General features: G+C 59.2%; 48 protein-coding genes and 1 pseudogene (1 of these 49 only partly in view). 34 read left to right on the plus strand and 15 right to left on the minus strand.

The genetic code is table 11. From position 1 onward, the window contains the following. Positions 1-42 precede the first annotated feature (42 nt). The 3 genes from QKE19_RS03375 to QKE19_RS03385 all read right to left on the minus strand — a co-directional run bounded on the left by QKE19_RS03375 (position 43) and on the right by QKE19_RS03385 (position 5,537). Positions 43-696, minus strand: coding sequence for a response regulator transcription factor (locus QKE19_RS03375; protein WP_048734423.1), 654 nt, complete (start codon positions 694-696; stop codon positions 43-45). Positions 697-829: 133 nt separating this feature from the next. Beyond that, complete coding sequence (locus tag QKE19_RS03380) at positions 830-1,936, minus strand: histidine kinase (protein ID WP_222865240.1); 1,107 nt, start codon at positions 1,934-1,936, stop codon at positions 830-832. Between the two features lie 262 nt (positions 1,937-2,198). Beyond that, positions 2,199-5,537 (minus strand): heterodisulfide reductase-related iron-sulfur binding cluster, encoded by a 3,339-nt coding sequence (locus QKE19_RS03385; protein WP_347890370.1) that lies wholly within the window; start codon positions 5,535-5,537, stop codon positions 2,199-2,201. Positions 5,538-5,910: 373 nt separating this feature from the next. Between QKE19_RS03385 and adhP the strand changes: the two genes are divergently transcribed. Beyond that, entirely contained in the window at positions 5,911-6,972 is a 1,062-nt protein-coding gene (gene adhP, locus QKE19_RS03390) for an alcohol dehydrogenase AdhP (RefSeq protein ID WP_070429398.1), read from the plus strand. Between the two features lie 22 nt (positions 6,973-6,994). Here the strand turns inward: adhP and QKE19_RS03395 are convergent, their stop codons facing one another. Next, positions 6,995-7,393, minus strand: a complete 399-nt coding sequence (locus QKE19_RS03395) for a hypothetical protein (RefSeq protein WP_070549979.1) — start codon at positions 7,391-7,393, stop codon at positions 6,995-6,997. Between QKE19_RS03395 and QKE19_RS03400 the strand changes: the two are divergent. After that, a pseudogene (locus tag QKE19_RS03400) lies at positions 7,359-7,589 on the plus strand (AMP-dependent synthetase); the annotation flags it as partial. The gene QKE19_RS03395 and the pseudogene QKE19_RS03400 overlap by 35 nt on opposite strands. 269 nt (positions 7,590-7,858) lie before the next feature. Here QKE19_RS03400 and QKE19_RS03405 read toward each other — a convergent pair. Next, positions 7,859-8,635: an enoyl-CoA hydratase gene (locus tag QKE19_RS03405; RefSeq protein WP_070549981.1), complete on the minus strand. Its 777-nt coding sequence runs from the start codon at positions 8,633-8,635 to the stop codon at positions 7,859-7,861. A 379-nt stretch (positions 8,636-9,014) separates the two neighbouring features. Here QKE19_RS03405 and QKE19_RS03410 point away from each other — a divergent pair, with 379 nt between their 5' ends. Continuing rightward, positions 9,015-10,073, plus strand: coding sequence for a hypothetical protein (locus QKE19_RS03410; RefSeq protein WP_070560399.1), 1,059 nt, complete (start codon positions 9,015-9,017; stop codon positions 10,071-10,073). Between the two features lie 223 nt (positions 10,074-10,296). On the opposite strand, the gene QKE19_RS03415 is transcribed toward QKE19_RS03410, so the two are convergent. Then, on the minus strand, positions 10,297-11,046 hold the full coding sequence (locus tag QKE19_RS03415; protein ID WP_347890373.1) for a YcnI family protein: 750 nt from the start codon (positions 11,044-11,046) through the stop codon (positions 10,297-10,299). A gap of 518 nt (positions 11,047-11,564) precedes the next feature. Between QKE19_RS03415 and dnaK the strand changes: the two genes are divergently transcribed. The 4 genes from dnaK to QKE19_RS03435 are packed head-to-tail and all read left to right on the plus strand — an operon-like array spanning position 11,565 to position 15,663. Continuing rightward, a complete protein-coding gene (dnaK, locus tag QKE19_RS03420) occupies positions 11,565-13,406 on the plus strand; it encodes a molecular chaperone DnaK (protein ID WP_016421564.1) in 1,842 nt (613 codons plus the stop codon). Between the two features lie 2 nt (positions 13,407-13,408). Then, positions 13,409-13,996: a nucleotide exchange factor GrpE gene (gene grpE / locus QKE19_RS03425; RefSeq protein ID WP_016421563.1), complete on the plus strand. Its 588-nt coding sequence runs from the start codon at positions 13,409-13,411 to the stop codon at positions 13,994-13,996. A gap of 60 nt (positions 13,997-14,056) precedes the next feature. Then, a complete protein-coding gene (dnaJ, locus tag QKE19_RS03430; protein WP_005511752.1) occupies positions 14,057-15,253 on the plus strand; it encodes a molecular chaperone DnaJ in 1,197 nt (398 codons plus the stop codon). Further along, positions 15,253-15,663: a helix-turn-helix transcriptional regulator gene (locus tag QKE19_RS03435; RefSeq protein ID WP_016421562.1), complete on the plus strand. Its 411-nt coding sequence runs from the start codon at positions 15,253-15,255 to the stop codon at positions 15,661-15,663. Before dnaJ ends, QKE19_RS03435 begins: the two co-directional genes overlap by 1 nt. A gap of 108 nt (positions 15,664-15,771) precedes the next feature. Here QKE19_RS03435 and QKE19_RS03440 read toward each other — a convergent pair whose 3' ends face one another. Together QKE19_RS03440 and QKE19_RS03445 are read right to left on the minus strand one after the other, a co-directional pair. Next, positions 15,772-17,334, minus strand: a complete 1,563-nt coding sequence (locus QKE19_RS03440) for an alpha/beta hydrolase (protein ID WP_347890374.1) — start codon at positions 17,332-17,334, stop codon at positions 15,772-15,774. Next, positions 17,322-17,639, minus strand: coding sequence for a hypothetical protein (locus QKE19_RS03445; RefSeq protein ID WP_016421560.1), 318 nt, complete (start codon positions 17,637-17,639; stop codon positions 17,322-17,324). The genes QKE19_RS03440 and QKE19_RS03445 overlap by 13 nt, the downstream gene beginning before the upstream one ends. A 143-nt stretch (positions 17,640-17,782) precedes the next feature. On the opposite strand from QKE19_RS03445, the gene QKE19_RS03450 reads away from it, so the two are divergent. The 3 genes from QKE19_RS03450 (at position 17,783) to QKE19_RS03460 (ending at position 20,070) form a co-directional block, all read left to right on the plus strand. Further along, entirely contained in the window at positions 17,783-18,625 is an 843-nt protein-coding gene (locus tag QKE19_RS03450; RefSeq protein WP_147766183.1) for a carbon-nitrogen hydrolase family protein, read from the plus strand. Positions 18,626-18,730: 105 nt separating this feature from the next. Then, entirely contained in the window at positions 18,731-19,348 is a 618-nt protein-coding gene (locus tag QKE19_RS03455; RefSeq protein ID WP_016421558.1) for a trimeric intracellular cation channel family protein, read from the plus strand. Positions 19,349-19,431: 83 nt separating this feature from the next. Beyond that, a complete protein-coding gene (locus QKE19_RS03460; protein ID WP_347890375.1) occupies positions 19,432-20,070 on the plus strand; it encodes a VTT domain-containing protein in 639 nt (212 codons plus the stop codon). 149 nt (positions 20,071-20,219) lie between these two features. Here the strand turns inward: QKE19_RS03460 and QKE19_RS03465 are convergent, their stop codons facing one another. Then, positions 20,220-21,107, minus strand: coding sequence for a fructose bisphosphate aldolase (locus tag QKE19_RS03465; protein WP_224433385.1), 888 nt, complete (start codon positions 21,105-21,107; stop codon positions 20,220-20,222). A gap of 360 nt (positions 21,108-21,467) precedes the next feature. Between QKE19_RS03465 and clpB the strand changes: the two genes are divergently transcribed. From clpB to QKE19_RS03480, 3 genes are all read left to right on the plus strand, one after another. Next, the gene (gene clpB, locus QKE19_RS03470) at positions 21,468-24,047 is read left to right on the plus strand and encodes an ATP-dependent chaperone ClpB (RefSeq protein ID WP_187400713.1); all 2,580 of its coding nucleotides are present in this window, start codon (positions 21,468-21,470) and stop codon (positions 24,045-24,047) included. 186 nt (positions 24,048-24,233) lie between these two features. Then, a complete protein-coding gene (locus tag QKE19_RS03475) occupies positions 24,234-24,881 on the plus strand; it encodes a GNAT family N-acetyltransferase (protein ID WP_150960671.1) in 648 nt (215 codons plus the stop codon). A 233-nt stretch (positions 24,882-25,114) separates the two neighbouring features. Continuing rightward, positions 25,115-26,653: an HNH endonuclease signature motif containing protein gene (locus tag QKE19_RS03480; protein WP_284847039.1), complete on the plus strand. Its 1,539-nt coding sequence runs from the start codon at positions 25,115-25,117 to the stop codon at positions 26,651-26,653. A 27-nt stretch (positions 26,654-26,680) separates the two neighbouring features. Here the strand turns inward: QKE19_RS03480 and QKE19_RS03485 are convergent, their stop codons facing one another. After that, entirely contained in the window at positions 26,681-26,926 is a 246-nt protein-coding gene (locus QKE19_RS03485) for a hypothetical protein (RefSeq protein WP_239272088.1), read from the minus strand. A gap of 179 nt (positions 26,927-27,105) precedes the next feature. On the opposite strand from QKE19_RS03485, the gene QKE19_RS03490 reads away from it, so the two are divergent. From QKE19_RS03490 to QKE19_RS03525, 8 genes are all read left to right on the plus strand, one after another. Then, a complete protein-coding gene (locus QKE19_RS03490; protein ID WP_049193768.1) occupies positions 27,106-27,936 on the plus strand; it encodes a sulfurtransferase in 831 nt (276 codons plus the stop codon). Between the two features lie 206 nt (positions 27,937-28,142). Next, positions 28,143-30,173 carry a hypothetical protein gene (locus QKE19_RS03495; RefSeq protein ID WP_347890377.1) on the plus strand — a complete coding sequence of 677 codons (2,031 nt, stop codon included), beginning with the start codon at positions 28,143-28,145 and terminating at the stop codon, positions 30,171-30,173. 51 nt (positions 30,174-30,224) lie between these two features. Next, positions 30,225-30,785, plus strand: coding sequence for an orotate phosphoribosyltransferase (gene pyrE, locus QKE19_RS03500; RefSeq protein ID WP_070628459.1), 561 nt, complete (start codon positions 30,225-30,227; stop codon positions 30,783-30,785). 109 nt (positions 30,786-30,894) lie between these two features. Beyond that, complete coding sequence (locus QKE19_RS03505) at positions 30,895-31,740, plus strand: lysoplasmalogenase (protein WP_070628460.1); 846 nt, start codon at positions 30,895-30,897, stop codon at positions 31,738-31,740. Further along, positions 31,727-32,398 (plus strand): RNA methyltransferase, encoded by a 672-nt coding sequence (locus QKE19_RS03510; protein WP_038626765.1) that lies wholly within the window; start codon positions 31,727-31,729, stop codon positions 32,396-32,398. The genes QKE19_RS03505 and QKE19_RS03510 overlap by 14 nt, the downstream gene beginning before the upstream one ends. 70 nt (positions 32,399-32,468) lie before the next feature. Next, positions 32,469-33,686, plus strand: a complete 1,218-nt coding sequence (locus QKE19_RS03515) for a glycoside hydrolase family 76 protein (RefSeq protein WP_005510131.1) — start codon at positions 32,469-32,471, stop codon at positions 33,684-33,686. A gap of 132 nt (positions 33,687-33,818) precedes the next feature. Next, positions 33,819-34,229: a DUF3151 domain-containing protein gene (locus QKE19_RS03520; RefSeq protein WP_016421545.1), complete on the plus strand. Its 411-nt coding sequence runs from the start codon at positions 33,819-33,821 to the stop codon at positions 34,227-34,229. Between the two features lie 97 nt (positions 34,230-34,326). Then, positions 34,327-35,730: an FUSC family protein gene (locus QKE19_RS03525; RefSeq protein WP_005510217.1), complete on the plus strand. Its 1,404-nt coding sequence runs from the start codon at positions 34,327-34,329 to the stop codon at positions 35,728-35,730. 101 nt (positions 35,731-35,831) lie between these two features. Here the strand turns inward: QKE19_RS03525 and QKE19_RS03530 are convergent, their stop codons facing one another. Both QKE19_RS03530 and QKE19_RS03535 read right to left on the minus strand, forming a co-directional pair. Further along, positions 35,832-36,524, minus strand: a complete 693-nt coding sequence (locus QKE19_RS03530) for a DUF1707 domain-containing protein (protein ID WP_049193771.1) — start codon at positions 36,522-36,524, stop codon at positions 35,832-35,834. A gap of 133 nt (positions 36,525-36,657) precedes the next feature. After that, positions 36,658-37,602: a hypothetical protein gene (locus QKE19_RS03535; RefSeq protein WP_224786664.1), complete on the minus strand. Its 945-nt coding sequence runs from the start codon at positions 37,600-37,602 to the stop codon at positions 36,658-36,660. Positions 37,603-37,653: 51 nt separating this feature from the next. Here QKE19_RS03535 and QKE19_RS03540 point away from each other — a divergent pair, with 51 nt between their 5' ends. The 6 genes from QKE19_RS03540 to purT all read left to right on the plus strand — a co-directional run bounded on the left by QKE19_RS03540 (position 37,654) and on the right by purT (position 44,503). After that, on the plus strand, positions 37,654-38,943 hold the full coding sequence (locus tag QKE19_RS03540; protein ID WP_016421542.1) for an adenylosuccinate synthase: 1,290 nt from the start codon (positions 37,654-37,656) through the stop codon (positions 38,941-38,943). A gap of 271 nt (positions 38,944-39,214) precedes the next feature. Continuing rightward, entirely contained in the window at positions 39,215-39,787 is a 573-nt protein-coding gene (locus QKE19_RS03545) for an LppP/LprE family lipoprotein (RefSeq protein WP_347890379.1), read from the plus strand. 162 nt (positions 39,788-39,949) lie between these two features. Continuing rightward, positions 39,950-40,588 (plus strand): LppP/LprE family lipoprotein, encoded by a 639-nt coding sequence (locus tag QKE19_RS03550; RefSeq protein WP_070642262.1) that lies wholly within the window; start codon positions 39,950-39,952, stop codon positions 40,586-40,588. A gap of 193 nt (positions 40,589-40,781) precedes the next feature. Next, positions 40,782-42,038 carry a glycerophosphodiester phosphodiesterase family protein gene (locus tag QKE19_RS03555; RefSeq protein WP_187404482.1) on the plus strand — a complete coding sequence of 419 codons (1,257 nt, stop codon included), beginning with the start codon at positions 40,782-40,784 and terminating at the stop codon, positions 42,036-42,038. Between the two features lie 96 nt (positions 42,039-42,134). Then, positions 42,135-43,166 (plus strand): nucleoside hydrolase, encoded by a 1,032-nt coding sequence (locus QKE19_RS03560; RefSeq protein WP_347890380.1) that lies wholly within the window; start codon positions 42,135-42,137, stop codon positions 43,164-43,166. A 116-nt stretch (positions 43,167-43,282) separates the two neighbouring features. After that, on the plus strand, positions 43,283-44,503 hold the full coding sequence (purT, locus tag QKE19_RS03565) for a formate-dependent phosphoribosylglycinamide formyltransferase (RefSeq protein ID WP_049169873.1): 1,221 nt from the start codon (positions 43,283-43,285) through the stop codon (positions 44,501-44,503). Positions 44,504-44,596: 93 nt separating this feature from the next. On the opposite strand, the gene QKE19_RS03570 is transcribed toward purT, so the two are convergent. After that, positions 44,597-45,100 carry a phosphoribosyltransferase gene (locus tag QKE19_RS03570; RefSeq protein WP_048734520.1) on the minus strand — a complete coding sequence of 168 codons (504 nt, stop codon included), beginning with the start codon at positions 45,098-45,100 and terminating at the stop codon, positions 44,597-44,599. A gap of 64 nt (positions 45,101-45,164) precedes the next feature. Next, entirely contained in the window at positions 45,165-46,670 is a 1,506-nt protein-coding gene (locus QKE19_RS03575) for an FAD-dependent oxidoreductase (protein WP_069358961.1), read from the minus strand. 252 nt (positions 46,671-46,922) lie between these two features. Here QKE19_RS03575 and QKE19_RS03580 point away from each other — a divergent pair, with 252 nt between their 5' ends. The 6 genes from QKE19_RS03580 to QKE19_RS03605 all read left to right on the plus strand — a co-directional run bounded on the left by QKE19_RS03580 (position 46,923) and on the right by QKE19_RS03605 (position 53,983). After that, positions 46,923-47,948, plus strand: a complete 1,026-nt coding sequence (locus QKE19_RS03580) for a sulfite exporter TauE/SafE family protein (protein WP_049169877.1) — start codon at positions 46,923-46,925, stop codon at positions 47,946-47,948. 143 nt (positions 47,949-48,091) lie between these two features. After that, positions 48,092-49,798 (plus strand): nitrite/sulfite reductase, encoded by a 1,707-nt coding sequence (locus tag QKE19_RS03585; RefSeq protein ID WP_016421533.1) that lies wholly within the window; start codon positions 48,092-48,094, stop codon positions 49,796-49,798. Positions 49,799-50,048: 250 nt separating this feature from the next. Next, complete coding sequence (locus tag QKE19_RS03590) at positions 50,049-50,813, plus strand: phosphoadenylyl-sulfate reductase (protein ID WP_048734528.1); 765 nt, start codon at positions 50,049-50,051, stop codon at positions 50,811-50,813. A gap of 116 nt (positions 50,814-50,929) precedes the next feature. After that, positions 50,930-51,856, plus strand: a complete 927-nt coding sequence (cysD, locus tag QKE19_RS03595) for a sulfate adenylyltransferase subunit CysD (protein WP_038626730.1) — start codon at positions 50,930-50,932, stop codon at positions 51,854-51,856. Continuing rightward, positions 51,856-53,157, plus strand: coding sequence for a GTP-binding protein (locus tag QKE19_RS03600; RefSeq protein ID WP_347890382.1), 1,302 nt, complete (start codon positions 51,856-51,858; stop codon positions 53,155-53,157). Before cysD ends, QKE19_RS03600 begins: the two co-directional genes overlap by 1 nt. Before the next feature lie 55 nt (positions 53,158-53,212). Next, positions 53,213-53,983: a CbiX/SirB N-terminal domain-containing protein gene (locus tag QKE19_RS03605; RefSeq protein ID WP_347890383.1), complete on the plus strand. Its 771-nt coding sequence runs from the start codon at positions 53,213-53,215 to the stop codon at positions 53,981-53,983. Between the two features lie 33 nt (positions 53,984-54,016). Here QKE19_RS03605 and QKE19_RS03610 read toward each other — a convergent pair whose 3' ends face one another. After that, positions 54,017-55,405 carry an FAD-dependent oxidoreductase gene (locus QKE19_RS03610; RefSeq protein ID WP_347890384.1) on the minus strand — a complete coding sequence of 463 codons (1,389 nt, stop codon included), beginning with the start codon at positions 55,403-55,405 and terminating at the stop codon, positions 54,017-54,019. A 727-nt stretch (positions 55,406-56,132) separates the two neighbouring features. On the opposite strand from QKE19_RS03610, the gene pta reads away from it, so the two are divergent. Continuing rightward, positions 56,133-57,081 carry the 5' portion of a phosphate acetyltransferase gene (pta, locus tag QKE19_RS03615; protein WP_224783755.1) on the plus strand. It continues 377 nt past the right edge of the window, so only the first 949 of its 1,326 coding nucleotides appear in the window; its start codon is at positions 56,133-56,135; its stop codon lies off the right edge, out of view.

The following is a 57,081-nucleotide window of genomic DNA, read 5'->3' on the forward strand; positions in this document are numbered from 1 at the left end:
TCAATTCAGAGCCGCTAACCGGCCAAATCTCAGAGCCCCTGGTTATTCTGCGGCAGCGGATGCCGGCGGGTGGAAGCCTGCGTCTATTGCTTTCAGCGCCAGGTCCAGGCGAGAGGTAGCTCCAAACTTATTGAACATGCTGGAGAGGTGCTTCTTGATAGTGCCCGGCGACTTGCCGAGTTCCTTGGCGATGTCGTGGTTTGACTTACCGCGGCAGATCAGGCCGAGAACCTCTCGCTCGGCTTGAGTGATCCTGTATGAGGAAATGTTGCGGGACGGCAGGGTTTTAATCAGCCGAGTCGCAGAAATCGGTGAGATGACGGTGCCGCCCTGGAAAACATCTTCAACGGTGCCAATGACGGATTCCGGGCGGGCAGTTTTGAGAATGTAGCCATTTCCGCCGAGACTCAAGATTTTCAGCATTGTTTCATCGGTATCAAATGAGGTGATAGCGATGAATTTCGGTGGATTCTCCACCTTCTTAATGCGCTCAAGTAGCTCAACGCCGTCCATGTTAGGCATATGAATATCGGTCAAAACTACGTCAACGCCACCACGGGCAATAATGTTGAGAGCCTCGTGGCCATCGCTGGCTTCATCGACCACGGTGATATGCGGTGCCTTCTTGAAATAGGTTCGCAGCGTCGAGAGTACAAGTGGGTCGTCATCGACAATGAGAACCTTAATGTCAGACATCCGCGAACCTTTCATAGAAGTTATAAAAACCGAACAATATCTGTCATCGTGTGATATTACTACGCTAACCAGGACTTTTCGAGAGATATCTTCGTCACAGGCAGCTACTGCACCAATCTTACGCTAGCGTAACCTACTGGTTGGTAGGTGGCATGTGGAGTTTGCAATTCCACACATTTCCTTCTCGTTCTGACGTGATGGAACCGTCCCATGGTCGCACTCGCCGATGCAGTGAGGAAAGCCCCAAACCGCTCGAGAGCATCGCCCGCGGCAGAAAATGCGGTAGCGCCTTCGATATCTGATTGCTGATGTCGAGCGTGAAGCCATCTTCCTCGTTGCTCAGCGCCAGAATGTGAACGTTCGTTTGCGGTTCGCCGTACTTCTGAATGTTCGTGCAGAACTCCGACAGCGCCGGCGAGATAACCTCTGAAATCTGCGTCAAAGAGGGCTCGGTTTCAATCTTCGTGGCCAGCGAAACGTTAAACCCAGCTTCCTGCAGTTCATCCTTGGCCTGTTGAAGCACCCTGCTCATGCTGGGGACTCGCTCATCCTGGCCGATAGCGGAGGTCAAAGAACTCTCGTCGTCAGCTGATTTCAGCAATGAAAGCAACTGGCGAAGCTGTAGCAGGCCTTCTCGGGAGGTCTCTGCGATGTCCTCCAGGGATTCTTCAAGTTTTTCATCGGTCCCTTCTCGCTCGATGGCGAGCGCCTGCGCCAGCATGGTTACGCGAGTAAAGGACTTGGCAGTGGAGTCGTGCAGTACGGTCGCCAACTCAAGGCGTTGCTCTTCCAGAGCGCGGTTAGATTCAATCGTTGCCCGCCGGCGTTGTTCTTTGTAGCGACTGCGCATCATGCCGATGGCGTAGGCAATTACAAAAAGCAGTGTTGTCACAAAGGTCGCGACATGGTCACGTGCGAAAGTACTTGTGTTGACGTCGTAGTTTGAGATCACCAACAAGAGCAACGCAGTGATTCTCGCCGGCATCTTGTTGTTGTTAGCACGCATCACTTCCACGATGAGAAGCGCGCAGAAAATCTGCATTGGAGCCTGCTCTGTGGGAAGGAAAGTCAATGCCAAGAAATTCGCTGGGACAACCACCATGGCAAAAAGTGGCAGATAGGTCGCCACTGCAACAAGAATGACCTGAAGGCCACCGATAATGGTCGGCAACAACAGATCAGAGTTGCTCTCGCGGAAAATTAGCGCATCGAGAGCCGTGAGAACCAGCGCAATGACCATCTCCACTGACCCCGGAGTCCTCAGAAAGTCCCTTATCTGTGACAGCGATTTCTTAATCACTACGCCAAGACCTCTTTCCACACCACAATGCGGTCATCTCTAACGGGATGCAGTAATCAATATGCAGTAATCAATATATTGTCAGTGCGGTCGAGAGTGCCATTTGCATGATTAATGCCGTGGCGCAGGGGTCGTCGTAAAGCACAAAAATCCGCCCGGGAAGAATAACCTCTCGGGCGGATTCCTGCTTACTTAGCGAGCGCTACTTACGTCGCGCCGATCCTGGCAGCGGAACTCCGTGCTGGTTGCGCGGAAGGTTCTTAGCGCTTGCCGACGGCGCCTGCGTCTCCTCGGCTGGGGCCTCAGTGGCCTGCTCGGTGGAGGTGGCATCTTCCGCCGACTGCTGTTCGGTAACCTCTGGCTGCGCCGGAGCCTGCTCTGCCTCTGGCTGAGCAGGAGCCTCCTGAGCTTCGGTTTCCTCTGCTGCCGGGGCAGGGGTGCTAGCGACTGGCTTGGCCTTGCGTGCGCCACCCGGGATTGGAGCGCCCTTGCGTGCGCCGCCCGGAACCGGAGCACCGGATGCGGTCTTCGGCTGCTCAGCTGCTGGCTGCTCGGACTCGGTGGCCGCTACTTCAGCAGCGGTGTCCTCTGCGGGAGCGGCTTCCTCGGCCTTCGGCTTCGCGGCCGGAGCTGCCTTCTTAGCACCACCCGGAACCGGAGCACCCTTGCGTGCGCCACCCGGAATCGGAGCGCCCTTCGTTGCCTTCGGAGCCTCAGTCGGAGCTTCGGTTTCTGCAGCTGCTGGCTCTGCCTGCGCGGCCGGCTTAGCGGCCTTGGCGCCGCCCGGAACTGGAGCGCCCTTCTTAGCGCCGCCTGGAACCGGGGCACCGGCCTTTGCTCCGCCTGGCTTCGGAGCGCCGCCCGGAGCTGGAGCACCCTTCTTGGCGCCACCCGGGGTCGGTGCGCCGGCCTTAGCGCCGCCAGGCTTTGGAGCGCCACCTGGGGCTGGAGCGCCCTTCTTGGCGCCACCCGGGGTCGGTGCGCCGGCCTTTGCCCCGCCTGGCTTCGGTGCGCCACCTGGAGCTGGAGCACCCTTCTTGGCACCACCCGGAGTCGGTGCGCCACCTGGAGCTGGAGCACCCTTCTTGGCACCACCCGGAGTCGGAGCGCCACCCTTGGCAGCAGCGCCTGCAGTAGCACCAGCAGCTGCGGCACCAGCGCCGGCAGCGGCAGTCTTTTCTGCCTTCTTCTTCTCGGCAGCCTCGGCCTTCTTGCGCTTAGCTTCCTCTTCCTCGAGGCGCTGACGCTCTTCCTCTTCAGCCTTCTTCGGATCGACCCAGCCACGCTCTGGCTGCTCAATCCACTCCGGCTCACGTGCCTGTGGCAGCTCGCCGTCGACCTTCACAGAGTCGCGGAGCATCTGGGCGATGTCCAGGACTTCCGGCTTCTTCTCGTCGTCCTCGATGACGTTGTTGACACCGTCATTCATCATCGTCTTACAGAACGGGCAGCCGATGGCAATTGCCTCAGCGCCAGTGCCGACAGCCTCTTCGGTGCGGTTGACGTTGATGCGCTGGCCGATGGTCTCTTCCATCCACATGCGCGCGCCACCTGCACCACAGCAGAAGCCGGTGTTCTTGTTACGCGGCATCTCGACGAGGTTAGCGCCGGATGCACCAATCAGCTCACGCGGAGCCTCGAAGACCTTGTTGTGGCGACCCAGGAAGCACGGGTCGTGGTAGGTGACCTGGCGGCCCTGGCCGGAAGCAACCGGCTGGAGGCGGTTAGCGCGAACCAGCTTATTTAGCAGCTGGGTGTGGTGGACAACTTCGTACTGTCCGCCCAGCTCTGGGTACTCGTTCTTGAAGGTGTTGAAGCAGTGCGCACAGGTGACGACAATCTTGCGCTGCTTCGGCGGGACACCGTCGAAGACCTCATCGAGCTGTTCGATGTTCTGCTCAGCCAGCATCTGGAAGAGGAACTCGTTACCGGCGCGGCGAGCGGAATCGCCAGTACAACCCTCAGCCTGGGAGAGCACAGCGTACTTCACACCGGCGGTGTAAAGCATTTCTGCAACAGCCTTGGTGGTCTTCTTCGCATTGTCGTCGTACGCACCGGCACAACCGACCCAGAACAGGTACTCGGTGTCGTCGAAGCTCTCGACATCTTCGCCCCAAATCGGGACGACGATGCCTTCCTTGCGGACCTCGTTAATCCAGTCGGCACGAGTGGAAGCGTTCTGGCCCCACGGGTTGCCCTTGGTCTCGAGGTTCTTGAACAGGCCAGCCAGCTCGGTCGGGAAGTCCGACTCAACCAGAACCTGGTAGCGGCGCATATCGACGATGTGGTCGATGTGCTCAATGTCAACCGGGCACTGCTCAACACAGGCACCACAGTTGGTGCAGGACCACAGGACGTCCTGGTCGATGATGCCCTCATCGCCGTCGCCAACCAGCGGCTTGGTCAGGAGTGCTGCGCCAGCGCCTTCGCCCTCGCGAGCGGTTTCGATGGTCTCGCCAGCCAGCAGGTACGGGGCAGAAGCGTAAGCGTGGTCACGCAGCTGGTTAACCAGCAGCTTCGGGGACAGTGGCTTGGAAGTGTTCCATGCCGGGCACTGCTCCTGGCAGCGACCACACTCAGTACAAGAGGTGAAGTCCAGCAGAGCCTTCCAGGAGTGGTCGGTGACCACACCGGTACCCATGGAGTCAACTTCTGGGTCAGCCTCTTCCAGGTTCAAAATCTCGCCGTTAGAGGTCATCGGCTTAGCACCAGCGAGGGCGTTGTAGCCATCAGCGTTGCGCTTGAGCAGGATGTTGGCGAATGCCAGGAAGCGGTGCCATGCGACACCCCAAGTCAGGTTGCGGCCAACAACGAAGAGCCAGACCATACCGGACAGCAGCTTAATCAGCGCGAAGATGGACACCATGACTTCGGAGGCCGGTAGAACCTGTGCGATACCGCCGGTGACGAAGTTCGCCCAGTTCCAGACCTCGGCGCCAGTGTGACCGTGGTTGCCGTAGGTAGCCAGCTTGGCGGCCTTGACGAACATCATGCCCAGGCCCTCGATGAGGACGACAGCCTCAACGAAGTAGGCAGCCTTGGCGTTGGAGCCGTAGAAGCGGCTCAGGCGTTCCTTGCCCAGGTTGGTCTGGCGGACGAGAATCAGTGCCAGGATACCCAGGGTGGTGCCCAGGCCGAGCAGTTCGTCGATGAAGTGCCAGGCTGTCAGATTCCTGAGGATTGGCCAACCACCGGCTGGCCAAAAGGTCTGAATGTAAGCCTCGAACCACACCAGGGAGCCGAGGAGGAAGCCCACCATGACGAACCAGTGAGCCACAGCAACGCCGGGCTTCTTGGCCATCTTGGTGTGACCGACGATCTCTCGGATCATGGTCCAAATACGGGTTCCCCATTCACCGGTGTGACCGTATGTCTTTTGGCCCACCATGATGGTCTTCACCATATGGGTGAATCCCTTGATAAAGATGAACCAGCAGGGCAGGGACAACAGGACGCCAATAACGCCGACTGCGACGGTGAATCCGGTAGATTCCGGAATCGCCGTGTCAGCCGTCGCTGCGGCGAGGTTGAGCACGCTCATAATGTTCCTTCTAGGCTGGCTCAGCCAGGGTGATGGCTGAGTGAAAATAGTTCTCTTGTGAGTTGTATCACGAGCCAAGGACGTGTACATAACTAACGCCGTAATTAGTGCTGAAATCATGGCTATGCGGTGTAACCTGCGCGTTTTCGGCGATTTTCGCAACGAATGGGTTTCTTAATTCCGTCCGCTGATCATGCTCTAAATATGTTTCATTAGAAAAATAAGGGTTTACAGTGTGGCGTGCGTCACTGTATGCTGACTTTTGCGCCCCACAGTTTTACAAACGAAACGAAATATACTAATGCAAACCGTTTTTAAAAAGCGTGGGGTTGCACGTCAGTTGTTTTCCGACCAGTCAAGGAGTTGATTGATTATGACCTCCGTGCAGCCAGACCGTGTCCGTTCTGGGCAGTCCTCCCAGTTCACTGCCGCAGTTGTTGATGAATTCGGGCCAAACCTCAATGTTCGCGACGTCGATCTGCCAAAGCCGGGGCTGAATCAGGCGCTCGTGAAATTGATTGCCTCCGGCGTCTGCCACACTGACTTGCATGCGACAGAGGGGGACTGGCCGGTGAAGCCGGAGCCGCCCTTCATTCCGGGGCATGAGGGAATCGGTGAGGTGATCGAGCTCGGTCCTGGAAAGCATTCGGTCAGCGTGGGTGACATTGTCGGCAATGCATGGCTGTGGTCCGCGTGTGGCGACTGTGAGTACTGCCGGACCGGTCGTGAGACTCAGTGCAACGACGCCGAGTATGGCGGCTATACCCAGGACGGTTCCTTTGGCGAGTACATGCTGGTCGACACGCGGTATGCCGCTCGCATACCGGAGGGCGTGGACTACCTGGAGGCTGCGCCGATTCTCTGCGCCGGCGTGACTGTATATAAGGGCCTCAAGGTTTCCGAAACGAAGCCGGGTCAGTTTATGGTGGTCTCCGGCGTCGGTGGATTGGGGCATTTGGCGATCCAGTACGCCAAGGCGATGGGTATGCGTGTAATCGCCGTGGATATCGCGGAAGACAAACTCGACCACGCAAAGGAGTGGGGTGCCGAGTTCGTGGTAAACGCCAAGGATGAGGATCCGGTCCAGGCGGTTCAGGCCTATACCGATGGTGGAGCTCACGGCATTCTGGTCACTGCTGTCCATAGGGATGCGTTCGGCCAGGCTCTTGGTATGGCGCGCCGCGATGGAACCATTGTCTTCAATGGCCTTCCGCCGGGGGAGTTCCCGGCGAGTGTGTTCGACATTGTCTTCCGCAATCTCACTATTCGTGGTTCACTTGTCGGCACGCGCCAGGATATGGCCGAGGCTCTCGACTTCTACGCCCGCGGGCTGGTCAAGCCGACCGTTAAGGAGTGCTCGCTGCATGAGATTAATGACGTCTTCGAGCTGATGCGCCAGGGCAAGATCGATGGTCGCATGGCCATTCGCTACTAGCCCCAGGAGTTAGTTGGCGCTTCTATTCCTCGACCGCCTGCCTCATCTGATCTGCAGATAGCCACACTCCGAAAAGGTCGCCGTCGGGCCTAAATCGCTTGCCGACGCTCACGTCAACGGGCACGGGTTCAAATCCGAAGGCTTCGACTGTTGCTCGTGCGGCCTCGAGGGCCGCCGGGTCAGTCGACATGACCGCGATTGCTCGGCGCGGTGCGCCCTCGGCGATCTCTTCCGGGGTTCGGTAGTCGCTAATCAGTTCTTCATAGGAGACGTGGTTTAGCGTCTTGGCGATGTGGGCCCCTGGGGATCGCTTGGCGAGGTCCGCCGTTGTTACGGACTCTGCGGAGTTGGTTCCGGTGGCCTCCCAGGGGTTGGTGGCGTCCGCCGAGCCGTCCGCTGAGGTGGCGGAGTCGATCCTCAAGTACTGCCACGACAATCTGGCGCCGTACAAGAGGATTCGCCGCCTTGAGTTCTACGAACTGCCGAAGACGGTGTCCGGCAAAATTCGCCGTGTTGACCTGCGTAAACGCGAAGGTGAGATCCACGCCAGTGATGGCGGCGAGTCCAAGGCCTCGACCGAGTACGCGGACACTGACTTCCCCGGTCTGAAGGGGTAGGGCGGTAGGCGGGAGGTCGGCGGTCAGCGTCGGCCCCTCCCTGGGCGGTCTTGGCCCCGGTGCGGCCTTGCCTCCCCCCCCCCTTGAAATGTTTTTGCCAGCTTTTTGTAGGAAGTAACCGCGAATTCGGCGCTACTTCCTACAAAAAGCTGGCAAAAACGTGCGTGTGGTGCGCTGGTGGGCGTTCGCGCCGACATTTACCGCGCACACGTCCCGCACCCCGCACTTCCTGCACGCACACGCCTGCGCCCCCGCGCCCCCGCGCACTCTTAGGAATTAGTGAAGTTCGCCTTGCGCTTCTCGGAGAACGCGGCCATGCCTTCCTTCTGGTCGTTGGAGGAGAACAGGGAGTGGAAGGTACGGCGCTCAAAGAGCAGTCCCTGCGACAGCGTCATTTCGTAGGCCTGGTTGATCTGTTCCTTAATCTGGGTAGTGGCAACCAGCGACTTCGACGCAATGGTGTCGGCGACCTTCAGGGCTTCGTCGAGAAGCGCTTCCGGCTCGACGATACGGGCGACGAGACCTGCGGACTCGGCCTCCTCGGCACCCATCATGCGCCCGGTCAGGCACATCTCCATGGCCTTGGCCTTGCCGATCGCGCGAGTGAGGCGCTGCGAGCCGCCCATACCCGGAGAGATGCCGAGGTTAACCTCAGGCTGGCCGAACTTGGCTTTAGCGCCAGCGATGATGAAGTCCGCCATCATGGCGACCTCGCAGCCACCGCCCAGTGCGTAGCCGTTGACGGCGGCGATAACTGGAGTGCGGACGGAAGTCAGGACATCCCAACGTGCGAACCAGTCAGAGACGTACATCTCGGTGCCGGACTTGTCCGCCATCTCCTTAATGTCCGCACCTGCAGCAAACGCCTTCTCCGAGCCGGTGATGATAATCGCGCCAATGCCTGCATCGTTGTCGAAAGCGGTGGCTGCTGCGCCGATCTCTTCCATGGTCTTGTGGTTGAGGGCGTTCAGCGCCTTCGGACGGTTCAGGGTAATAATACCGACGCGACCTCGGGTTTCGGTGAGGATGTTTTCGTAATCGGACATATTCGTGTCTCCAAAGCGGTAATAGAAATCAGGTTGTAAGCGAGGTTACCCGTGAGACCAGATTCGGGTGGAGCTTTACGGCGATTACATCGGTGTTTTCCTGGATGGGACAGCGGCGGCAGGATAGGTCAGCGTGGTCGGGAATCTTTTTGTGGCGTCTTATGGGCGGAGCTGGAGTAACGACGTTATAAGAAAGTGCCGAAAACTCATTCACCTTTTGATGCCAAATGGAAGGTTTCTTCTTATACTTACGACGAAGCTAACAGTCCAATCGCGACAAAAGCTCATCAGATGACCGAAAACCTACGCAAAAGTTTGCATCCGCGGGCATATGTGGGGTCCATCGAGTGAAATGACTAAGCGCCACAGGAGTATTGATATGAATCCGGAAATGGAGACACGCTCGCTTACATCATCGAGTGTCGGTTTGGTCACCGAGGGAAACGGTAAGAGGGGTAAGTCATTCAAGCAACGAGTTTGGGCTTCAACAATTGCGGCTTTGCTGGCAGTGGGGCTGACTGCATGTGATGCAGATTCTTTGAAAAACGCTATGGGGGTCGGAGAAAGCTCTGCAACATCAACTTCGCAGGGAGAAAATGCAGAGCAGTCTCAGGGCGATGACAGCCAATCTTCGACTAGTGCGCCCAGTTCGGGGATGGAAAAACCCGGTGATAGTGCCGATAAATCAGACACCGGTACAGCGGAATCGGGCACCGATGTTGAGGGGATGGGTGATGGTTCGACCAAGCTGGAGCCTAGTAATCCAGAGAATGAGAAAATCTACCGCAATAGTCAAGGATGGGAGTTCCTCGAAAACTCAGCGCTTATTGCGCCGGGAGCTCGCTTTCTTGTGAAGGGTGCTGATGATTCGACTTCATCTTGTTCTTTTGCGTGGTGGGTGTACAACAAGGATGAACCCCGGCGACACTACATTACAAGTGCTGGGCACTGCGGGAACAAGGGAGACAACGTATACGTAGAGGATGAAAAAGGGAAGTTCTATAAAGTCGGACAATTTGTCTGGAGTTCGCTCGATCTGGAGGCTAAGAACAATCCGACAGATCATGCATTGATTGAGTTGACTGTTGACCCTAAGTATGTTCACGGCACTCCCATGCTCAAGGGTGCGGAGTTAGCGGGCTGGGCAAGTCCTCAATGGCTTGAGCAAGAACAACCTCGCGTTTGCCGTCTTGGGTACCGTAGTGGGCTTTCATGTGGCCCCTACAAAGAGACTGTGGGGAGCTACATGTTCGGCTTCGGAAATATTTCGGACCATGGCGATTCTGGCGGGGCAGTTTGGGCTGTGGATCCAGAAGACCCAAACCGGATTTATGCAGTGGGGATGACAAGTTACGGCTTCCCTCATGACGCAATTTCAAATGGTGCCGCAGCTCTATCTCCGTTGATTAAGCAGTTTAATTTGACCATTCTCCAGTGACTCGCCCGCTAGGTTGAGCTGCTCCTCATGGGTTGGACCGGAGGGCCGGTAGCTTTCTAGCAGAGGGTGTTTGGTCGCGGAATGATGAAAGGGCCTGGTTCCAATTAACTATCGGAAACCAGACCCTTGAATCCTTATTCGCTTAGAAAAACCGTTTCAAAAATTCAATGGTTCGTCCGTGTCGGTGAAAGCAGGAAAGCTCTTCAAGGAACGTCAAAGCGATTTAGCCTCGCTTGCGCAGTGAAACTACCAATGCGGCAATACCGGTGAGCGCGCCCACGAGGCCGAGTCCCAGGCCCCAGCCGCCAAGCGTGCTGCTGGAATCCTCGCTGGTGGCAGCTGCGGAATGCTCGATGTCATCCGAGTGGTTATCGCTGTGCTCTGTCTCGTCGGTGCCGTGATTATTGCCGTGGCCATGACTGTGGCTGTGGTCGTGACCGTGGCTATGTTCATCGTCTGCCGACTTCTCAATCAGCTCCACGGTTGGAACCGGGTAATCGCTATCGTGGTCCTTTTCAGCCCAGTTCATCGAACCCTTTTCACAGGTTTGCAGCGTCGGCACCTCAACCGTCGACGGCTTTGCATTATCAGCCACCTTCACGCTGAGCGTCAGAGAATCCTTCAGGTCCGACGGCAGTGGAGTCTTTGCGGTGTAGATGACCTTCTGCACCTTTTCATTCTCGCCAGAGCCGGTCGACTCCTTCGTGACATCCCAGTTCGCGTTCATGTTCGGCGTAACCTTTTCGAACTCCTCCGGGATGGTGAACTCGACCTTCGTCGTCGGCGAACCGTCGCAGCCATGGCCGACCCCGAAAGCCAGATCTGCGTAGCCGCCAATCGGGGCAGACGACGGGGTTGCATGCACATGTGCGGATGCAATGGCAGGGAAGGCGAGGGTTAGTGCGGCGCTTGCCGACGCTACTGCGAGCCCACGGAAAAAGGGGAAATGGTGTCGCTGTGCATTCTGAGGCACGAAAAACTCCTAAAAAGTGGGATGAATTCTTGGCTCAATCGCCCCGTAAGTGGGGAGAAGTTAGACATGTATCAGTGGAGCCGCCAGGGCTGATTCGGTGGCAGGTCATGGGGGGGGGGTAACAAAGGGCATGGCCTGTTGATGAGCCGGTGGCTGCAAAACACGTCAGGGGATTAGTCGGTTCGCTTTGCAGGAAAGTTCCCAGGGCTAGTGCTAAGAAATTCCCCCTGGAGGCCGAAGACAGGATTTTGTATAGAAAATTGCGCTGTCGGCTACCGCGAGTAGCTTTAGAACATAGTTTTACAAAAATCTTTTATCGAGTTGACCTGGGGTGATGGAGGTTTTTCTAGAAAAGTTGAGTTGGGTGGGAATAACTTTGCCCCATAGTCCGTTGCACAGCATGACAAACATTGAGTCGGACACACTCAAGTTTGCTTGACAGATTTTCTACGGCAATGCAGACTTGAGCGCGTAAGACTTAAGGGCAATTCTTTTACTCTTCTAGAAAGGTGTTCATCATGGGACGCGCTGTTGGTATTGACTTGGGTACGACGAACTCCTGTGTCTCCGTCCTCGAGGGCGGCGAGGCTCAGGTGATTGCGAACGCTGAGGGTTCGCGCACCACTCCGTCGGTGGTTGCATTTGCAAAGAATGGTGAGGTCCTGGTTGGCCAGTCCGCTAAGAACCAGGCTGTCACTAACGTTGATCGCACTATTCGTTCGGTCAAGCGCCACATGGGTACTGACTGGAGCATCGAGATCGATGACAAGAAGTACACTCCGCAGGAGATTTCCGCTCGTACGCTGATGAAGCTGAAGCGCGACGCTGAGTCTTACCTGGGTGACGACGTCACTGATGCGGTTATTACCGTTCCGGCTTACTTCAACGACGCTGAGCGTCAGGCAACCAAGGAAGCAGGTCAGATTGCTGGCCTGAACGTCCTGCGCATTGTCAATGAGCCGACTGCTGCTGCACTTGCTTACGGTCTGGAGAAGTCCGACAAGGAGCAGACCATTCTGGTCTTCGACCTCGGTGGCGGTACCTTCGACGTCTCCCTGCTGGAGATTGGCGACGGTGTTGTTGAGGTTCGCGCAACTGCGGGTGACAACAAGCTCGGTGGCGATGACTGGGATCAGCGCATCGTTGACTGGTTGGTTGAGAAGTTCCAGTCCAGCAACGGCATTGACCTGACCAAGGACAAGATGGCTCTGCAGCGTCTGCGTGAGGCTGCTGAGAAGGCCAAGATTGAGCTGTCCTCCTCGCAGCAGGCATCTATCAACCTGCCGTACATCACCGTTGATGCTGACAAGAACCCGCTGTTCCTGGACGAGACCCTGTCCCGTACTGAGTTCCAGCGCATCACCTCTGATTTGCTTGACCGCACTCGTAAGCCGTTCCAGCAGGTCATTGCTGACGCTGATGTTCCGGTTTCCGACATTGACCACGTCGTGCTGGTCGGTGGTTCCACCCGTATGCCGGCAGTCTCTGAGCTGGTCAAGGAACTGACCGGTGGTCGTGAGCCGAACAAGGGCGTTAACCCGGACGAGGTTGTCGCAGTTGGTGCTGCTCTGCAGGCCGGCGTTCTGCGCGGTGAGGTCAAGGACGTGCTGCTGCTCGACGTCACCCCGCTGTCGCTGGGTATTGAGACCAAGGGCGGTGTCATGACCAAGCTGATCGAGCGCAACACCACAATCCCGACCAAGCGTTCGGAGACCTTCACCACTGCTGAAGACAACCAGCCGAGCGTCCAGATTCAGGTCTTCCAGGGTGAGCGCGAGATGGCTGCTGCCAACAAGCTGCTGGGCTCGTTCGAGCTGGGCGGAATCGCTCCGGCACCGCGTGGTGTCCCTCAGATTGAGGTCACCTTCGACATCGACGCCAACGGCATTGTCCACGTCACCGCTAAGGACAAGGGCACTGGTAAGGAAAACACGATCACCATCCAGGACGGCTCCGGCCTCTCCAAGGAGGAGATCGACCAGATGATCAAGGACGCTGAGAAGCACGCTGACGAGGACAAGAAGCGCCGCGAGGAGCAGGAAGTCCGCAACTCGGCTGAGTCCATGGCTTACCAGACCCGCAAGTTCGCATCGGAGAACGAGGACAAGGTTTCCCAGGACATCCGCGACCGCGTTGAAGAGGCCGCCAAGGAAGTCGACGAGGCTCTGAAGGGCTCCGACATCGAGGCCATCAAGTCCGCCGTCGAGAAGCTGTCCACCGAGAGCCAGGAGATGGGTAAGGCTATCTACGAGGCTCAGGCAGCTGAGGGTGCAACCGCAGCCGAGGGCGCTGAGGCCGCTGACGCTGACGACAACGTCGTTGACGCCGAGGTCGTCGACGAGGACGAGAAGGACAAGTAAGAATGACTGACCAGGATCAGGGAAACCAGCCCACCCCGGAGGAGCCGGCCAACCTGGCCGATCAGGTCAACGAGGTCTTCGAGCAGGCCAAGCTTGACGACGACGTGGAGCCGGCGACCGAAGGTGCCGCCGGCGACACCGCCGCGGAGGAAGCTGCAGACCCAGTTGCAGCCATCCAGCGTGAGTTGGATGAGCGCACGGAGGACCTGCAGCGCCTGTCGGCGGAGTTCGCAAACTACCGTCGTCGAGTTGACCGAGACCGTGAAGCCGAGCGCGTACAGGCGAAGGCAAAGCTGGCTGGAGAACTGCTGGTTTTGGCTGATGACCTCGACCGGGCTGAAGAGCACGGCGACTTGGCAGACGGCACCCCGCTGAAGGCTTTCGCGGATAAATTCCGTGGCGTGCTGACCGCACAGGGTGTTGAGGAATTTGGTGCCGCAGGAGAGGAGTTCAACCCGGACATCCACGAGGCTGTCCAGGATCTCTCCGAAGGGGATGACAAGGTTCTAGCCAATGTGCTGCGCAAGGGCTACCGAATTAATGACCGTGTCATTCGTACGGCGATGGTAATCATCGGCGATCCGCAGTAGCGGAGACACAAGTGACGCAGATTTCTTTGAATTAGTTTTTCTGAAAGGAGGAGATGCACCATGACTCAACGGGAATGGGCAGATAAGGACTATTACGCTGACTTGGGCGTCTCTAAGTCTGCGTCACTCGACGAGATTAAAAAGGCCTACCGCAAGTTAGCCCGGGAGAACCACCCGGATAAGAACCCGGGTAACAAGGCCGCTGAAGATAAGTTCAAGCGAATCTCCGAGGCATACTCGGTGGTCGGTGACGAGGACAAGCGCCGCGAATACGATGAGCTGCGTGCAGCTCTCGCAGGTGGTTTCCGATTCCCCGGTGCCGCAGGTGCCGGCGGAGCCGGTGCTGCCGGTGCACGTGGATTCGACTTCGACGTGTCGGATCTCTTCGGCGGAGGTGCCGGATTCGGTGGCAATGCTGGTGGTGCAGGTGGCCTAGGTGATTTCCTGGGCGGCTTCGTAAACCGCAATGGTGGCGCTGGTGCTGCCGGGCGGCAGAAGGCCCGCCGTGGTGCGGATGTGGAGACAGAGATTACGCTCGATTTCCGCGAGGCTGCCCAAGGTGTCACCATCCCGCTGCAGCTCACCAACCCGTCGCCATGCACGAACTGCAATGGTTCGGGTGCAGCGCCGGGAACCTCACCGGTGACGTGTACCACCTGTCATGGTTCGGGATATGTCAAGGAGCAAAAGGGGGCCTTCGGCTTCTCCAGTCCGTGTGCTGACTGTGGTGGCCAGGGCACTCGCATCGAGAACCCTTGCTCGCAGTGTAACGGCACCGGTGTGACCACCCGCCGTCGTACCATCACCGTTCGCGTCCCCGCTGGTGTGGTGGACGGCCAGAAGGTCCGTCTTGCGGGCCAAGGTGAAGCGGGACTGCGGGGGCGTCCGGCCGGTGACCTCTTTGTCACCGTCCATGTTCGCCCGGATGAAGTGTTCACCCGCAGCGGCAACGACCTTGAGGTCACGGTGCCCGTGAGCTTCGGCGAGCTCGCGCTCGGCGGCACTATTACTGTGCCGACGTTGGGTGACAAGATTCGCGTGCGTGTCCCGGCTGGCACAGCCGATGGCCGAACACTGCGTGTGCGCGGTCGAGGAATCCCGAAGCGCAATGGCACTCCGGGTGACCTGTTGGTAACCGTGCGTGTGAAGGTGCCGACCAATTTGGACGACAATGCCACTTCGGCATTGCGTTCCTACGTCGAAGCGGAACGTGCCAGTGGGTTCAATCCTCGTGAGGGTTGGGCAGGTGCGAAATAATGTCCGACAACACTGAGGTCTATGTCATATCCGTAGCCGCGAATCTCGCGGGCATGCATGCGCAGACGCTGCGTAATTATGACCGACTCGGGTTGGTAACTCCGCAGCGAACCTCCGGCGGAGGTCGGCGCTACACCAAACGCGATGTGGCGCTGCTGCGTGAGATTCAGCGTCTGAGTCAGGAAGACGGCGTCAACCTGGCCGGTATTAAGGCCATCATCGACCTGACTGAGCGGGTGGATTCGCTTGAGCAGGAAAATGCAGAACTGCGAGAGCAGCTCTATCAAGCAAAGGCACAGGCTCGTCGTTCGCGAGGCGAACTGGTTCACGTCCCACGCTCTACGGCAGTGGTGATGTGGGAGCCGCGCACACGACGCCGGCACAAAGACAACCGCGGTGGGGAAAGGTAATCCCACACGGCTGAGTGAACGGACTAACCAGCGTCGCCTGGTTAGTCCGTTTTCTTTTGGCTTGTTAATTTGGGCCGTGGATTCGCAACCGCCGATCTGAGACGCCGGTCAGCTGTCAGTTAGCCACCGGTTGGTCTCGCGGGTGAAAACTTCGTCGTCAAAGTAGTGTTCGATGTGCGGGTTGCCCTGAACGTGCCGATACTTTTGAGGAATATCCTGCACGGGAGTGACCATGAAATCGGTCAAATCTCGCATGGACAGGCCATGCTCACTCAGGTTGAGTGTGTACGCGCCGAAATCCTTATCCGCTGGGTTTTTCCCATGAATCCCCAGTTCGGCAGGAATACGAATGGGGTCCATCGGGGACGTCGCCACTGCCACACGGTGGCTATTCTCATTTTCGGGTCGGACTGTGCCGTCCGGCTTGAGTAGTTTCATGTCGTTTGCGCGCTCCAGTCCGGGGCCAACGCCTGGCGGAGCTATGAGCAGCACCCTATCCGCGTAGAGGCCACTACCAAGGGAAGCCTGCGAGACCACCGTCGCCCCATAGCTATAGCCGGCGACAACGTGCCGCTGAGTAGAAGACGTGCCGTGGCTAGTAAGGCCACCGGCGATCGCAGTGTCACCACTATCGACGCCACCGGAACGCTCAATCAAACCAGCTTGCAAGTGCTGCAGGCGCTCAGCGGCAAAATTGTGATACTCGGTGCGTATGGCCTCACGGAGGTCGGGCGGCGCGTCATAGGAAAACAACACCACCGCCACATCCTCCGGATCTTCACCGGCGGCGTGGAAGGTCGCGGCTACGCGCTCGAACTGCCTGCTAGCGTCCTCCGCGCTAGAGCTGGTGCCGGGGACGAGAGTAATCACAGTCGATGCTCGCTCAACGTCACCGAACGCAATCGCAGAATGTCCAGGCGAGGACTCCAATAGTTGTCCAGGAGGCAGCCCCAAAGCCCGGGCGCGAGCGGACATGGCAGCGTCTATCTCCGATAGCGGTCTACTCGAATACGCCCCAGTCAATCCGCTCCCAACTTCCAAGTCCCAACCACCGTCAAGCCCTCTGTCAGCAGGGTTGCCAGTACCACTGCCAGCCTGTGATGGCTGCAATCTACCCGAGCCGCTAACTTCGCTTGCCACCAGTGGTGAAAGAGCTGATATTGCGCCCGCCGCCTTCTCATCGAGTCGGTTGAGTTCAGCCAAAGCCGACTGAATCCGAAGCTGCGAGGTTGCACGCCATTCGGCCATGGTGAAAGGCCCGGAAGGAATTTTGGGATGAACGAGGCTGCGCGCAATCGCAGACAGCATGCCCTCCGGCGGAGTCACCGCACCAGAAACCAGGTTCACCTGAAACCCCAGGTTGGTTGCCTGGTTTACCGCGGCGGTAAGTTCGCGGATGACGTCGTTAAGCATGGCGGCGGTGTCGCTGCAGCAGGCGGCGAGACGTTCGAGCGCGACGCTGCTCCGGCGCAGACGCGTGGAGCTGTGGGTGACAGAAACCTCGGCGGCGCTGCGGTTGTCGCCGGCGAAGTCGTCCTCTGAGAGCGCGTTGAGTGCGGCCTGGGAACTGTCGGCGGAATCGGCGAGGGCGCGCGCCCCGGAACGCAGTGCCCGGGCAAGCGTCTCCAGCGAATCCACACGCCACAGCAGCGCTTCGCCTACCGTGACCATGACAGCTTTTCCAAGGCGGCGGACTGGTCATGCTCGTGCGCGAGAGCGCTGACAGCGAGGGCATCGGCAGCCTGCGCAATAACGTCGATGTTTGTGCACGCAGCAAGCAATGATTCCGACCACTTCCCACAGGTAGTGGAGGCAGCGGGGACGATCCGTGAGCCGGGCAGGGCAGAGGTGAGCTCGGCGCTTCCCGGGGCAGCTGCGACGATGGTGGAAAGACCATCAATACGAGTGGAAATCTGCTGGTAGGAACGGCTTAAGGCGGATAGTTGAGCTGGGTTGACTGTGATGTGTTCGGCCATGTTTTTGATTCTGCTGGGTGGCGAAAGGCAGCGGAAGACCATCTTCAGCGAACTGTGGATAACTCTGAGCGGAAGCAACGCAGGAAGCCGCGCTGTGGATAACTTCAGGGCGGTCAATCCGGGGTAGTCGGTAGCATTTAGGCATGCGTATTGCATTGGCTCAGTTGGAATTGTCAGCGTCGGTTGAAGAGAATCTGGACGCGGTGAAGGTGACTATCGCGCGGGCAGCACAGGACAACGCCGATTTGGTGGTTTTCCCCGAGGCCACGATGAAGGCGTTCAATTCCGGTCGCCTGGATGTCGTGGCGGAGTCCAGCAGCGATAGGTTCGTAGCGGAGGTCTCGCAGGCCGCTCACGATGCCGGAATCAGCGTGGTGGTCGGCATGTTCCGGCCGGCAGATGAAGTGGAGCGCGACGGTAAGACGATGCACCGCGTCTTCAATTCGCTGCTTCTGGCTTGGCGTGATGAGGACGGCCCCGGTGTCGAGTTCTACGACAAACTCCACCTCTTCGACGCTTTTGGGTTTCGCGAATCGGATACTGTCGCGCCGGGCAACGCGCACGTGGTCTGTGATGTCCCGCTTGCCGACGGATCGTCGGTCGCCCTCGGTCTTGCGACATGCTTTGACATCAGGTTCCCGGAGCAATTCATTCAACTGGCCAACCTGGGCGCAGAGGTCATCGCGCTGCCTGCATCGTGGAATGATGGCCCGGGCAAGGTAAGGCAGTGGCAGACGCTGGTGTCGGCACGCGCACTGGATAGCACTTGTGTGATTGCGGCAGTCGATGCAGCCCGGCCTGGTGGGGCGAAGGCCGCGGGGAAAGATGAGGGGCCGACCGGCGCGGGGCACTCCATGTTGGTCAATGCGGACGGCGGAGTCATTGCCTCGGCGGGCTACGACCCGCAGTTGCTTGTGGCCGATGTGGATATAGCGGAGGTGGAGCGGATTCGCCGCTCGATTCCGGTGCTGGAGATTCGCGATTAGGGCTAGCCGGGAAGCAATGAAGCGGGCCGAGCCGAGGGGGCGAAGATTGCGGGATATTAGCCTATAGTTCTACCGATTCGGGCGAAGTCCTTTATATTTCTTATCATGCTGCTCCACATCCTCTGGGTCATCGGAATTACGGCCGAAGGCGTCACCGGCGCACTAGCGGCCGGTCGAATGCGCATGGATCTCTTTGGAGTTTCAACAATTGCGTGCATGACTGCTATCGGCGGCGGTACCCTGCGCGATGTCATTCTCGGTCACTATCCGTTGGTGTGGGTTGCAAGCCCACAATATTTGCTGGTTATTGTCGGTGCAGCACTGATCACGGTGCTGTTGGCCGACTTCCTGATGAAGCACTTCCGGGTCGTGTTCTTGGTCGCTGACGCAATCGGTTTGTCGGCGTTTTCCATCATTGGTGCCCGCGTGGCCATGGAAATGGGGCACGGCGTCATCATCGCTATTGTCGGCGCCGTTCTTACCGGTGCGTTTGGAGGTGTGCTCCGCGACCTGATGTGTGACCGCGTCCCGCTGGTGTTTCAAAAGGAGCTCTATGCCTCCATCGCAGTCGTCGCGGCGACGCTTTACTACGTGCTCGACATGGTTGGCCTGCACGAGAACATCAACATCATCTGTGCGGTGCTGTCCGCACTGTTCATTCGACTAGCGGCGCTTTGGCGTGGCTGGTCGCTGCCGGTATTTGACTATCAGGGGCGCGATTAAAACACAGTACCCAGAAAAACTCTCAGCAAAATACTCTAATTAGCTCAGCAGAATCGATAGTTGTTGCTGAAAAGATTGCCGTTATGGATTTTTCTGGATTCCTCTCCGGTATCGGAGACCCCGAAGCTCTACTCCAGGGGTTTGGCCCTTGGGTGCTTGCGGGGCTTGGACTCATCATCTTTATTGAGTCCGGTGTGCTCTTTCCTTTTCTGCCCGGTGACTCGCTGTTGGTCACTGCTGCCGTCTTAAGGTCAGAGCTAGATGTCCACACCTGGCAGGTGCTGGTTATCGGTATTATTGCCGCGGTGCTGGGTGATCAAGTCGGTTACTTCTTAGGCCACTCCTTCGGCCGCAAACTGTTCAGCGACAATGCCAAGGTGCTCCGAACTAATCGGCTGGAAGCGGCCGAGAAGTTCTTTGCCAAGTACGGACCACTGTCGTTGGTGCTGGGGCGATTTGTTCCCATTGTGCGCACCTACGTTCCGCTGGCGGCGGGCACTGCGAATATGCCCTACGGAAAGTTCATCGGCTGGAATGTCACCGGCGCGATTGGCTGGGTCGCCAGTATGGTCGCTGTTGGTGTGCTGCTGGGCAACATTCCGGGAATCACCAGTTCCATCGACAAGATCATGTTGCTGGTCATTGCAATTTCCGTGCTACCGGTTGTCATTGGTGGTGTGAATGCGCGTCGTAAAGCAGCTGTTGCGAAGCGCCCGGTGTAGGACGGTGCTGTCGTAAGGGCAGAGGCGCCGACAGAAAAACTCCCGCACCAGGTTTTCTTGGTGCGGGAGTTTTTAATTGCGCTAGCGACTACCTAGAGGCGCGCACAAGCGTAGATGCACAGCGAAGCGCAAATGCACAGCGCGGACGATTAGGAAATCGAAGCCTCGTAGATGCCCTTGACGGACTCAGCCATAGTTGCGTTGAAATCTTCGTCGGACTGCTGAGCGGACAGGCCCTCAGACAGTGCACGGGAGAAGGAAGCAATCATGCCGTGGTTGCGGGACAGGCGCTCGTTGGCGTCCTCGCGCTCGTAGCCACCGGACAGGGCGACAACGCGCATGACCTTCGGGTGCTCAATCAGCGGCTTGTACAGGTCATCCTTGGTCGGGATGGAAACCTTGATCATGACCTTCTGGTCATCAGCCAGGTCATCCAGGCCGGCGAGCAGCTCGCGCAGGACGATGTCCTCAGCCTCTGCCTTGTCAGCAGCGTTGATGTCGACTTCCGGCTCCAGGATCGGAACCAGACCGTGGGACAGAACCTGCTTGCCGAACTCGAACTGCTGAGCAATGTTGGCCTTGATGCCCTCTTCGTTTGCCTCGGCAATGAAGGAACGCATCTTGGTGCCGAAGATGCCCTTAGCGACAGCGCGCTCCAGCAGCTCATCCAGGCCCGGGCACGGCTTCATAAGCTGAACGCCGTTTTCCTTGTCTGCCAGGCCCTTGTCAGTCTTCAGGAACGGGACGATGCCCTTCTTTTCCCACAGGTACTGAGCGGTCGGGATTCCCTCAATGTCGCGATCCATGGTCTGCTCGAAAAGAATCGCGCCAATAATCTGCTCAGAGTTGAAGGACGGGGAAGTGATGATGCGGGTACGCATCTCGTGAACCAGGTCGAACATTTCATCTTCGTTCGAGTACTGATCCTCGTTGATGCCGTACAGGCGCAGAGCCTTCGGGGTAGATCCACCGGACTGGTCGAGAGCTGCGATGAAGCCCTTGCCCTCAGTCATCTGACGTGCCTGCTCGATGTTCATTCGAGTCCTTTCGTGAGAATGAAGGAATGTCACCTACCAGGGTAACCAAAACAGTATGAGTGCGCTGTCCACCCATCACTCACATGGGGGAAGTTGAATCCGGCGGGAGTGTGCTGGTGAGGACGTCGGGCGGTGTGTCGGAGTGTGTTCGCACGTGGTTTCTGGAGCTTTCCAACGTTTTCTAGTGCTTTCCGGCGCGCTACTACGCTTAACGACGCTGCTGAGCTCAATCCTTTTTGCTATAGGTGTGGTGTGAATCACGGTCGGGAAATTGAAAAATTTGAAGTTGAGTGGAACAGACTCAAGGCTGAGTACGTTATGGGTAGTGAATGACAAAGTTGAGTCAAAGGGGCGCAAGTTATGAGTTTTACACCAACAACTAAGACTGGAGAAGTTCTCCAGGAAGCTATGAAGGCCGCGACCAGCGCGGGTAACCCGGATATCCGGCCTGGGCACATTCTGGTAGCACTGCTGGAGCAAAAGGAGGGTATTGCGGCTCCGCTGCTAGAGGCAGCGGGCGTTAATCCTTCCGGGGTTTTGACCCGCGCTAAGGAGTTGGTCGCGGGGTACCCGTCGGCAAGCGGGGCGAATATGGCGAACCCGCAGTTTAATAGGGACGCTGTTAATGCACTGAACGCCGCCGAGGAGCTGGCGGGGGAGCTTGGAGATGAGTATGTCTCCACGGAAATTCTGCTTATCGGTGTAGCAACTGGCCAGTCGGAGGCGGCAAATGTACTGCAATCGGCGGGTGCTACTGCCGAGGCGTTAAAGGGTGCGCTGACTAGCGTGCGTGGATCGAGGAAGGTAACAACGGAGAATCCGGAAGAGCAGTACCAGGCTCTGGAAAAGTATGCGACGGACTTAACCGCGCGGGCACGTGAGGGCAAGATTGACCCAGTTATTGGCCGCGATGCGGAGATTCGTCGCGTGGTACAGGTCTTAAGTCGTCGTACCAAGAACAATCCTGTGCTCATTGGTGAGCCGGGCGTTGGTAAGACGGCCATTGTAGAGGGGCTGGCACGACGCATTGTTGCAGGTGATGTGCCGGAATCTCTGAAGGGCAAGACGCTGATGAGTCTGGATCTGGGCTCTATGGTCGCCGGTGCGAAGTACCGCGGTGAGTTCGAGGAGCGTCTAAAGGCGGTTCTGGACGAAATTAAGGAATCCGACGGTCAGATTATTACCTTCATCGATGAGATTCACACCATCGTTGGCGCTGGCGCCACGGGTGATGGCTCGATGGATGCGGGCAATATGATTAAGCCGATGCTGGCTCGTGGTGAGCTGCGTCTGGTCGGTGCGACGACCCTGGATGAGTACCGCAAGTACATCGAGAAGGATGCTGCGCTGGAGCGTCGGTTCCAGCAGGTCTTCGTCGGTGAGCCGAGCGTTGAGGACGCCATCGGTATTCTGCGTGGTCTGAAGGAGCGCTACGAGGTCCACCACGGTGTTCGTATCCAGGACTCCGCGCTAGTGGCTGCAGCAACGCTGTCGGACCGCTACATCACATCCCGCTTCCTGCCGGATAAGGCCATTGACCTGGTTGATGAGGCCGCATCGCGTCTACGTATGGAGATTGACTCCTCACCGGAGGAAATCGACTCCGCGGAACGCATCGTGCGCCGCCTCGAAATCGAGGAAATGGCACTGGAGAAGGAAACTGACATCGCGTCGAAGGAACGCCTGGACAAGCTCCGTGAGGAACTTGCAGATGAGCGCGAGAAGCTCAACGCTCTGAAGACTCGCTGGCAGAACGAGAAGTCCTCGATTGATGATGTCCGCTCCGTCCGCGAAGAGCTCGATGCCCTGCGCACTGAGTCCGAAAAGGCTGAGCGCGAAGGTGACTATGGCCGTGTCGCAGAGCTGCGCTACGGGCGCATCCCTGAGTTGGAGAAGAAGCTGGAGGCCGCCGAGGAATCGGTCGCTGACGCAGAGGAAAACTCCATGCTCAAGGAGGAGGTCACGCCTCAGGAAGTCGCTGAGGTTGTCTCCGCCTGGACGGGTATCCCGGCTGGCAAGATGATGCAGGGTGAGACCGAGAAGCTGCTCGAAATGGAGCTCAACCTCGGCCGTCGCGTTGTTGGTCAGAATGCCGCTGTGGAGGCTGTCTCCGATGCCGTCCGCCGTTCGCGTGCGGGTGTTGCCGATCCGAACCGTCCGACTGGTTCCTTCCTGTTCCTCGGTCCAACTGGCGTTGGTAAGACAGAGCTGGCCAAGGCGCTGGCGGAGTTCCTCTTCGACGATGAGCGTGCGATGGTGCGCATCGATATGTCCGAGTACGGCGAGAAGCACTCTGTCGCTCGTCTGATTGGTGCTCCTCCCGGATACGTCGGCTACGACGCTGGCGGTCAGCTCACCGAGGCTGTTCGTCGCCGTCCGTACACCGTCGTGCTTTTCGACGAGGTCGAGAAGGCTCACCCGGACGTGTTCGATGTGCTCCTGCAGGTGCTCGATGAGGGTCGCCTGACCGATGGTCAGGGCCGAACCGTGGACTTCCGAAACACGATTCTGATTCTGACCTCCAACCTCGGTGCTGGTGGTACGCATGAGCAGATCATGGATGCGGTCAAGATGGCCTTCAAGCCGGAGTTCATCAACCGTCTCGACGATGTAGTGATCTTCGATCCGCTGACCTCCGAGCAGCTGCGCGGCATTGTGGACATTCAGGTTCGCAACCTGGCAGAACGCCTGGAGGCACGTCGTCTGGTGCTGGATGTCTCCGATGAGGCACTGGATTGGCTGTCGGAGCGCGGCTACGACCCGGCCTACGGCGCCCGTCCGTTGCGTCGTCTGGTGCAGAAGGCAATCGGCGATGAGCTGGCACGTCGACTGCTCGCCGGTGATGTTCGCGATGGTGACCGCGTAGAGGTCACGGTTGCTGACGATAGCGAGTCGCTGAAGGTTGTCGGCTATGACGAGGATGGCGTAGCCCGAATCTAGGGCGCCTGATACTCAGGGCGATAACTGCTGAGCAGGTTGTCTGTTTGTTGGGGCGGTTTGAGAGAGTTTTCTCCTGAACCGCCCCTTTTTTGTGCCTTTATTGTCCGGGTTTATGTGTCTTGTGACCGACCGTGTGTGCTTGTTGCATTCCGGTCAGTCTGGAGTGCGCCGGTATAGTGCGCAAATATGACTAACTTTCAGTGGCGACCAGCGACAGACTCCGACCTCCCCTTCATTGCCTGGATGGACGAACTAACGGAAACATTCGGAGATGAAAGTCAGCCACTGCCGGAAGACTATGTAGTGACGAGGCGTCAATACGTCGACCAGTGGGACGCGAGTCAGGGCGGGGTTATCCTTTTCGCCACTTCGCTTGACGACGCTGACCTCGAGTCGCTCAGTGGCGACATGACCCGCACTGACCCATTTGAACCGAGGGTTTCTCGCGAGGCTACTTACAGTGCGGCCGCCATTAAGGCGGAATGGTTGGAGCGCGGGGATTCGTCGTCAAGCGAAGAATGCGAGGGCTATGAAGTGCCGGTGGGGGCGGCCTGGCTGCGTACGTTTACGAAGGACGATCCGGGGTACGGTTTTGTGGAAAATGGGATTCCTGAGGTAGCGATTGCGCTGCGTCCGGGTGTAGTCGGACGCAGGCTGTCGCAGCCGATGATTGCGGGGCTTCTTGAGTATGCGCGTGAGCTGGGGTACCCGGGGGTTAGTCTGGCTGTCCATGATGCCAACCCGCGGGCGGCGAAAGCTTATGTGAAGGCGGGGTTTGAGCTAGTGGGGCGCTCGAGCTTCCCGGACCACGATGTGATGGTGGTGCGGTTTTAGGCTTTCGGCGTGCAGTTTTTTTTGGGGGGGGCTGCGCGGGTTGGTCGGGTGTTCAGGGCGGATGGTGGGGTATTCGAGCTCTGGAAGGACGGCAGTATTTCGGAAAAAAGTTCGAAAAAGTTGACTGAGGGGGTTGTGGGGCGTCGAATGGGTGTGCAATATTGTGGGGGAGGGAAATTAGTTAGTCCATTTGGGGATTCGGATTGCTAGCGTTTTAAAAGGGGGTGGGAGAAATGTCTACACCATCGGCGCCAAACGGCAGTGGACCGCTTTCGACATCTCAGGTTTTAGATGTGGTTGCGCAGTTTGAAGCTCTGTCGACAGTCATCGTGGAGAACTTCGAAGTACTTTCGCCGGATCATGCGCACGATGCATATAAGTCGATTGAGAAAGCGCGAAAACGACTCGCAGTAATTGATGCGACTTATGTGGAGACCATGAAGGGGCGGATGCCCAGCGCGGAGCATCGAAAGATTGCGTGGCTAGCGCAGGAGATGCGAATCTCGCGAGTAGAAGCGAGGCAGCGTATCAACGTCGTCGGGCGCCTGAGTAGGAATGTTGATCCGTTTGCTCCGGCGAATGAGGATGTGCGAATGCCGAACCTTCGTCAGAAAGTTGAGGAAGGTGTTGTCGGTGCGGATGCTGTTTCGAAGATTGACAAAGCCGTTCGTGAGCTGCCGGCAACGGAGCATGCACAGCTGTCTAGGCTGCTGGACAAGCACATTGCAGATTTAGTGGACAAGATCCGTGTTGATGATCTCAATAAATTGCCGAACCGCCTGCGGGCGATGTTGGGGGTTGATGACCCGTATACGGATGAGGACCGCGCTCGGAAACGAAGCCTAAAAATCGGTGCTCAGGGGCCGGACGGCATGAGCCGGTTGAGCGGTGTGGTTACGCCTTCGTTTGCAGCGGTGCTCAAAAGGCTGCAGGCGGATCATGCGCGCCCTGGCGGGTTACTCGAAGAAGGTGCCGATGACCAGCGGAATCCGGAGCAGCGTTTTCATGATGCCGTGGAAGCGGCGGTGAATGGGGGCTTTCAGCCAGGCGGTGACCTTCAGCCGGCGCGGGGGACGACATCGGTGGTCACCGTCGCGCATATCGCAGATGTGGCAGCGCTAGCTGGAGTCTCCTTGCCTGATGGGAAAGATTTTGTACTTCCTGGATCGGGCAAAGCGGTCTCTGATGCGGGAGTGCGATTTTCCATTAGTCAGGCCGTGCAACAGATGGTTGATAGAAATTCGTTCCTCCAAGTCTTGGGGAATGAGGGGCAGACCTTGTACTTTGGTCGGTCCCGCAGGCTGGGGACTTTGCCACAGTATCTGGCCCTTCTTGGAGAGGAAGGAGGTTCCTCCGCGCCGGGCATGGGCACTCCGGGAGCTATGTGTGATGTTCACCATGTGCAGTCGTGGTCTTCCGGTGGTGGCACTGATCTGGATAATCTCACGTTGGTTGATCCGGGTACGCATCGAAAGATCGATGATGCTCGATGTGATGAAAATGCTTGGTGGACGCTTCGGCCGGATGAGGTGCCGGGGATTCTAGGAACTGACGAAGGGGACGGGGTTAGTGGGGAGTGCGAGCCGGTCTCTACTGATCGTGTGGTCTGGGTGGCCCCGAAAGGCAAGGAAGGAAACCGAAAAGCGGAATCCAATGAGGACCCCGATACGTTCGATAGCCCGGGGCGCTGGTTGCGTCGTAAAGCGCGAGAGACACGAGCGGGAGACACAGCGGATGGCAATGGCGAGACGGGACAGGATCCCGGTGGATAGCCGGATGGGAGGGTGAGGCGCCCTGGCTTAGAGGCCGATTTTCCGCTTCGTAGTCAGCTTTGCGTTAATGAAGCGGTCGAGGAAAGGGGCGCCGACGCTGGCGGCATAGTGCAGCAGTTTTGTCGGCAGGCTGACAGGGAAGTCAGCCTTAGTAATCGTGCCCTGTTTCTGGTCGATGCAGCCGACGATTGCGTTGGCGACATCAGCTGGTGTGATGCGAATACCCATGCGCTTGGTGCCGTCAGTGCTGGCATTTTCGAGCAGAGACGTCAACAACTCCGACGGTTTAACCGCGGGAAAGCAGTTTTTCTGCGGTGGCACGGCCGATTCCATGGCCTGCGTTTGAGATGAAAACGGCCAGGTGGGCAGCATCTTCAGACATCTTCCCGAGCTCCTAGTTTTAATAACGTACATATCGCGCTACCAAGTCAATCGATTTAGAATCCGGGATTATGACAACATCCATCTCGGTACAAGAGCTTCGTGACAAGATTGCCGGCGGCGGTCGCATCGTCGTCGTTGACGCACGCTGGTCGCGCGCTAAAAAACCATATGACTCCTACGCTACGGCTCACATCCCTCTGGCCGTGTTTTGTGATCCCGAGTTGGATCTAGCGGGTGTTCCCAGCCGAGAAGCTGGTCGCAACCCGCTGCCGGATATCGAGCGTGTGCGCGATGCCGTCCGTCGTTGGGGAGTCCGCTCGGAGCATCTGGTGATCGTCTACGACGCGGGCGATGGGCTGTTCGCGTCACGTGCTTGGTGGATTCTGCGCTGGGCGGGTCTGGAGAATGTGCGTGTCCTCACCGGCGGGTTAGCTGCTTGGGAAGCAGATGGAAACGAGACTGCCTTCGGTCCCGGCAATCTGCCGCAGCCTGGAACGATTGCGGTGAGCGAGGGCAATATGCCTGTTGCCAGCCTCGACGACGTACGCACCTGGTCTGAACGTGGAATTTTGGTGGATGCGCGTGAGTCCAGCCGCTTTGAAGGCCGCAGTGAGCGCGTCGATCTGCAGGCAGGTCACATCCCGGGTGCCGTGAACCTGGCGGCTCGCAGTCTGCAAAATGCCGACGGTTCCTTCCTGCCTGTTGAGAAGCTCCGTGAGCGCTTTGCCTCCGTCGGTATCGAAGCCGGTCGTAACGTAGCGGTCTACTCCGGTTCCGGTCTTCATTCCTCACTGTTCATTCAGGCCATGGAAGAAGCGGGCATTACTGACGCCTCGCTGTATGTCGGAGGCTGGTCCCAGTGGGCTGGCAATCCGAGCCTGCCTATCGTCCGTTTCTAAGCGGCGCCGGACTCGCATGTGTCCGGGGCAGGGCGACCGCCCCCAGGGAACCCCTGATGTGTCGTCCATGTGGATATTTCCCCTCGCCCTTACGGTTCTAGAGAGTCCTGTACGCTCTCGCCTCGGGCATTGGCATTGCGCCAGACGGGGGACGGCATATTGTCGCTGACCAAATAGAACGGCTTCTGGCTTAAGCTAGGAGATTAATGATTCCCCTAGTATTCACCCTCGCAGCGATCCTCATCATCGCCGCAGTCGCGCTGTTCGTTGTCGACCGCCGCCGTCGCAGCACAAGTGAGACTGCTGTGGCGTCTCCTTCGTCGCCATCGCTTTACGACGAGCCTTCGGACTCCACCGGCGAAGTAACCGGTGTGGCGGCAGAAGATGTTGTGCCTGAACAGCCGGATTCTTCAGAGCAGGGCAGCTCTGAGACAGCTTCTGTGGTGAGACCGAATGTCGCAGCTGGCGCTGACTCTGAGGTTGTCGCTGAGACTGATGGTGCCGCTGAAGTTGACCCTGAAACTGAGTTTTCGACGACAGAACTGGGTACTTCAGCTGGGCAAATGATGCCGGCGGAGCCTGAATCTGTCGCGGGAATCGAACCGGCGGCCCCTGCTGAAATGTCCGAAGCAACAGAAAACACGGGAGCTTCCGAAACATCGGGACCAGCAGCTGACCTGAATGCGGGAACGGACGGGACTCTCCGAAGTAACGCGGAGTCTGGCGCGGAGTTTGGCACAGGGGCTGGCGCGGAGCCAGCCGAGTCAGTGACTGCTGAAGATACTGATACCGTGGATGAGCCCGAGACAGGTTTAGTGGGCGACACCAGTGCCACAGAGGCCAACAGTACCACCGCCGCTGACACTCGCACTGGAACTGTTGACGGTGCAGAATTCGAGGCTGTGCCCGGCGAAAATGCCGAGACTGACGAAGTGCCGCAATCATCCGATCGTGCGGCGCGCACCCAGGCCACCCAGGCCACCCCGCCCACTGTGTCCACCCAGCCCGCGCAACCGCAGCGCGCTCAGCAGCAATCAGTGGCCCCTATCCGTCGACGTATCAGCGGTCGCCGTGTGCGTCACTTGCGGAAAGCCTGGGCGCAGGAACGTAATTCTGTCTATAACCGTGTGGACCATGAGCTGCCGTCGTACTGGCAGCGCACGCCGGACGGCGATGCCAAGGCCGTGGTCTCCGGTTTCGCCTTTGGCCGGGAAATGCACCTCGCCGATGTCGGCGGCATCACCACCATCGCCATCCGCCGCTCTGTATCCAGCGATGAGGTTTTCGAGTTGCGCCGCAGCGGCGGCACGACGCTGCCTCACGTAGCTACCGAAGCCGGCCTGGTAGTCGCAGCTACCGACCCAGAGCTCATTCATCGCATCTTCGACGACCGTGCAACCCGCATGCTTGCCGACGTACACCCGGCCATTACCCGCATGTGGTCCGAAAACTCCTGGTCCTTGGCTCAGCTGATTGATAATTCAGTGCCAGAGGACTGGGACGGTGCACTGGCATCGCTGTCGGACTTCTCCGACATTGCGCGCAGGTTGCCACCGGCGGAAGGCGAAACCGTCGCTCCGGACACTAATCAGTGGGATCCCACTCGTTTGCAGCTCACCGAGCAGTCCGTTGACTCTGGTTCCTTGATTTCGGATGGAACCGGGCGTGGGCACTTGCACGCGGTACCAGATCAGCGTCGCAACGGTTCTGCTAACCACGAATCGCAGGATCACAGCTCACAGAACGGGCATGCCCAGAGTCACAGCGCGCAGAATAGCAAGGGCGAAGAGCCGCTGGACGTTGAGGAAATTGTTTACGCAGATTCTCCTTCGTCCTCGTCCGCTGCCACCGTGGATGCAACCACGGATGATTCGCAGTGGTCGTCGCAAAGCAATGCACAACCCACGGTGGTGCAGGCGATTGACGGCTCGTCGTGGCGCCCTACGCGGGATATACCGCTTGATCCGACGGCGCTGCCTTCGCGGTCAACGGCACGAAAGATGGGTGCAAATGTTGGTGAGTCGGAGGACATTGGGGATTCTGGCCAGCAGATTCCTGCGCTTGGCGAGGATCCCGAACATAGCCGGATGCGCTCGAGCCGGGGACGTGTAGTGCGATCAAATGTGAAGCCCGCCAGTATTTTTACCGACGCCGCCCCAGACCTCGACAGCAGCGACGACCCCACCGAATCTGTATCCGAGGACAAAGGCGCAACCCCTGATTCCGCGGACGAGTAGAACCAGACATATCCTTGAGCACACAGTCGTTTATTTAGGAGACAACCTCAGATGAGCACCCACACGAGCAATGTCAATCAGGAGAAGCTGCAGCGTTTGGCCGAGCTGGTCAAGGAGCTGGCGGTTGTCCATGGCAAGGTCACGCTGTCGTCTGGACGTGAGGCTGACTACTACGTTGACCTGCGCCGCGCCACCCTACATCATGAGGCCTCGCGCCTGATTGGTTCCCTGCTACGAGAGCTCACTTCCGACTGGGACTACGCGCACGTCGGTGGTCTGACGCTTGGCGCGGACCCGGTGGCCACCTCTGTCATGCACGCCGAAGGACGTCCGATTGATGCCTTCGTAGTACGCAAGGAAGCCAAGAAGCACGGCATGCAGCGCCGCATTGAAGGGCCGGACATTGTGGGCAAGAAGGTCCTGGTTGTTGAGGACACCACCACGACGGGCAACTCACCGCTGACCGCCGTAGCTGCCCTACGCGAGGCCGGTGCCGAGGTTGTCGGTGTAGCCACTGTGGTTGACCGCGCGACGGGCGCCGACGAGGTCATCAAGGGTGAAGGCCTGGAGTACCGTTATCTGCTCGGTTTGGATGACTTGGGCCTGGCCTAAGAATCTGAGCGCTAGAGCTTTTACCGAGCCTCACTCAACTCACTGAGCCTCGCCGAGCCTCACCCAGCTCACCCGCCCCAACGCAGTCCCACGAAAGAGGAACATCCCCATGACTACCAAGCGTGCAGGACTCTTGTCCAAGCTCACTACGACCAAACTTCCCGGCACCAAGGAAACCGTCGCTGACATGTTTGTGCGTCGCACGGGCGAGGGCCTCGGCGCACTCGTCGGTATCGCCAGCGCGAGCTCCGACACCCGCCGTGCCCCGGAACGCGCCGGCTACATTGCCGCCAGTGCGGTCAACGTTGTCTCCAGCGCCTTCGGCTGGGAGACTCCACGTCGAGTTTCCAAGACTGTCCTCATGCCACTGTTGGCGGCCAATGTTTGGCGCCGTCGCCACGAGACGTCTCGCTTTACGACGACCACCCTGCTCATCGGCCTCGCCGGCGGTTGGTTGGGCGACTTGATTCTCATGCCGAACAAGCCGAACCTGAACCGCGGTTCTGTGCCGTTCGCAGTTAACCAGGTTGCCTACCACGTGCTGCTGTGGCGTGCCGGAGCTCGCATTAGCGCGCTGCGTGCTGCCATTCGCTTCCCACTGTGGGCTGGTTCGGTACCGCTGGTCGGTGCTGTAAAGCCAGAGGCGCTGCCCGCTGCAGTTGGCTACGGTCCGCTGCTGGCCGTGACTTCTGCACTGGCCGATGACCCGGTACTGCTGGAGGGGGCCGGTGCTGTCGGAACTGATGAGCAGACCGGCCTGCCGATTGCCGATGCCACCTACGGCCTAGGTCACGGTGGCAACCTGTTCCTTATCTCCGACACGCTACTGATGGCTCGAAAGATGTTTGCGGAGGAGGGCGTCGTCGGCAAGCTTCTGAATGCGGCAGTGATGGACACCTACACCGTGGCGCAGTTGTTCCTGGTCGAGGGGCTGTTGGCTCTTGACCGCGCCTGAGCCCGGGAAGGGGCCGACGGAGTGGTTTGAGGCTCGTGTCGGGGTGGGACCGTGGGAGCAGGAGCACCCGAACGAACCTCGGCCGACCGGCCCAGAATACGATGAGCAGCTTTTGGATGAGGGCGACCGACGCAACGTCGTCGATGCTTACCGCTACTGGACGATGGAGGCTATCGTCGCGGAGCTGGATAAGCGTCGTCATCCGTTGCACATCGCCATCGAGAATTTTGAGAATGACTCCAACATCGGCACCGTGGTACGCACCGCAAATGCCTTCCTGGTAGAGGCCGTGCACATCGTGGGGCGCAAGCGTTGGAATCGTCGCGGCGCGATGGTGACTGACCGCTACCAGCACTTGCTGCACCATGAGACGGTGTCGGAGGTCATTAGCTGGGCGCGCGAGCATGACCTGGCTGTGGTGGCCGTGGACAACGTGCCGGGCTCCGTACCCATCGAAACCGTTGAGTTGCCCGAGCGTTGTCTTTTGCTCTTCGGCCAGGAGGGGCCGGGAGTGACTGAAGAGGCACAGCAGGCGGCGGATCTGACGGTGTCGATCGCCCAATTTGGATCGACGCGTTCGATAAATGCGGGGGTAGCGGCGGGTATTGCCATGCACTCTTGGATTCGTACTCATGCAGATATCACCGCGGCCTGGTAATTGTCTGCTTAGGTGTTTTATTTCGAAAGGCTGTTTTAGAGCTGTTTCACAGCCGTTTTAAGGAGAGCCAGTGGTTCTAAAAATGTCGCGTCCGGAGGCCGAAACGTGGGCCTATCGCGCGGACGTGGCTGAGCAGGCGATTCGCAACCGTCATGCGGCGAAGCTGTGGGGTCTTCCGGGCACGAATTTGGCAATGGCTTCCTGGCCCGCGCCGCTTCGACATAAGGTCTTCATCAACTGGCATTACTGGTGGCAGGCGCAGTATCTCGACTGCCTGGTAGACGCAGCCAAGCGCGTGCCTTCTAAGGAGAAGTACCGCGCTATCCGCCAGACCACTCGGGGTATCCGCATTCGCAACCTCACGCTGCTGACCAAGAACAAGTACTACGACGATCGCGCGTGGATGGCACTGGCGCTCGGGCGTGCCGACGCTGTCCTCGGCGCATCGGTGCCCAAGAAGACGACAGCACGGCTGATTTCATGCTTGGGCGATGGTCGGCAGGAGTCCACGGGTGTGCTGCCGTGGCGTGAGCAGGACCTCTTTTTCAACGTCCCCTCGAACGGTCCTGCAGCCATCGCTCTGGCCCGGGCTGGTCGCATCAAGGAGGCAGAGGAACTTATCGACTGGGTTTACGCCAACCTTTTGGCGGACTCAGGTCTGCTCTACGACGGCATTCGCTTGTCCATGGCAGGTGCCGTGGTGCAGAAGGGCATGTTTACGTACAACCAGGGTGTCATGATTGGCGCTTGCCTCGAAGTGGGACTTGCGCTTCGGGCGCACGGCCAGCGGGAACAGGCGACGAAGTATTTCACGCGCGTGCAAAACCTCATCCACGCGGTGGCAAAGGATTTGGCGACCACCGACAATGTTATCGCCGGTGCCGGTGGCGGCGATGGTGGTCTGTTCAACGGCATCCTGGTGCGATACCTCGCCGATGCGGCGGTGCGTTTGCCTGGAGACAATCGCATGAATCGCGCGGCAGCTCGCATTGCTCGCCGACTGGTTCTGGCTTCGGGGGAGAAGTGCTGGTACCACCGCCTCGAGGTTGATGGCCTGCCGCTTTTCCCCGCAGATTGGAACGATAATGCTCAGTTCCCACAGGGCGGTTCGGTTGCGCAATCAGTCGGTGGCGCGGTTCGCGGTTCGGCGATCAAGGAGCGTGACCTCTCTGTCCAACTGTCGGGTTGGATGCTGATGGAAGCGTGTGCCCGAGTGGCCGATTTTGTTGCGACCAAGCTGGAAAATGGTGAGTCGTTGGATTCGACGAAGCCGAGCTGCCCGGAGTAGTCGGGGAACGCTAGTTGGTCGTCATCTGGCGCTTGCCGACGTTGTACCACCGCGCTGTGCCCGCCGTTGCCAACAGGGAGTCACCTACTGAGCCCCTGCCATCGCCACGTGATGCCTGGCACAATAGGACGCATGAAACTCAATGACATGATGGCTCCTGCTCCCGTGAAGCTCCCCGTTCTTGACGAGGCCGTTGCTGCCCGCAACGGTGGCGCAAGCCCGGAGGCCGTGGTTCGCGCATGCCCGCGCGATTCCCAGGCTTGGGCGGATTTGGCTGAAAGCGCCTTGTCCGAGGGCCAGGAGATTCAGGCCTATGCCTTCGCTCGCACTGGTTACCACCGCGGTCTGGACCTGCTGCGTGGAAACGGCTGGAAGGGGTTCGGAGCCATTCCGTGGGAGCACGAGCCGAATCGTGGTGTGCTCCGCGCCTTCGCAGCGTTGGCTAAGGCTGCTAAGGCTATCGGCGAGGATGATGAATTCGATCGCATGATGGCGTTGTTGCGTGACAGTGATGAATCCGCGTTGCCAGAACTGGGTCTTTAATCGCGCACAGAGATTCAGCGGGCACATAAGAGTGCACAACAGCACAACGGGTACATAAAAAGCGCACAGTTTTTTACATGAGGATGGTGACTTCGGCATGGCTGGCATAGCTGGTGGGGAAGATAAGGATGCCGCAGCTGCCAGGAATCTAGAGGACCTTGCTCCCGCGCATGTCGACGACCTCGTCGAAGCTAAGGAAACGCAATTCGTCGAGGATAATCCGCGCCCGGATTTCCAAGATTTTCGCAATACGTACCTACATCCGGCCTCCCGCGCAGCAAACAAGCTGCGTCAGAAAGTGAGGCCCCGCACGCGTTTCCTCCATGCGATTGACCGTGTGCGCTCCCGTTGGATGCTCATTGTCCAAGCCACGTTAGCCGCTGGGTTGGCCTACTGGTTCGCACTTGAGGTACTGGGGCACCCCAACCCGTTCTTCGCGCCGATGGCCGCTTTCATCAGCCTCAACGTGATGACCGCAGGTCCTCGCTTAAAGCACTCTGTGGAGTTGGTGCTCGGTGCCTCGTTGGGAGTCGGCATTGGTGATGTGATTATCTCCATCCTCGGCTCGGGTATCTGGCAGCTGACCGTCGGTGTGTTTGTCGCCATGGTCATCGGTGTGTTTGTCGGTCGAGGACCGCTTGTGGTCAACCAAGCGGCATCTTCAGCCGTGCTCATCGCCACCATTATTCCGCCGGGCACCGCTGGTTCTTATTACCGAATGATTGATGCTCTCGTCGGTGGTGTGGTGGGCATTATTGTGCTCATGATATTGCCGCGAAGCCCGCTGGCGGGTGCTCGCCGCAAGGTGGCCAAGGTCCTCGACATGGGTGCAGATGTACTTTATGACATCGGCATCGGCATGAAAGAGGGCGACACCGATCGCATCCGCACCGCACTGAGCGTGGTGCGCTCCATGCAGGCGCAAGTCTCGCTGATGGACCGCACTGTCGCCGACGCGGGCGAGCAGGTCCGTATCTCGCCGTTGCTCTGGCGCTCTCGGGATAGAATCCACTCGCTGTCGCGCATGGTACATCCCGTCGACAACGCCATGCGCAACATCCGTGTGCTCGCGCGTCGCGCTATCACCGCACGTGAGGATCACATCGACTTCTCGTCCGAACTGTGCGCACTTGTTCTAGGCGTGTCTGAAGGTACGCGCCTGGTCAGTCATGTGCTTGACGACGAAGCCGCCGTGCGCCGAATCCCAGAGTGGGGCGAGTTGCCTTTCGAATCCGGCGACATCGCTATCGCTCAGCTTTCCGAGGGATCCGGAGAGGTCAAGCTTGAAGACGTGGTTCGGTACTTGCGTCGTTTAGCGGCGAAAATGCACCCACGCGTGATCGAGGACGCAACGCTGTCGGAACAGGTTGTGTTTGCGCAGTCCCGCTCATTGGTGGTGGACCTGTTGCAGGTGTGTGGCCTGTCCAGGCGTTCAGCTGTGGCAACGCTGCCGCCGACGACCCCGTTCCCAGCAATGCCGCCGGAGGTATGGGACGAGTAGCCGGTGAGGAGTGGGTGAGTAGCGGCTCGCTAGGCGCCCGTCGGTTACTGCCCACGTGCTCCGGCGCACATGCTACTGCCCACGTGCTATTGCAGCATGCTCTAGTGCGGTACGCGCTTGACCTCGACGCCGCCGAAAGCGACAAAGCCGCGCACAATAATCTTCGGAGCCTGTCCTGCGCCAGGAGCAGGAAGGTTACGTCCCGGGTTTCCAGTAACATCCGTGCCGCCGAAGATGGGCAGCACGTCGACATCAACCTGGTAGTGGTCGGGGACAATGACGTCGACTCCACCGAAGGCGCAGCCAATGTTGACGACAGTGGTTTCCGCGGTCAGGATGGCCTCGCGGAAATCCAAGCCAGTCCCGCCGAAGGCCGCCACCGTGGTGTGCGTGGGAGCGCACGTCCACGGGCCTCTCTTGTCGGTGCCGCCGAAGATGCCGATGGAGAGCTTCGAACCAGTTGCCGCGGCGGAGCTATCAATCCGAGCTGGTTGATGATTGTTGGCTGCATTCGGTGCCACCGAATGGTGCTCGTCCGGGACGCTGTGTAGGTTCGGGCGCAGGTTAGGGTTTGGGTGCGCATGTGGAGTCGGCTCGGCCAGGTTCGCGGGCAGCGACAAGTCCTGTGTCAATGCGGGCAACTCATCGATGTACGTCGCCTTTTGGGCTTTCTCGGTGCGCTCCTGCAATTCCGCAAAGTCAATCTGGCCATCGCGGAATGCCCATTCCAAGCGTTCCAGCGCAGTGTGGCGGGCTTGGTCGCCAGCGCGTAGCCGTGGGGTGTTGTCAGTCATGATGCTGTCCTATCGAGGCAGTGGCGGGCAGTGGCTTTAACACCCAAATGTTATCTGTACTCGAACTTTCGCGCAGGCCGCTTTCGCGCAAGCCACTTTCTCATGGGCAGACCGTGGCTATTGCCCGCCGCAGTTAGCGCACAATCTGCAAGTCGCGAAGGTGTCGGTACATAGTTGTCTTCTCTCGCGGCTTTCGAGACTCGACTCCATCGCGCACATATCGGAAGCCCAGGCCACCAACTTGAACCGCCCGACCCGTCATCGGACGGTGTAGTTCGCGGGTCGGGGCTTCTTTCGCTTTACGACGGTCACCGCGCCCCAATCCGAGTCGGCTCAGCAGGCCTTTGCCGCTCTCACCCTCGTTACCGTTTTCCGCATCCGGCGCCGGAACTTCGGCCGCAACGATGCCCGGGGCATCGGGGGTAGGTCGAATCTGTAGGCCGGTGGATGTGCCGGAGAACATCTGATGCTCGTCGACATAGACCTCGCCAGTAAACCCGTTTGCTGAGGACACTCCGGTAATTCCCGGCTCTGTCAGTAGGGCGTAACCAACAATTGCGTGGCCGGTGTCATCGCGGATCAGCGGCACTGGCGTCGTCGGGCGTGTGAGCGCGGCCGCCGCATCGAGCCCTTCCCCTCCTTCGATGCCCCAGTTTTTGGCCGCGGTCGAGGGCGCGGTGGGGACATGTGCCACTTCAATCCACAGGAGGTTCTTGCGCATCAGGTAGGTTGCCACGGCAGCCAATGCCGCGTCGGTGCCAACGACCACAATTCGTAACGGCTCGCTCGGCTTTTGCGGAGCGGGTTGAGGAGCGCCTAAGTGGTCGACCTTTTTCTGCTTGGAGATTTCCTCCGGCGTCGGAGCTGTATCGACAGGCAGTACGTCCTTGGCCAGGTCGTCGATGAAAGCCAGCTCCTTGCGGGTGGGGATCATCGCGACGTCGTGAAGCGCATAGGCGGGTGGTGCCGGAGTAGCTGGTGCTGATGGTGTGGACGGTGCTGATGTAGACCATGATTGGCGGAGCAATTGGGAAAACGCGGGTACATCGGGGCCACACTGCAGCACAACAATACGCATAGGACTACACTCTAATGCGTCGTCTGCAATCCCAGGAGTTGAAGTAGGACTATGGCCGCAATCATTATCGTCGGTGCCCAGTGGGGCGACGAGGGCAAGGGCAAAGCAACCGATATTCTCGGTGGCCGCGTCGACTACGTCGTCAAGCCCAACGGTGGCAACAACGCCGGCCACACCGTTGTCGTCGGCGGTGAGAAGTATGAGCTGAAGCTGCTTCCGGCGGGTGTGCTGTCGGAAAACGCGGTGCCGATTATCGGTAACGGCTGTGTGGTCAACCTCGAGGCGCTTTTCGACGAGATTGATGGCCTCGAAGCTCGCGGTGCAAAGGCCTCCCGCCTGCGCGTTTCCGGCAATGCCCACATGGTTGCTCCGTACCACCAGACGCTGGACCGCGTGACCGAGCGCTTCCTGGGTAAGCGCGCTATCGGCACCACTGGCCGCGGTATCGGCCCGACGTATGCCGACAAGGTCGGCCGTACGGGCTTGCGTGTCCAGGACATTCTGGATGAGTCGATTCTGCGCCAGAAGATTGAGTCTTCGCTGGCTCAGAAGAACCAGATTCTGGTCAAGCTGTACAACCGCCGCGCTATCGACCCGGATGAAGTCTTTGATTACTTCATGGGCTTCGCCGATCGTCTGCGCCCGATGATTATCGACTCGGAGTTTGAGCTCAATCAGGCTTTGGATGCCGGCAAGCACGTCCTCATGGAGGGCGGCCAGGCCACCATGCTCGACGTCGACCACGGCACCTACCCGTTCGTGACCTCCTCGAACCCAACCGCTGGTGGTGCCTGCGTGGGCACCGGCATCGGCCCGACGAAGATCACTTCGGTGCTGGGCATCATGAAGGCCTACACCACCCGCGTCGGTGCTGGCCCGTTCCCGACGGAGCTGTTCGACAAGTGGGGCGAGTACCTGCAGACCACCGGCGGTGAGGTCGGAGTCAACACCGGCCGTAAGCGCCGCTGTGGTTGGTACGACTCGGTGCTGGCTCGCTACGCCGCGCGCGTCAACGGTTTCACGGATCTGTTCATCACCAAGCTGGACGTCCTGACCGGTATCGGCGAGATTCCGATTTGTGTCGCTTACGACGTTGATGGCGTGCGTCACGACGAAATGCCACTCACCCAGTCGGAGTTTCACCACGCTGTCCCGATTTACGAGACCATGCCTGCGTGGGACGAAGACATCACTGGCTGCCGCACCTTCGATGAGCTGCCGGACAAGGCCAAGGATTACCTGAACCGCCTGGAGGAGCTCTCTGGCGCTCGCATTTCCTACATCGGTGTTGGCCCGGGTCGTGACCAGACCATCGTTGTCCACGATGTGCTGGACAACTAGCGCTGGGCAACTAGCGCTGGGTACTTAGCCTGGGGGCAGTGGCGAACTAGCCGGAAAATAGTCCGGATTTCGACCCGGCTTTATCGAACTGTTAGATAAAAAATCTTCGGTGTCGAAACCGCTGGCTGCTGTAAAAAAGAACATTTGCTAACCACGAGAAGGCTCTGGGAATTGTCAGTTGATACTGACATCCCAGAGTCATTTTTGTATCGTAGGCCTCACCGCGTGGTCCAACGACAGAAGTCCAAACGACAGAAGGCGTGTGGTTTTCATGCAAAACACAGGACACCGAGTACAACGACTGGCAAGTTCCGCCGTACTTTCCGGCGCGATGGTTTTCTCCGCAGTAGGTGGAGCAGTTGCAGCTCCTGCGGCTCAGGCGGAACCGGCACCGGCTCCGGCGAAGGCAGATAGCTGTACCCCGAACCCGGCAGCACCTGAAATCCAGGAGGCCCTGGATAAGGTCAACAGGGAGCGTCCGAACAACCATGATGGGTGGAAGTACACTGGCACCTCCAACTTCAGCCCGTGTAGCGATTTGAGCTTTGCTCTCGCAGATCAGGCCAAGCAGGGCAACGCTCAGTCCTCCACTGTGCTGTTGATGTTCCACAAGGGTGAGTTCATTGGTACGGACTCTGACCGGCCTCAGCACATCAACAAGGTGACGCCGACCCCTGATGGTAAGAACATCTCGGTCATCTACCACGACTGGGAGGCCCAGGAGGCCGCAGGTGCGCCGAACGCTGATGCGGCCAAGTTCACCTCTAATGTTCACTTCTTCTGGAACGGAGATCACGTCGTCCACGAGGGCAAGATTCCCGGCGGCGCGAAGCCTGCTTCCTAAGGACTCCCGAGAATTTTCGAGAGCTTTCGAAAATTCTTGGACACTCCCGGGGTCTCTTGAGTTTTCCCAAGTAAACTCAATTCAGAGTCGGACATGAGAAAGTAATGCTCCGTCGTAGCGCAGTGCTTGAGAAAACTTGAGAGAACAGAAGAGGTTCCAGCCATGAGTGGTCATTCAGTTCGTCGCGGGTCGATGCTGGTTAGCGCGGCGGTCGCAGGTGTAGTGGCTTTGTCCGGTTGCTCCACTGATGAGACCGCAGCACCGACCTCTGCTTCTCAGGTAGATCAAGAAACGACGACCATCACTACGACCACCACTGTCGAGGATGACAGTGAAAGTGCAGATACCCCCAATCCGGATGTCGATGACAACGACTCCGATGGGGGTTCTTCTGCGCCAACTCAGGAAGAGGCTTTCGAAGAAGCGGTTGCCGACCTGAACTCAATGGAAGGTGGCAATGGCAGCGGTTGGACAGTCACGGACGATACGAACTGGGATACCACCAGCGAGTTGACCTTTGCCTCAGCAGTACAGAATGAAATTACGCATTCAACTACCGCTGGTGCAGTGCTGCTGTTTCATAAGGGCGAGTACGTGGGGACCGCCGGTGGTCCGCAGACAATCAACTCGGTCGAGGGTGATGGCAAAACTGTGACCGTCAATTTCTTCGATGTCAATAAAATGATCGAAGACGGCGGTGCCTTCGCCTTTAAAGACCAGTACAACGCTCCCGTTACGTACTCCTGGGATGGGGCAGAGGTTGCTCAAGAAGGCGAGATTCCAAAGGCAGAGGGGAATTAAACGCTCACCCCGCACTCTCTCCAGATGCGAGTGCTGTCAGGCCGTTTTAAAGTAGTGGCGCACCACACAGTTTTCACCCAGATTTCTGTGTTCCGTAAACCTCCGACGGTAGTTTGTCGACACTGTGTTGTCGGTACTATGCCGTCGCTATGAAGTCGCTAATACTACGCCCAAAGAGGAAAAATCACCGGCCATGTCTTCTCGCAACTCATCTGACTCCATGTTTGACGAACGGACCAAGCAGAGCGAGCAGCCTCAGAATTCACGCGTCCACGGCACGCGCCGCGCAATCGCGGCCATCGCTATGGGCGCGTTTGCTATTTCTCCTATTGCAGCCTGCAGCAATGATGCAGACAACGACGCGGCGTCGTCGTCAAGCAGTGCAAGCGCGGTCAGCACTACGTCGAGCGAAGAGAAGACCTTTGAAAAGCAGCAGGTCGCTAAGCTGAATGCGGCCGCGAATGTGCGGCCGGCTGCGATGGCTAAGCTGCCGGAGGGTTTTGATCTGCAGTCACACCGTGGTGGTCGCGGTGAGTGGACGGAGGAGTCCAAGCAGGCGATGATCAACTCGTTGGAGCTGGGCGTTACGACGTTGGAGCTGGACATCGTCCTGACGAAGGATGGCGTGCCTATGGTCTGGCACGATCCGGAAATCCAAGACGACAAGTGCTCGGACACCGAGCCAGTGACGGAGGGGGATCCGCAGTACCCGTACGTCGGCAAGCTCGTACATGATCTCACCTATGAGCAGGTACAAACCCTGGTCTGCGACAAGAAGCTCGAGGACTTCCCGGATGCGGAGCCAATCAAGGGCAATAGGATGATGACCCTGCCGGAGCTGTTCGAGCTGACTAAGGACAACCAGGACATCCACTTCAACATTGAGACCAAGATCGAGGGCGAAAAGCGCGCTGACTCGGCAGAACCGCAGGAGTTCGTCGATGTGATTCTCGACGAGATTGACCGCGCGGGTGTGGCTGATCGTGTGATGATTCAATCCTTCGATTGGCGCTCGTTGCCGCTGGTCGCGGAACGGAACCCGGAGATTCCGCTGGTCATGCTGTGGGACGAAACCACCTGGAAGAAGGATTCTCCTTGGATCGGCGATGTCAATTACGACGAGGTCGATGGCGACATCATCGAGGCCGCCAAGCAGCTCGGCGTGCAGGTGCTCTCACCGACGCACAGCATTCCTTACGGCAAGACACCGTCGGATTCTGACTACCACCCGGTCGCCACGCCGGAGCTGATTTCCCGCGCACACGAGGCCGGCATGAAGGTGGTGCCGTGGACGGTGAACGAAAAGGAGACCATGCGCGAGCAGATTGCCGCTGGTGTCGATGGCATCATCACCGACTACCCGACGCGACTGCGCGAGGTCTTGGCCGAGCTGAATATGCCGCTGCCAGAGCCCGCTCCGGTGGGTGATGCAGCGATGTCGACGAACTAGTAAACCCGGCTAGCACCAGCGAAAACTCGTCTGTATCCCTGTTTTGCCCGTGTTTAGCTCTGCGGGCTGAGCGTGTTTCGTGTCACACTTGACCTTATGACGCGTTTGAAAGTGCTTGCCGACGTTGACACGGGTATCGATGACAGTCTTGCTCTCGTCTACCTCGCGGGGTTGCATACCGCAGGTGAGATCGAGCTGGTGGGTGTGACCTGCGCAGGTGGTAACACCACTGCGGCATGGTCTGCCCGTAATACCAAGTACATGCTGAATCTTTGTGGTTGTCCGGAGGTTCCGGTCGTCAGCGGTTTCGAGGGGCCCGCTGACCGTGAACTGACCACCACGCCTGAGACTCATGGCCCGTACGGGCTGGGCTACAACCTGGCACCACCGGCCGTCATCTACGAACCGGGGCGCTCAGGAGCGGCGGATCCGCTGGCGCTGTGGCGACGAGTCATCGAGCAGGCACGGTCGACGGGGGAGAAGGTGCACCTGCTGGTCACTGGCCCTATGACCACCTACGTGGCCGCTTTGAAGAAATACCCAGAACTCATGCGGGAGCTCGACGGCGTGACCATTATGGGCGGTGCTGTGGACTACCACGGTAACGTCACCGAGTTTGCGGAATGGAACTTCTGGGTCGACCCCACCGCGGTCACCGAGGTGTTCGGCACCGCAGGTGCTGTGGCCGTCGAGCGCCCGGAGGATGCCGTGCGCAGCATCGCCACCGCCGCAGGCGCGCCGGTGCCGACGCTGGTTCCGCTCAATGTCACCGAGACCATCACCATTAGTGATACTGAGATTGAATCCTGGCGAGATGCCGGTATGAACTCGGAGCTGCTGCGTGTTCTGCGCCGCTCGCTGAAGTTCTACTTTGAGTTCCACCAGGGAGTTGGAGTCGGTTACAAGGCGCAGGTTCATGACCTCTTCGCTGCGATGGTGGCCGTCGGTGCGGTGACAGGGGAAGTGGAGAAGATGCGCCTCGTGGGCGTCGATAGGCGAACTTTTGCAGATGAGCCTGCGCGGCGCGGACAGGTGGTGGAAGATCCTGCCGGTTCGGTGGCGAATGTTGTCCTGGCCACTGACCGTGAGGTGGCGCTGGCTGAGTTCCAGCGGGTGTTCCCGCGCTAGGTTCCCGCCCGGGCCCGCCGCAGTGAATCCGCTCGCTGTCGTATGCTGGAGACAATCAATTTCACAGCTGCTGGTTGTGCAGCGTACGTGCCGTAGACGAAAGCGAGTTTATCTCGATGTTCACCCCTGAAGTCACCGGAACCCCGTACCAGCCGGAAGCAACGCGAGTTCTGCTGCTCGGCTCTGGCGAGCTCGGCAAGGAGGTGACCATTGCTTTCCAACGTCTTGGCGTTGAGGTGCACGCTGCCGATCGCTACGAGCATGCACCGGCACACCAGGTCGCTCACCACGCCTACGTCTTGAATATGTCGGATTCCAGTGCACTGCGGGATCTGATTCTCCAGGTCAAGCCCCACTTCATCGTCCCCGAGATCGAGGCCCTGGCAACCGAGGTGCTGGAAGAGGTTGAGGAAGACGAGACGCTGGACGTCACCGTTATTCCAACCGCACGGGCGACTCAGCTGACCATGAACCGAGAGGGTATTCGCCGTCTGGCTGCGGAAGAGGTTGGGCTGCCGACTTCCCGCTATCACTTCGCCTCCAGCTTTGATGAATTCACCGCAGCTGTCGATGAGATTGGCTTCCCGTGTGTGGTCAAGCCGGTCATGAGTTCCTCGGGCAAGGGGCAGTCCACGCTGCGTTCGCCGGAGGATGTCCAGGCCGCGTGGGATTATGCCATGAGTGGCGGCCGCGTCGAGTCCGGCCGCGTCATTGTGGAGGGCTTCGTCGATTTCGACTACGAGATCACGCTGCTGACCGTGCGCTCCGTTGATCCGGAGACCGGCGAGGGGGCAACGTGGTTCTGTGAGCCCATTGGGCACCGTCAGCAGGACGGCGACTACGTTGAGTCATGGCAGCCGGCTGCCATGAGTGAAAACGCCCTGGACAATGCGCGCTCTGTCGCCGCGCGCATCACCAACGCGCTGGGCGGTCGCGGTATCTTCGGCGTCGAGCTGTTTGTCCGCGGCGATGAGGTGTGGTTCTCCGAGGTCAGCCCGCGTCCGCACGACACCGGCATGGTCACCATGGGCACCCAGCGTTTCTCTGAGTTCGAGCTGCACGCGCGTGCAGTGTTGGGTCTGCCTATCGACGTCACGCTGGTGTCCCCGGGAGCCTCCGCTGTGGTCTACGGCGGTGCTGACATCGAGCAGCCGGGCTACACCGGGCTGACGGAGGCCATGGCTATTCCGGAGACTGATATTCGTATCTTTGGTAAGCCGGTCGCTGGCCCGCGTCGCCGCATGGGCGTTGCTGTTTCAACCGCGGATTCTGTCGATGCTGCTCGTGAGCGTGCATCGGAGGCGGCATCAAAGATTAAGGTCGTCGAACTGGGCTAGTTCGACGACCTAGTGTGCGCTGCTGGTGTTGCTTGGGAAAGGAACGCTGCAGCGCACTTTTTTGTGCCCGCTGTGGTGCGTAAGCTACTTGATCTACTTGGACTTCTGTACCGGTGGCTCGGCCGACCAGGGGAAGACGATCCAGTCATCGGTGTGCTTCCAGACGTAGTCCGGTGCAATCTCCGAGCGGGACTTGCCGTAGAGCACAGCGGAACGGACTTCAGCGCCGTGCTTCTTGAGTAGGTCGAGCACCAGATGCAGCGTGCGACCGGAGTCAGCCACATCGTCGACGACCAGCAGGCGGCGGTTGGAAATCGATTCGATGTCCAGCAGCGGCTCCAGCAGAACCGGATCCGGCAGGGTCTCCGCCACGTCGGTGTAGAACTCGACGTTGATGGCGTCAGAGAGCTTGACGCCCATGGTGTAGCTGAGTGCGCCTGCTGGCAGCAGGCCACCGCGGGCCACGGCGATAATAATCTCCGGGTCGAAGTCCGAGTCGACAATCTGCTGTGCCAGTTCACGGGAGGCGACGCCGAAGCCTTCCCAGGTCAGAACTTCCTTGACGTCCAGGTTGGATGAGTCTGCATGATAAGCCATGTATTAACTCTAATCCGAAAATCGACTGACGTGCATAATCAACTGTCCGGTTAGACCCGATGCGCTAGCTCGCGACGGTCTCCACAACAGCTTCGTGCACAGCTTCGGCCACGTCATCGGCATCTGGCTGCTTTGCGACGACCGTGGAGGCCGTAACCATGTCAGCCCACTCGACCAGCTTCTTGCGCTCGCGGCCTTCGGCTTCGCCCGCGGCACGCTCGGCGGCGTCGAGTGCGTGCCAGCCCTCCCAGGTGGTGACCTGGAGGCCCTTGTCGGCCAGGAACTCGTCGACGTCGTTATGCGTGGGCTTTGCAGGTGCGGCCAGGCGACCTGCCTCCCAGTCGGCGATGAGGTTGCCGACAGCTTCGTTGGCATCGCCCTTGGTGTTACCGATTAGGCCGACCGGGCCACGGCGAATCCAGCCGGTGGTGTACAGGCCCTGGATGTGGTTGCCGTCGATGTCGTCAAGCACGCGGCCGCCGGCATCTGGGATGGTGTGCGTGCCGGTGTCGAACGGTACGCCGGTGACTGCGTCGGAGCGGTAGCCGACTGCGCGGTAGACCGCACCGACCGGCCATTCGGTGAACTTGCCGGTGCCGCGGACGCCACCCTCGCCGTCGAGTTCGGTGCGTTCGGTGCGGATAGCGCTGACGTGCTGTACTCCATCTTCACCGGTCTCGCCGATGATTTCGACCGGGGACTCGAAGAAGTGGATGAAGAGCTTGTGCGGGGCGCCCTTTGGCTCGCGGATGGCGTAGTTTTCCAGAATCGTACAGACCTGATCGGTGATCTTGGACTCGCGACGGGACGTTTCGGAGGCGGCATCGTACTGGATGTCCTCCGGATTCACGACAACCTCAATGGTGTCAGAGTGGTCCAGTTCCTTCAGCTCCAGTGGAGTGAACTTTGCCTGAGCCGGACCGCGACGGCCAAAGACATGGACTTCGCGGGCGGCATTCTTTGCCAGGCCGTCGTAGACGTTGTCGGCGATTTCGGTGACGTGCAGCTCATCGGCAGTCTTGGCGAGAATACGGGCGACGTCGAGGCCCACGTTACCGACGCCGATCACAGCGACCGACTCAGCAGAGAGGTCCCATTCGCGAGCAAACTCCGGGTGGGAGTCGTAGAAACCTACGAACTCACCGGCGCCGTAGTGCTCCGGCAGGTCCGAGCCCGGGATGTTCAGATCACGGTCGCCGGTCGCGCCAGTGGCGAAGATGATGGCGTCGTAGAACTGGCGCAGTTCATCAACGCTGACCTGCTTGCCGACGTCCACGTTGCCCAGTAGTCGAACCTGCGGCTTGTCCAGCACTCGGTGGAGGGACTTAATGATGCCCTTGATTCGCGGGTGGTCTGGCGCAACACCGTAGCGGATGAGGCCGAACGGCACTGGAAGGCGCTCGTAGAGGTCGATGGCGACATCGCGGCCGGACTTCATCAGCGCGTCGGAGGCGTAGATACCGGCCGGACCCGAGCCAACCACGGCTACACGCAGCGGCGTGGTGGAGTTGGCGAGATCGGGCAGTGAGGAAGCGGCCGTGTTCTGGGCTGCAGTCTGGTCGTTGGTCATTGGGTGGAATCCTTTTTCTACGTTTTCTTTGTCGCGATTGCTTATCGTAGACCAATCGGTCTATGCTTGCTGAAACAGAATATAGACAAACTGGTCTACAAAAAGCAAACACAAAACACCGCAAGAATCACTGCTTTGGCTTGAGAGGGTTTTGCTGCGTATTGCTTCTGCTGAACGAGGTCTAAAAGAGCTTGTCGTGCGGACGTCGTGGCAACGGCAGGCTCTGGTTGGGTAAGCGGGGAAGGGCTTGTCATGGAAAAACTCATAGTCTTCGTGCTAATCGGCCTTGGCGCGCAATTAGTCGATGGCACTCTGGGGATGGCTTTCGGTGTCACCGCTACTTCGCTGTTTATTGTCGCTGGTAGTAGTGCTGCCACTGCGTCGGCGGTGGTTCACGTAGCAGAGGTGGGTACGACACTGGCCTCCGGTATTTCACACTGGCGATTCGGCAATGTCGACTGGCGACGCGCGCTGAGTCTTGGCGTGCCGGGTGCTATCGGTGCCTTTATTGGTGCGACCTTTTTGGCGAATCTCGACGGTGATGCTGCGACGCCTGTGACCTCGACAATCTTGCTTTTCCTCGGTCTGTGGGTGATTATCCGCTTCGCCTTTTTGGCCAGTGTTAAGCGCAAGAAGAAGGCCTGGGGGCCGAAGAAGCTCGCTCCGCTGGGGCTCTTTGGTGGCCTGCTTGATTCCACTGGAGGTGGTGGTTGGGGGCCTGTTACCACCTCAACTTTGCTCGGCGCTGAGGCTGACCAGCCGCGCAAGATTATCGGTACTGTCTCTGCGGCGGAATTTCTCGTTGCCTCGGCGGCTGTACTGGGCTTTTTGCCCAAGCTGCGGGAGGAATTCACCCAGCATGCTGCACCGGTAATTGGTTTGTTGTGTGGTGGTGTGATTGCGGCCCCTTTGGCTGCGTACCTGGTGGGGCGCATTAATCCGCGGCTGCTTGGAATTGCGATCGGCGGCGTGTTGGTGGGGCTGAATATTCGCACTCTGTTTTCGTCGCTGGTTTCTGGGGGCGTGCTGGCAACGGTGCTGCTTGTGTGGGCTTTTGTTGTCGTCGCGCTGGTGCTGTGGGCGCGTTCGCACGACACTCTTCCGGGTTTTCGTCAGCGGATCCAGCTTGAGCCGACTTCTCAGTCTTCCTCGGCTGATGTGCCTAGTTCTGGATCTCCATCACCCGCTTCGGTTGATGCCGGGGCCGAGGATGCTTCTGAAGGTGTCAAAGTGGGTGCGAAAAACGGTGTCCGCGTGGGCGAAGCGGGGGTCCGCTAGGTATCCGAGCGTGTCCCGGCTTGCACTAGCCAGACTGGTCGGTCTAATGTTGCCTGCAATGCAACGTAGACCAAACGGTCTATAAAGATTAGAAACTAATTCGGTCAACGAGAACAAAACGAAAGTGATTCGGTAGATTCCCCATGAGCTCTCCTACGAAAACCGCCGAGCGTCCAGCTTCCGCAGCGGCTACCCGACGTAAGAAGCGCGCACCGAAGCCACAGGGGCAGTGGCTTATCGACGGCCGCGAGCCACTTAACGACGACGAGCGCATTAAGAAAGAAGATGCTGGCATCGCCGTTAAGCAGCGTGTTATCGACATCTACTCCAAGCAGGGGTTTGACTCCATCCCCGCGGAGGACCTAGCGCCTCGCTTTAAGTGGATTGGCCTCTACACCCAGCGCAAGCAGGGGCTTAGCGGTGAGCACACCGGCGTGAAGACCAACGCCGAGCTGCAGGACAAGTACTTTATGCTCCGCGTCCGCCTCGACGGTGGCCAGACCACCACCGAGGGCATTCGCACCATCGGCGAGATTTCCCGCGACTTCGCCCGCGACACTGCGGACTTCTCCGACCGCCAGAACGTCCAGCTGCACTGGATTCGCGTCGAAGATATGCCGGAGATCTGGGACCGCCTTGAGCGAGTTGGTCTCGACACCAACTTTGGCTGCGGCGACGTTCCCCGCGTTATTCTAGGCAGCCCGGTTGCCGGTGTTGCGGCCGATGAAATTGTCGACGGCACCAACGCCATCCGCCGCATCAAGGAGGAGTACCTCTCCGGCGACGAGTTCTCCAACCTACCGCGTAAGTTTAAGTCGGCAGTTTCCGGTTCCCCGCGTCTCGATGTCACCCACGAGGTCCAGGACGTTGCCTTCGTCGGTGTCAATCATCCAGAGCACGGCCCCGGTTTCGACGTTTGGGTCGGTGGTGGTCTCTCCACCAACCCGATGCTCGCCCAGCGTCTCGGCGCCTGGATCCCAGAGGACGAGGTTCCCGAGGTATGGGCGGGCGTGTGCCGCATCTTCCGGGACTACGGCTACCGTCGCCTGCGCAATCGTGCGCGTCTGAAGTTCCTCGTTGCCGAATGGGGCGCGGAGAAGTTCCGCCAGGTACTCGAAGACGACTACCTCAACCGCAAGCTTATCGACGGCCCCGCACCCGAACCTTTCGAGGGCGACCGGGACCACATCGGCGTGCACAAGCAGGCCGACGGTCTCAACTACGTCGGTGTTAAGCCCGCTGTTGGCCGTGTTCCGGGCTCTGACCTGGTCAAGCTCGCCGACATCGCCGAGCGCCACGGTGTTTCCCGCGTCCGCACCACCGTGATGAAGGAGCTCATTCTCCTCGACGTCGCCGACGACCAGGTCGACTCCCTGCTCGCAGAACTCGACGAAATTGGCCTGTCTGCCAAGCCTTCTGCTTTCCGACGGGGCATCCTGGCCTGCACCGGCCTAGAGTTCTGCAAGCTCGCACTTGTCACCACGCGCCAGCGCGCAATTGATTTGGTGGGCGACTTGGAGGAACGCCTCGGTGACCTCGACGTCCCAATCACCATTGCGCTCAATGGCTGCCCGAATGCCTGCGCCCGCACGCAGATTGCCGACATCGGACTCAAGGGGCAGATTGTCACCGACGACGAGGGCAACCGTGTCGAGGGTTTCCAGGTTCACCTCGGTGGTTCGCTGGGGCTCGATGCCAACTTCGGCCGCAAGGTTCGCGGACACAAGGTCACCTCGGCAGAACTGGGTGACTACATCGAGCGCGTCGTCAATCACTTCAAGGAGCAGCGCCACGAGGGTGAACAGTTCCGCGAGTGGATTGTCCGCGCTGATGAGGAGGACCTGAAGTGAGTGAATCTCCCAATGGGGTTCGGTCGCAGGGGCCGTCGTCAAGCGAAAAAGACGAGACGCCAGCGCGACTGGGAATCGGTGGCCGAAGCGCACACCCCAATCCGAACCGGGGTGCGGTGATGCATTGCCCTTACTGCGGCGGTGATGATCTGTGGCCCGACCTGGAAACCGATTACGCCTGGCAATGCCGCGAATGCTGCCGGGTATTCACAGTGAAACTGCACGGACATATCGATAGAAAGGTGGCGTCATGAGCACGGGACTGAAAACCGCTGAGGTCATTAAGACTCAGGAGGCGCTCGCGCGTGAAGACGCGCTGGACAACCCGGAAACTGCTCGCCGTCTGATTGAGCTCGCACTGGAGTGGGGCTCCAAGCTGGAGACCGCCACTGCTGGGGAAGTACTGGAATGGGGTGCGGAGCACCTGCACACGCCACTGGCTGTGACCCTGTCGATGCAGGACACAGTGTTGGCGGAACTGGCTGCTCGGCACGCGCCGGAGGCAGATCTGATTTTCCTGGATACCGGTTACCACTTCCCGGAGACCCTCGACGTGGCAGAGCAGGTCGCACAGCGTTACGACAACCGACTGCTGTCGATTGAGCCGAAGCGCACCCGCGCCGAGCAGGACGCCGAAGAGGGCGTTGATCTGTACAAGACCGACCCGACGCGATGCTGCGCATTGCGGAAGGTCGAGCCGCTGTCTGCCGTGAAGCGCCCCTACGAGGGCTGGGTCACAGGTCTGAAGCGCGTCGACGCGCCGACCCGCGCACACACGCCGGTACTGGAGATCGACAAGACTGGTCGCATCAAGCTCAACCCGTTGGCCACCTGGACAGATGAGGATGTTGCCCAGTACATCGAGGACAACGACCTCATTGTGCATCCGCTGACGCAACAGGGGTTCCCGTCGATTGGCTGCGCGACATGCACCGCGCGAGTGGCAGAGGGTGCGGATCCGCGCTCGGGTCGCTGGGCGGGCTCCGAGAAGACTGAGTGCGGATTGCACCTCTAGTTCGAGCGGCTAGCAGACAGCTACTTGCCGCCAGCCACTAGCCGCCCGCCGATAACCGATATCAGCTAAAACAGCGCAGTTACAACAGCCAACACAGCCCAACAGAAAGAACCCCCATGACTAGCTCAACCACCGTTTCCGTACAAAACCGCCTCGACCCGCGGCTTGCCGAGCTCGAAGCCGAGGCCATCGACATTATTCGCCAGACCGCCGGTCAGTTCGACCGTCCGGCACTACTTTTCTCCGGCGGAAAGGATTCCGTCGTCGTGCTCGAGCTGGCCAAGCGCGCCTTCGCACCGGCGGGTATCCCGCTGGAGCTGCTCCACGTCGACACCGGCCACAACTTCCCCGAAGTTATTGAATTCCGCGACAAGATTGCCGCTCAGCCGGGCATCAAGCTGCACGTAGCCAAGGTCCAAGACTGGATCGACAGCGGCGTGCTCACCGAGCGTGCCGACGGCACCCGTAACCCCTTGCAGACAGTGCCGCTGGTGGAGACCATTGCCAACCGTGGTTACGATGCCGTTCTCGGTGGCGCCCGCCGCGATGAGGAGAAGGCCCGCGCCAAGGAGCGCGTGTTCTCCGTCCGAGACTCCTTCGGTGGTTGGGATCCACGCCGTCAGCGCCCTGAGTTGTGGGGTCTCTACAACGGTCGCCACGCCGCCGGAGAGAACGTTCGCGTTTTCCCGATCTCGAACTGGACCGAGGCCGACGTCTGGGCCTACATCGAAGCCCGTGACATCGAACTGCCGCCCATCTACTTTGCCCACGAGCGTGAGGTGTTCAACCGCGGCGGTATGTGGTTGGCGCCGGGCGAGTGGGGTGGCCCCCGCGACGGCGAGACCCTCGAGGTTCGCACCGTCCGCTACCGCACTGTCGGTGACATGAGCTGCACCGGCGCTGTCGAATCGACTGCCACCACTATTGCGGAGGTCATGGAGGAACTTCGCACATCCAAGCTCACCGAGCGCGGCGCTACCCGCGCAGATGACAAGTTGTCCGAATCCTCCATGGAAGACCGCAAGAAGGAAGGTTACTTCTGATGAGCCAGCCAAATTCCCCAGCTACCCTGATTACCGCTGACCGCGCCACTCGCGCTCGTCGCACTCTTCGCCTGTGCACCGCTGGCTCCGTGGACGACGGTAAGTCCACCTTCGTCGGTCGCCTGCTGCACGACACGAAGAACATCCTCGCTGACCAGTACGAGGCCGTCGTCGCCTCCTCACAGGCGCGCGGTCAGGAAAACCCTGACCTGTCGCTGCTGGTCGACGGCCTGCGTGCCGAGCGAGAGCAGGGTATCACCATCGACGTCGCCTACCGCTACTTCGCCACCGACGTCCGCTCGTTCATCCTCGCCGACTGCCCTGGTCACGAGCAGTACACCCGAAACACGATTACCGGTATGTCCACCGCCGAGGCCGTCGTTTTGCTTATCGACGCGCGCAACGGCGTCGTGACGCAGACCAAGCGTCACGCAACGGTGGCCGGCCTGCTGGGTGTCCGCCACGTCATCTTCGCGGTCAACAAGATTGACCTGTTGGACTACAGCGAAGATGCCTTCCGCAAGATTGAGTCGGATGTGGCAGCGCTGGCAGAGCGCCTGGGTCTGCAGAACACCTTCGTTGTTCCGGTGTCGGCTCTGGTCGGCGACAACATTGTCGATCCTTCCCAGCACACCCCGTGGTATGAGGGTCCGACCGTGCTGGAACTGCTGGAAAACCTCAACATCGGTGCCGATCTGGAAACCGATGCCGAGGCCGACCTGCGTCTGCCCATCGACTACGTCATTCGTGATCACGCCACCGAGTACCGCGGTTACGCTGGCCGTATCGCCGCAGGTAGTGTGCGTGTGGGCGACACTGTCTCCGTGGACGCTAACCGTCAGGCGACCGTCACGAAGATCACTGTGGCAGCTGAGGACGTCAGCGAGGCCGTAGCCGGTCAATCCGTGGCCATCAGCCTGGATGCCGAGTTCGACCTCGCCCGCGGTGACCTTATCAGCGGCACCCGTCCGGAGGACGTCCGCCGCTTCTCCGCCGTGGCTGTCCACCTTGCGGACAAGCCGCTGGCAGTCGGTCGTGTCGTTGAGGTGCGCTACGGTGCCGCGCTGGTGCGTGGGCGTATCGCTTCCGTCGATGCTCTTATCGACATCGAGACCGGTGAGCCCACCGGCGTTGCCGACCAGCTCGCGGTCAATGATGTCGCTGAGGTGACCATCGAGGTCGCGCAGCCGCTCCCGGTCGATGCCTACCGCGTCGGTGGTCGTGTCGGTGCCTTCCTGCTTATTGAGCCGGGCACCGGTGACACCCTCACCGCTGGCCTCGTGCGTGGCGCAGCTCAGTAGAGCTGCCAGATAGAGAAACCAGAAAGCACAGCTAGCGAGCCTGAGGAGACCATCGATGACCGCACTGATTCTGCTTGCGCACGGTTCTCGGCACTCAGAGACCAAACCGGTGCTCGAAGACGTGGTCGCGCTCGTGCGCGAGAAGATGCCGCTCACCCGTCTGGATGCGCCCTCTCAGATTCGCCTCGCCTGGCTGGACCTCGACGAGCCCTCACTGGATACCGTCTGTGCCGAGCTCGCCGCTGCCGGCGAGACTCAGGCACTGGCCGTACCGCTGCTGTTCACCGATGCGTTCCACTCGCGAGTCGACGTTCCCGAGCAGGTTCGACTCTGCGATCGGCATGGTGTTGACATCACAGTGGCTGAAGGACTCGGGCTTGGCGACGGCACGAAGCGCGCCGTCGTAAAGCGAATCATCGAAGCGGCGGAGAATGCATCTTTTTCCTGGCCGGTCGATGCGCTGGTGATGGGGGTCGGCTCCTCTGATGAGGATGCCAATGCGGCGGTGCACCAGTTTGCGGCAAACCTTGGCGGGATGCTGCCGGGACATGTGAGCGCGGCATTCGTGGTCGGTCCTGAGAAAATCAAGGGAGCCGATGCTGTGGCCGCGGCACAGGAGCGCGCGGCCAAGCGTGGTCGCGGACTCGTAGTGGTGCCGCTGTTTACCGCGCCGGGCCTACTGTGGGATCGAGTCATCGATGCGGGCGCTACCGACGGTGCCGGCCAGGTGGCTTTTGGTGAGCCATTGGCCGAGCTGTTGGCGCCGATTGTGTGCTGCCGCTGGGACTCGCGCGCCGCGTATACGGACGTGAAGGTAGTGGCGTAGCCGGCGCTTTTTATCCGCCCTAGTTACTCGCCGTTACTCGCCCTTGGAGTGGTTGACCATCTCATCCCACTCGACATACTTCTTGCGTTCGCGGCCCTCGGCCTCGCCGGCGGTGCGTTCGGCAGCATCGAGCTTGTGCCAACCTTCCCAGTCCAGGTAGTCGATACCCTTGGACTCCAGCAGCTCGTTGACAGCGGACAACTCCGGCTTCGACGGGTTGAATTTCTTGCCCTCTGCGGCATCGGCCAGCAGATTGGCCACGGCCTCGTTGGCATCGCCCTTGGTATTACCAATCAGGCCGACCGGTCCGCGGCGAACCCAACCGGTGGTGTAGAGGCCAGTGATGGCCTCGGCTGCTTCATCCTCGGTGTTGTCGGATTCGATGACTCGACCACCGACGTTGGAAATGACATTCTTCACGTTGTCGAACGGGATACCCGGCAGCGCATCAGAGCGGTAGCCCACGGCGGAGTAGACAGCGCCGACCTTCCAGTCGGTGGTCTCTCCGGTCGGCCGCAGCCCGCCAGCACCGTCGTATTCCATGCGCTGAGTGCGCAAGCCTGTCACATGCTGCTGGCCGTCGGTACCCTCCTCGCTGAGGATTTCCACTGGCGACTCGAAGAAGTGAATGTAGAGCTTGTGCGGTGCGTTCTTCGGCTCACGGATGGCGTAGTTCTCCAGGATGGTGCAGACCTGGTCGGTGATCTTGGAGTTGCGGCGCATGATCTCGGATGCAGAGTCGTAGTCAATATCGCGTGGATCGACCACGACCTCTACGTTCGGCGAGTAGTCCAGTTCCTTGAGCTCCAGCGGAGTGAACTTGGCCTGTGCCGGCCCGCGACGACCGAAGACGTGGACTTCCTTGGCCTTATTTGTCTTCAGAACTTCGTAGACATTGTCCGGAATCTCCGTGACGTGCAGTTCCTCGCCGGTCTTGGCCAGAATGCGGGAGACATCCAGCGCGACATTACCGACGCCGACGACGGCCACGGACTCCGCCGAGAGGTCCCAGGTGCGCTCAAAGAGCGGGTTGCCGTCGTAGAAGCCCACGAATTCACCTGCGCCGAAGTGCTCCGGCAGGTCCGCTCCCGGAGTGGGCAGTGCGCGGTCGCCGACGGCACCGGTGGCGAAGATGACGGCGTCGTAATGCTCCTTTAATTCGTCGAGCGTGATGTCTTTACCGAACTCGACATTGGAGAACAGGCGGAGCTCCGGCTTTTCCATCACGCGGTGCAGGGCCAGAATGATGCCCTTGATGCGCGGATGGTCAGGGGCGACACCATAGCGAATAAGCCCGAATGGAGCCGGCATCTTTTCAAACAGATCGACTTCCACGTCAGTGCTGGATTTCATCAGGGCATCGGAAGCATAAACACCGGCCGGGCCAGAGCCAATTACGGCAACGCGGAGCGGGCGATTCATGAAGTCTGTCCTTCTTTCTCTAATGCTTTACGACGGCCACGAAGCCGCGGCGTAAGTAGCTGCCAGCGGTGACCTCGTGGGGGAAAGGAGTTATTGGTGAGCTATCGGTTTATTCGACATTCCCAATGGTAGCGCCCCCAATCGTAGCGATAACTTACGAAAAATCGAGAGGCGAGCATCACATCATCGGTGAGATGCTTTTGAAGGCGTACAAAACTAAATGTGACCTTAGTCACGTCCAATGTGGGAATTTGGGATAGTTCACTAGAAAAACCGCCTAAAAGGCGCGATTGTGCGGGAAAATTGTTGGAATCTGTGGGGAAAAGTGTGGCTACCAGGGGTAACCAAAGAGGTTTGAGTCCGTCGTGAGATGTAAGGTGACTCACAATAAGATGAAAATAATGATTTGGGACTCAGCGGGATTGGAAGCTCAGCATGATCTTGAGCCTCCGGCAGTCCATTGGCTCGAGCCAAGTCAACGTTCAAATAAGTCAACGATTAAGCGCAGTGCGAGAAAGGAACGTCGGTGAGCGATAAGAACGCCCAAGCGTCCACCAACAACTCCGCAGTCCTGATTACTTCAGTGGACCGCGCAGACGATCTACAGGATGTCATTACGGCATTGTCTGAGGCACTGGGTGGGGCACGTTGCCTCCACACTGTCGGTGGGGCTCACGGCGCCACTGTGGATCAGGTTGTTGTGGATCCGGAATCCGCGCTTGACACCATCGTCAGTGCTGTTGAGGACGACCGCGCTGCTAACGAGGGGGCGGCTGTTCTGACCGGCTCCGGCAACCTCGATTTTGACTTCCGCATCGCCACCGTCGCCGGTGCCGGTGTCATCGTTGTCGCTGGTGGCGAGGGCTGTCACACAGAGGCCGCAAAGGCTCGCGTTCGTTTGGCGCTCAGCAGTGCAGCTCAGCGTCACAGCGAGGTACTCGCTGTTGTTCTCACAGGGGAGGAAGCAGTCGAGGCTGCTAAGACTCTCGATCTCGACGTTCCCGTTGTTGCCGTTGACGATGCTGAGGGGCTTCGCAAGGTCGTAAGCCGCGAGGTCACCGCAGTGATGACTCCACAGCGTTTCCAGTGGTGGCTGTTGCAGCGCGCCAAGACTGATAAGCGCCACATTGTGCTGCCAGAGGGGGATGATGACCGCATTCTTGAGGCCGCTGATTACCTCCTGCGCGAGGACATCTGTGAGCTTACTATCCTCGGTGACCCGGATGCTATGAAGGCGCGCGCCGCCGAACTTGGTTTTGACATCGACGCCGCCCATCTCTGGAACCCACAGACCTCCGAATATGTTGAGCAGTTCGCGGAACAGTTCGCAGAGATGCGCAAGGCCAAGGGGGTCACGCTGGAGCAGGCCCGTGAGACGATGCAGGACATCTCCTACTTTGCGACGATGATGATTCACAACGGGCTTGTCGACGGCATGGTGTCCGGTGCAGCCCACACAACTGCGCACACCATTCGTCCGTCCTTGCAAATCATTAAGACCAAGCCGTCGGCTTCCACGGTGTCGTCGCTGTTCCTCATGGTTATGGACAACTCGCTGTGGGGTTTTGCGGACTGTGCGGTGCTGCCGAAGCCGGCTCCGGAACAGCTGGGTGAAATCGCGGTGGTATCCGCCGAGACTGCAGCTTCCTTCGGTATCGACGCCCGCGTCGCCATGC

The organism is Corynebacterium sp. c8Ua_99 (assembly GCF_039907185.1).
Taxonomy (GTDB): Bacteria; Actinomycetota; Actinomycetes; order Mycobacteriales; family Mycobacteriaceae; genus Corynebacterium; species Corynebacterium jeikeium_D.

What these genes read in the sequence shown, in the direction of transcription:
- QKE19_RS03375 (WP_048734423.1), bottom strand. Translation starts at nt 696, where the DNA reads ATGTCTGACATTAAGGTTCTCATTGTCGATGACGACCCACTTGTACTC.
- QKE19_RS03380 (WP_222865240.1), bottom strand. Translation starts at nt 1,936, where the DNA reads ATGGTCATTGCGCTGGTTCTCACGGCTCTCGATGCGCTAATTTTCCGC.
- QKE19_RS03385 (WP_347890370.1), bottom strand. Translation starts at nt 5,537, where the DNA reads ATGAGCGTGCTCAACCTCGCCGCAGCGACGGCTGACACGGCGATTCCG.
- adhP (WP_070429398.1), top strand. Translation starts at nt 5,911, where the DNA reads ATGACCTCCGTGCAGCCAGACCGTGTCCGTTCTGGGCAGTCCTCCCAG.
- QKE19_RS03405 (WP_070549981.1), bottom strand. Translation starts at nt 8,635, where the DNA reads ATGTCCGATTACGAAAACATCCTCACCGAAACCCGAGGTCGCGTCGGT.
- QKE19_RS03410 (WP_070560399.1), top strand. Translation starts at nt 9,015, where the DNA reads ATGAATCCGGAAATGGAGACACGCTCGCTTACATCATCGAGTGTCGGT.
- dnaK (WP_016421564.1), top strand. Translation starts at nt 11,565, where the DNA reads ATGGGACGCGCTGTTGGTATTGACTTGGGTACGACGAACTCCTGTGTC.
- grpE (WP_016421563.1), top strand. Translation starts at nt 13,409, where the DNA reads ATGACTGACCAGGATCAGGGAAACCAGCCCACCCCGGAGGAGCCGGCC.
- dnaJ (WP_005511752.1), top strand. Translation starts at nt 14,057, where the DNA reads ATGACTCAACGGGAATGGGCAGATAAGGACTATTACGCTGACTTGGGC.
- QKE19_RS03435 (WP_016421562.1), top strand. Translation starts at nt 15,253, where the DNA reads ATGTCCGACAACACTGAGGTCTATGTCATATCCGTAGCCGCGAATCTC.
- QKE19_RS03440 (WP_347890374.1), bottom strand. Translation starts at nt 17,334, where the DNA reads ATGGTCACGGTAGGCGAAGCGCTGCTGTGGCGTGTGGATTCGCTGGAG.
- QKE19_RS03445 (WP_016421560.1), bottom strand. Translation starts at nt 17,639, where the DNA reads ATGGCCGAACACATCACAGTCAACCCAGCTCAACTATCCGCCTTAAGC.
- QKE19_RS03450 (WP_147766183.1), top strand. Translation starts at nt 17,783, where the DNA reads ATGCGTATTGCATTGGCTCAGTTGGAATTGTCAGCGTCGGTTGAAGAG.
- QKE19_RS03455 (WP_016421558.1), top strand. Translation starts at nt 18,731, where the DNA reads ATGCTGCTCCACATCCTCTGGGTCATCGGAATTACGGCCGAAGGCGTC.
- QKE19_RS03460 (WP_347890375.1), top strand. Translation starts at nt 19,432, where the DNA reads ATGGATTTTTCTGGATTCCTCTCCGGTATCGGAGACCCCGAAGCTCTA.
- QKE19_RS03465 (WP_224433385.1), bottom strand. Translation starts at nt 21,107, where the DNA reads ATGAACATCGAGCAGGCACGTCAGATGACTGAGGGCAAGGGCTTCATC.
- clpB (WP_187400713.1), top strand. Translation starts at nt 21,468, where the DNA reads ATGAGTTTTACACCAACAACTAAGACTGGAGAAGTTCTCCAGGAAGCT.
- QKE19_RS03475 (WP_150960671.1), top strand. Translation starts at nt 24,234, where the DNA reads ATGACTAACTTTCAGTGGCGACCAGCGACAGACTCCGACCTCCCCTTC.
- QKE19_RS03480 (WP_284847039.1), top strand. Translation starts at nt 25,115, where the DNA reads ATGTCTACACCATCGGCGCCAAACGGCAGTGGACCGCTTTCGACATCT.
- QKE19_RS03490 (WP_049193768.1), top strand. Translation starts at nt 27,106, where the DNA reads ATGACAACATCCATCTCGGTACAAGAGCTTCGTGACAAGATTGCCGGC.
- QKE19_RS03495 (WP_347890377.1), top strand. Translation starts at nt 28,143, where the DNA reads ATGATTCCCCTAGTATTCACCCTCGCAGCGATCCTCATCATCGCCGCA.
- pyrE (WP_070628459.1), top strand. Translation starts at nt 30,225, where the DNA reads ATGAGCACCCACACGAGCAATGTCAATCAGGAGAAGCTGCAGCGTTTG.
- QKE19_RS03505 (WP_070628460.1), top strand. Translation starts at nt 30,895, where the DNA reads ATGACTACCAAGCGTGCAGGACTCTTGTCCAAGCTCACTACGACCAAA.
- QKE19_RS03520 (WP_016421545.1), top strand. Translation starts at nt 33,819, where the DNA reads ATGAAACTCAATGACATGATGGCTCCTGCTCCCGTGAAGCTCCCCGTT.
- QKE19_RS03525 (WP_005510217.1), top strand. Translation starts at nt 34,327, where the DNA reads ATGGCTGGCATAGCTGGTGGGGAAGATAAGGATGCCGCAGCTGCCAGG.
- QKE19_RS03530 (WP_049193771.1), bottom strand. Translation starts at nt 36,524, where the DNA reads ATGACTGACAACACCCCACGGCTACGCGCTGGCGACCAAGCCCGCCAC.
- QKE19_RS03535 (WP_224786664.1), bottom strand. Translation starts at nt 37,602, where the DNA reads ATGCGTATTGTTGTGCTGCAGTGTGGCCCCGATGTACCCGCGTTTTCC.
- QKE19_RS03540 (WP_016421542.1), top strand. Translation starts at nt 37,654, where the DNA reads ATGGCCGCAATCATTATCGTCGGTGCCCAGTGGGGCGACGAGGGCAAG.
- QKE19_RS03545 (WP_347890379.1), top strand. Translation starts at nt 39,215, where the DNA reads ATGCAAAACACAGGACACCGAGTACAACGACTGGCAAGTTCCGCCGTA.
- QKE19_RS03550 (WP_070642262.1), top strand. Translation starts at nt 39,950, where the DNA reads ATGAGTGGTCATTCAGTTCGTCGCGGGTCGATGCTGGTTAGCGCGGCG.
- QKE19_RS03555 (WP_187404482.1), top strand. Translation starts at nt 40,782, where the DNA reads ATGTCTTCTCGCAACTCATCTGACTCCATGTTTGACGAACGGACCAAG.
- QKE19_RS03560 (WP_347890380.1), top strand. Translation starts at nt 42,135, where the DNA reads ATGACGCGTTTGAAAGTGCTTGCCGACGTTGACACGGGTATCGATGAC.
- purT (WP_049169873.1), top strand. Translation starts at nt 43,283, where the DNA reads ATGTTCACCCCTGAAGTCACCGGAACCCCGTACCAGCCGGAAGCAACG.
- QKE19_RS03570 (WP_048734520.1), bottom strand. Translation starts at nt 45,100, where the DNA reads ATGGCTTATCATGCAGACTCATCCAACCTGGACGTCAAGGAAGTTCTG.
- QKE19_RS03575 (WP_069358961.1), bottom strand. Translation starts at nt 46,670, where the DNA reads ATGACCAACGACCAGACTGCAGCCCAGAACACGGCCGCTTCCTCACTG.
- QKE19_RS03580 (WP_049169877.1), top strand. Translation starts at nt 46,923, where the DNA reads ATGGAAAAACTCATAGTCTTCGTGCTAATCGGCCTTGGCGCGCAATTA.
- QKE19_RS03585 (WP_016421533.1), top strand. Translation starts at nt 48,092, where the DNA reads ATGAGCTCTCCTACGAAAACCGCCGAGCGTCCAGCTTCCGCAGCGGCT.
- QKE19_RS03590 (WP_048734528.1), top strand. Translation starts at nt 50,049, where the DNA reads ATGAGCACGGGACTGAAAACCGCTGAGGTCATTAAGACTCAGGAGGCG.
- cysD (WP_038626730.1), top strand. Translation starts at nt 50,930, where the DNA reads ATGACTAGCTCAACCACCGTTTCCGTACAAAACCGCCTCGACCCGCGG.
- QKE19_RS03600 (WP_347890382.1), top strand. Translation starts at nt 51,856, where the DNA reads ATGAGCCAGCCAAATTCCCCAGCTACCCTGATTACCGCTGACCGCGCC.
- QKE19_RS03605 (WP_347890383.1), top strand. Translation starts at nt 53,213, where the DNA reads ATGACCGCACTGATTCTGCTTGCGCACGGTTCTCGGCACTCAGAGACC.
- QKE19_RS03610 (WP_347890384.1), bottom strand. Translation starts at nt 55,405, where the DNA reads ATGAATCGCCCGCTCCGCGTTGCCGTAATTGGCTCTGGCCCGGCCGGT.